This window comes from Ensifer adhaerens, assembly GCF_020035535.1.
Classification (GTDB): domain Bacteria; phylum Pseudomonadota; class Alphaproteobacteria; order Rhizobiales; family Rhizobiaceae; genus Ensifer.
The window spans coordinates 3,587,805-3,643,911 of the sequence record NZ_CP083349.1; the positions used below are offsets into that span (position 1 = coordinate 3,587,805).

At 62.8% G+C, this 56,107-nt stretch carries 55 protein-coding genes, 1 tRNA gene, 1 pseudogene and 1 riboswitch (2 of these 58 only partly in view); of the genes and pseudogenes, 31 read left to right on the forward strand and 26 right to left on the reverse strand.

Annotated features, from left to right (window positions below; all coding sequences use genetic code 11):
* The 4 genes from LAC81_RS17530 to LAC81_RS17545 form a co-directional block, all read right to left on the reverse strand.
* Positions 1-238 carry the 5' portion of a (2Fe-2S)-binding protein gene (locus tag LAC81_RS17530; RefSeq protein WP_113535307.1) on the reverse strand. It extends 74 nt beyond the left edge of the window, so 238 of the gene's 312 nt are visible here — the first part of the coding sequence; the start codon lies at positions 236-238; its stop codon lies beyond the left edge, outside the window.
* A gap of 387 nt (positions 239-625) precedes the next feature.
* Entirely contained in the window at positions 626-3,985 is a 3,360-nt protein-coding gene (locus tag LAC81_RS17535) for an error-prone DNA polymerase (RefSeq protein ID WP_223725827.1), read from the reverse strand.
* Positions 3,982-5,565: a DNA polymerase Y family protein gene (locus LAC81_RS17540; RefSeq protein WP_223727848.1), complete on the reverse strand. Its 1,584-nt coding sequence runs from the start codon at positions 5,563-5,565 to the stop codon at positions 3,982-3,984. Before LAC81_RS17540 ends, LAC81_RS17535 begins: the two co-directional genes overlap by 4 nt.
* Positions 5,450-6,403: an ImuA family protein gene (locus tag LAC81_RS17545; protein WP_223725828.1), complete on the reverse strand. Its 954-nt coding sequence runs from the start codon at positions 6,401-6,403 to the stop codon at positions 5,450-5,452. The genes LAC81_RS17540 and LAC81_RS17545 overlap by 116 nt, the downstream gene beginning before the upstream one ends.
* 169 nt (positions 6,404-6,572) lie before the next feature.
* On the opposite strand from LAC81_RS17545, the gene LAC81_RS17550 reads away from it, so the two are divergent.
* Entirely contained in the window at positions 6,573-7,007 is a 435-nt protein-coding gene (locus LAC81_RS17550) for a metallopeptidase family protein (RefSeq protein WP_223725829.1), read from the forward strand.
* A 256-nt stretch (positions 7,008-7,263) separates the two neighbouring features.
* On the opposite strand, the gene LAC81_RS17555 is transcribed toward LAC81_RS17550, so the two are convergent.
* Together LAC81_RS17555 and LAC81_RS17560 are read right to left on the reverse strand one after the other, a co-directional pair.
* Entirely contained in the window at positions 7,264-7,470 is a 207-nt protein-coding gene (locus tag LAC81_RS17555; RefSeq protein ID WP_223725830.1) for a DUF1737 domain-containing protein, read from the reverse strand.
* Positions 7,467-8,372, reverse strand: coding sequence for an HpcH/HpaI aldolase/citrate lyase family protein (locus LAC81_RS17560; protein WP_223725831.1), 906 nt, complete (start codon positions 8,370-8,372; stop codon positions 7,467-7,469). The genes LAC81_RS17555 and LAC81_RS17560 overlap by 4 nt, the downstream gene beginning before the upstream one ends.
* 126 nt (positions 8,373-8,498) lie before the next feature.
* On the opposite strand from LAC81_RS17560, the gene LAC81_RS17565 reads away from it, so the two are divergent.
* The 9 genes from LAC81_RS17565 (at position 8,499) to LAC81_RS17605 (ending at position 15,724) form a co-directional block, all read left to right on the forward strand.
* Positions 8,499-8,759, forward strand: a complete 261-nt coding sequence (locus tag LAC81_RS17565; RefSeq protein WP_223725832.1) for a hypothetical protein — start codon at positions 8,499-8,501, stop codon at positions 8,757-8,759.
* Between the two features lie 223 nt (positions 8,760-8,982).
* A complete protein-coding gene (locus LAC81_RS17570) occupies positions 8,983-9,414 on the forward strand; it encodes a VOC family protein (protein ID WP_113535314.1) in 432 nt (143 codons plus the stop codon).
* Positions 9,415-9,569: 155 nt separating this feature from the next.
* On the forward strand, positions 9,570-10,175 hold the full coding sequence (gene leuD / locus LAC81_RS17575; RefSeq protein WP_223725833.1) for a 3-isopropylmalate dehydratase small subunit: 606 nt from the start codon (positions 9,570-9,572) through the stop codon (positions 10,173-10,175).
* Between the two features lie 7 nt (positions 10,176-10,182).
* Entirely contained in the window at positions 10,183-10,563 is a 381-nt protein-coding gene (locus LAC81_RS17580; RefSeq protein WP_034802728.1) for a RidA family protein, read from the forward strand.
* A 99-nt stretch (positions 10,564-10,662) separates the two neighbouring features.
* A complete protein-coding gene (locus LAC81_RS17585; protein ID WP_223727849.1) occupies positions 10,663-11,502 on the forward strand; it encodes an AAA family ATPase in 840 nt (279 codons plus the stop codon).
* Positions 11,499-11,951 (forward strand): NUDIX hydrolase, encoded by a 453-nt coding sequence (locus LAC81_RS17590; RefSeq protein WP_223725834.1) that lies wholly within the window; start codon positions 11,499-11,501, stop codon positions 11,949-11,951. The genes LAC81_RS17585 and LAC81_RS17590 overlap by 4 nt, the downstream gene beginning before the upstream one ends.
* 237 nt (positions 11,952-12,188) lie before the next feature.
* Positions 12,189-12,266: riboswitch (SAM riboswitch) on the forward strand.
* Between the two features lie 61 nt (positions 12,267-12,327).
* Positions 12,328-13,254 (forward strand): homoserine O-acetyltransferase MetA, encoded by a 927-nt coding sequence (gene metA, locus LAC81_RS17595; RefSeq protein ID WP_223725835.1) that lies wholly within the window; start codon positions 12,328-12,330, stop codon positions 13,252-13,254.
* Between the two features lie 6 nt (positions 13,255-13,260).
* Positions 13,261-14,445 carry a vWA domain-containing protein gene (locus LAC81_RS17600; RefSeq protein ID WP_223725836.1) on the forward strand — a complete coding sequence of 395 codons (1,185 nt, stop codon included), beginning with the start codon at positions 13,261-13,263 and terminating at the stop codon, positions 14,443-14,445.
* Between the two features lie 262 nt (positions 14,446-14,707).
* Complete coding sequence (locus LAC81_RS17605) at positions 14,708-15,724, forward strand: aldose epimerase family protein (RefSeq protein ID WP_223727850.1); 1,017 nt, start codon at positions 14,708-14,710, stop codon at positions 15,722-15,724.
* Positions 15,725-15,931: 207 nt separating this feature from the next.
* Here LAC81_RS17605 and LAC81_RS17610 read toward each other — a convergent pair.
* Positions 15,932-16,006: transfer RNA gene (locus LAC81_RS17610), tRNA-Gly, on the reverse strand.
* A gap of 251 nt (positions 16,007-16,257) precedes the next feature.
* Here LAC81_RS17610 and LAC81_RS17615 point away from each other — a divergent pair.
* From LAC81_RS17615 to LAC81_RS17630, 4 genes are all read left to right on the forward strand, one after another.
* Positions 16,258-16,767 (forward strand): prolyl-tRNA synthetase associated domain-containing protein, encoded by a 510-nt coding sequence (locus LAC81_RS17615; RefSeq protein ID WP_223725837.1) that lies wholly within the window; start codon positions 16,258-16,260, stop codon positions 16,765-16,767.
* Between the two features lie 58 nt (positions 16,768-16,825).
* Positions 16,826-17,800 carry a thioredoxin gene (gene trxA / locus LAC81_RS17620; RefSeq protein WP_223725838.1) on the forward strand — a complete coding sequence of 325 codons (975 nt, stop codon included), beginning with the start codon at positions 16,826-16,828 and terminating at the stop codon, positions 17,798-17,800.
* Positions 17,801-17,995: 195 nt separating this feature from the next.
* Positions 17,996-18,676, forward strand: coding sequence for an LON peptidase substrate-binding domain-containing protein (locus tag LAC81_RS17625; RefSeq protein ID WP_223725839.1), 681 nt, complete (start codon positions 17,996-17,998; stop codon positions 18,674-18,676).
* A gap of 10 nt (positions 18,677-18,686) precedes the next feature.
* Positions 18,687-18,875, forward strand: coding sequence for a Trm112 family protein (locus LAC81_RS17630; RefSeq protein WP_043626122.1), 189 nt, complete (start codon positions 18,687-18,689; stop codon positions 18,873-18,875).
* 216 nt (positions 18,876-19,091) lie between these two features.
* On the opposite strand, the gene LAC81_RS17635 is transcribed toward LAC81_RS17630, so the two are convergent.
* Positions 19,092-20,306 (reverse strand): ubiquinone biosynthesis hydroxylase, encoded by a 1,215-nt coding sequence (locus LAC81_RS17635; RefSeq protein WP_223725840.1) that lies wholly within the window; start codon positions 20,304-20,306, stop codon positions 19,092-19,094.
* Positions 20,307-20,391: 85 nt separating this feature from the next.
* Here LAC81_RS17635 and tesB point away from each other — a divergent pair, with 85 nt between their 5' ends.
* From tesB to LAC81_RS17670, 7 genes are all read left to right on the forward strand, one after another.
* Positions 20,392-21,276 (forward strand): acyl-CoA thioesterase II, encoded by an 885-nt coding sequence (gene tesB, locus LAC81_RS17640; RefSeq protein WP_113535325.1) that lies wholly within the window; start codon positions 20,392-20,394, stop codon positions 21,274-21,276.
* Positions 21,277-21,510: 234 nt separating this feature from the next.
* A complete protein-coding gene (locus LAC81_RS17645; protein ID WP_223725841.1) occupies positions 21,511-21,849 on the forward strand; it encodes a P-II family nitrogen regulator in 339 nt (112 codons plus the stop codon).
* A 27-nt stretch (positions 21,850-21,876) separates the two neighbouring features.
* Positions 21,877-23,232 (forward strand): ammonium transporter, encoded by a 1,356-nt coding sequence (locus tag LAC81_RS17650; protein WP_223725842.1) that lies wholly within the window; start codon positions 21,877-21,879, stop codon positions 23,230-23,232.
* A 233-nt stretch (positions 23,233-23,465) separates the two neighbouring features.
* Positions 23,466-26,135, forward strand: coding sequence for an FtsK/SpoIIIE family DNA translocase (locus LAC81_RS17655; protein ID WP_223725843.1), 2,670 nt, complete (start codon positions 23,466-23,468; stop codon positions 26,133-26,135).
* A gap of 205 nt (positions 26,136-26,340) precedes the next feature.
* The gene (locus LAC81_RS17660; protein ID WP_223725844.1) at positions 26,341-27,003 is read left to right on the forward strand and encodes an outer membrane lipoprotein carrier protein LolA; all 663 of its coding nucleotides are present in this window, start codon (positions 26,341-26,343) and stop codon (positions 27,001-27,003) included.
* 166 nt (positions 27,004-27,169) lie between these two features.
* Entirely contained in the window at positions 27,170-27,976 is an 807-nt protein-coding gene (locus LAC81_RS17665) for an exodeoxyribonuclease III (protein ID WP_223725845.1), read from the forward strand.
* A 231-nt stretch (positions 27,977-28,207) separates the two neighbouring features.
* Positions 28,208-30,388 carry a TonB-dependent siderophore receptor gene (locus tag LAC81_RS17670; protein ID WP_223725846.1) on the forward strand — a complete coding sequence of 727 codons (2,181 nt, stop codon included), beginning with the start codon at positions 28,208-28,210 and terminating at the stop codon, positions 30,386-30,388.
* Positions 30,389-30,410: 22 nt separating this feature from the next.
* On the opposite strand, the gene LAC81_RS17675 is transcribed toward LAC81_RS17670, so the two are convergent.
* Together LAC81_RS17675 and LAC81_RS17680 are read right to left on the reverse strand one after the other, a co-directional pair.
* Positions 30,411-30,866: a cyclic nucleotide-binding domain-containing protein gene (locus LAC81_RS17675; RefSeq protein ID WP_223725847.1), complete on the reverse strand. Its 456-nt coding sequence runs from the start codon at positions 30,864-30,866 to the stop codon at positions 30,411-30,413.
* Between the two features lie 93 nt (positions 30,867-30,959).
* Complete coding sequence (locus LAC81_RS17680; RefSeq protein WP_034802783.1) at positions 30,960-31,643, reverse strand: response regulator transcription factor; 684 nt, start codon at positions 31,641-31,643, stop codon at positions 30,960-30,962.
* 143 nt (positions 31,644-31,786) lie between these two features.
* Between LAC81_RS17680 and LAC81_RS17685 the strand changes: the two are divergent.
* Positions 31,787-32,333, forward strand: a pseudogene (locus LAC81_RS17685) (L,D-transpeptidase family protein).
* Positions 32,334-32,355: 22 nt separating this feature from the next.
* Here LAC81_RS17685 and LAC81_RS17690 read toward each other — a convergent pair.
* From LAC81_RS17690 to rplS, 5 genes are all read right to left on the reverse strand, one after another.
* Positions 32,356-32,892 carry a SixA phosphatase family protein gene (locus LAC81_RS17690; RefSeq protein ID WP_223725848.1) on the reverse strand — a complete coding sequence of 179 codons (537 nt, stop codon included), beginning with the start codon at positions 32,890-32,892 and terminating at the stop codon, positions 32,356-32,358.
* Between the two features lie 133 nt (positions 32,893-33,025).
* Positions 33,026-34,435, reverse strand: coding sequence for a 3-isopropylmalate dehydratase large subunit (gene leuC, locus LAC81_RS17695; RefSeq protein ID WP_223725849.1), 1,410 nt, complete (start codon positions 34,433-34,435; stop codon positions 33,026-33,028).
* Between the two features lie 243 nt (positions 34,436-34,678).
* A complete protein-coding gene (locus LAC81_RS17700; RefSeq protein ID WP_223725850.1) occupies positions 34,679-35,500 on the reverse strand; it encodes an amino acid ABC transporter permease in 822 nt (273 codons plus the stop codon).
* A gap of 9 nt (positions 35,501-35,509) precedes the next feature.
* Positions 35,510-36,319 carry a transporter substrate-binding domain-containing protein gene (locus LAC81_RS17705; RefSeq protein ID WP_223725851.1) on the reverse strand — a complete coding sequence of 270 codons (810 nt, stop codon included), beginning with the start codon at positions 36,317-36,319 and terminating at the stop codon, positions 35,510-35,512.
* A 125-nt stretch (positions 36,320-36,444) separates the two neighbouring features.
* The gene (gene rplS / locus LAC81_RS17710; RefSeq protein WP_043625625.1) at positions 36,445-36,963 is read right to left on the reverse strand and encodes a 50S ribosomal protein L19; all 519 of its coding nucleotides are present in this window, start codon (positions 36,961-36,963) and stop codon (positions 36,445-36,447) included.
* A gap of 328 nt (positions 36,964-37,291) precedes the next feature.
* Between rplS and LAC81_RS17715 the strand changes: the two genes are divergently transcribed.
* Positions 37,292-38,038 (forward strand): sulfite exporter TauE/SafE family protein, encoded by a 747-nt coding sequence (locus LAC81_RS17715; protein WP_223725852.1) that lies wholly within the window; start codon positions 37,292-37,294, stop codon positions 38,036-38,038.
* On the opposite strand, the gene trmD is transcribed toward LAC81_RS17715, so the two are convergent.
* From trmD to LAC81_RS17745, 6 genes are all read right to left on the reverse strand, one after another.
* Entirely contained in the window at positions 38,020-38,712 is a 693-nt protein-coding gene (gene trmD, locus LAC81_RS17720) for a tRNA (guanosine(37)-N1)-methyltransferase TrmD (protein ID WP_113535338.1), read from the reverse strand. The two genes, LAC81_RS17715 and trmD, sit on opposite strands and share 19 nt — an antisense overlap.
* An 11-nt stretch (positions 38,713-38,723) precedes the next feature.
* Positions 38,724-39,287, reverse strand: a complete 564-nt coding sequence (rimM, locus tag LAC81_RS17725) for a ribosome maturation factor RimM (RefSeq protein WP_113535339.1) — start codon at positions 39,285-39,287, stop codon at positions 38,724-38,726.
* A 146-nt stretch (positions 39,288-39,433) separates the two neighbouring features.
* On the reverse strand, positions 39,434-39,808 hold the full coding sequence (gene rpsP / locus LAC81_RS17730) for a 30S ribosomal protein S16 (protein WP_113535340.1): 375 nt from the start codon (positions 39,806-39,808) through the stop codon (positions 39,434-39,436).
* 37 nt (positions 39,809-39,845) lie between these two features.
* Positions 39,846-40,181, reverse strand: coding sequence for a chorismate mutase (locus tag LAC81_RS17735; RefSeq protein WP_113535341.1), 336 nt, complete (start codon positions 40,179-40,181; stop codon positions 39,846-39,848).
* 13 nt (positions 40,182-40,194) lie between these two features.
* Positions 40,195-41,760 carry a signal recognition particle protein gene (ffh, locus tag LAC81_RS17740; RefSeq protein WP_113535342.1) on the reverse strand — a complete coding sequence of 522 codons (1,566 nt, stop codon included), beginning with the start codon at positions 41,758-41,760 and terminating at the stop codon, positions 40,195-40,197.
* Between the two features lie 249 nt (positions 41,761-42,009).
* Entirely contained in the window at positions 42,010-42,498 is a 489-nt protein-coding gene (locus LAC81_RS17745; protein WP_223725853.1) for a MarR family winged helix-turn-helix transcriptional regulator, read from the reverse strand.
* Positions 42,499-42,577: 79 nt separating this feature from the next.
* On the opposite strand from LAC81_RS17745, the gene LAC81_RS17750 reads away from it, so the two are divergent.
* From LAC81_RS17750 to LAC81_RS17775, 6 genes are all read left to right on the forward strand, one after another.
* Positions 42,578-43,591 (forward strand): MBL fold metallo-hydrolase, encoded by a 1,014-nt coding sequence (locus LAC81_RS17750; protein WP_223725854.1) that lies wholly within the window; start codon positions 42,578-42,580, stop codon positions 43,589-43,591.
* Positions 43,592-43,683: 92 nt separating this feature from the next.
* Entirely contained in the window at positions 43,684-44,595 is a 912-nt protein-coding gene (gene dapF, locus LAC81_RS17755) for a diaminopimelate epimerase (protein ID WP_223725855.1), read from the forward strand.
* Positions 44,592-45,866 carry a tRNA (N(6)-L-threonylcarbamoyladenosine(37)-C(2))-methylthiotransferase MtaB gene (gene mtaB / locus LAC81_RS17760; RefSeq protein ID WP_223725856.1) on the forward strand — a complete coding sequence of 425 codons (1,275 nt, stop codon included), beginning with the start codon at positions 44,592-44,594 and terminating at the stop codon, positions 45,864-45,866. Before dapF ends, mtaB begins: the two co-directional genes overlap by 4 nt.
* Before the next feature lie 18 nt (positions 45,867-45,884).
* Positions 45,885-47,567, forward strand: a complete 1,683-nt coding sequence (gene ftsY, locus LAC81_RS17765; RefSeq protein WP_223725857.1) for a signal recognition particle-docking protein FtsY — start codon at positions 45,885-45,887, stop codon at positions 47,565-47,567.
* Between the two features lie 107 nt (positions 47,568-47,674).
* Entirely contained in the window at positions 47,675-48,307 is a 633-nt protein-coding gene (locus tag LAC81_RS17770; protein ID WP_113535348.1) for a septation protein A, read from the forward strand.
* A 5-nt stretch (positions 48,308-48,312) separates the two neighbouring features.
* Positions 48,313-48,897, forward strand: coding sequence for a DUF2585 domain-containing protein (locus tag LAC81_RS17775; RefSeq protein WP_223727851.1), 585 nt, complete (start codon positions 48,313-48,315; stop codon positions 48,895-48,897).
* 272 nt (positions 48,898-49,169) lie between these two features.
* On the opposite strand, the gene LAC81_RS17780 is transcribed toward LAC81_RS17775, so the two are convergent.
* From LAC81_RS17780 to ccmA, 5 genes are all read right to left on the reverse strand, one after another.
* Positions 49,170-49,778: a DsbE family thiol:disulfide interchange protein gene (locus LAC81_RS17780; protein WP_223725858.1), complete on the reverse strand. Its 609-nt coding sequence runs from the start codon at positions 49,776-49,778 to the stop codon at positions 49,170-49,172.
* Positions 49,775-49,951 (reverse strand): heme exporter protein CcmD, encoded by a 177-nt coding sequence (gene ccmD / locus LAC81_RS17785; RefSeq protein WP_223725859.1) that lies wholly within the window; start codon positions 49,949-49,951, stop codon positions 49,775-49,777. Before ccmD ends, LAC81_RS17780 begins: the two co-directional genes overlap by 4 nt.
* Positions 49,948-50,718, reverse strand: coding sequence for a heme ABC transporter permease (locus LAC81_RS17790; protein WP_223725860.1), 771 nt, complete (start codon positions 50,716-50,718; stop codon positions 49,948-49,950). The genes ccmD and LAC81_RS17790 overlap by 4 nt, the downstream gene beginning before the upstream one ends.
* 164 nt (positions 50,719-50,882) lie before the next feature.
* A complete protein-coding gene (ccmB, locus tag LAC81_RS17795; RefSeq protein ID WP_223725861.1) occupies positions 50,883-51,542 on the reverse strand; it encodes a heme exporter protein CcmB in 660 nt (219 codons plus the stop codon).
* Between the two features lie 36 nt (positions 51,543-51,578).
* On the reverse strand, positions 51,579-52,229 hold the full coding sequence (gene ccmA / locus LAC81_RS17800; protein ID WP_223725862.1) for a heme ABC exporter ATP-binding protein CcmA: 651 nt from the start codon (positions 52,227-52,229) through the stop codon (positions 51,579-51,581).
* 269 nt (positions 52,230-52,498) lie between these two features.
* Here ccmA and acnA point away from each other — a divergent pair, with 269 nt between their 5' ends.
* Positions 52,499-55,189 carry an aconitate hydratase AcnA gene (acnA, locus tag LAC81_RS17805; protein WP_223725863.1) on the forward strand — a complete coding sequence of 897 codons (2,691 nt, stop codon included), beginning with the start codon at positions 52,499-52,501 and terminating at the stop codon, positions 55,187-55,189.
* Between the two features lie 255 nt (positions 55,190-55,444).
* On the forward strand, positions 55,445-56,107 hold the 5' portion of the coding sequence (locus tag LAC81_RS17810; protein ID WP_223725864.1) for a DUF1223 domain-containing protein. Its footprint extends 111 nt past the window's final position; the window shows 663 of its 774 coding nt (coding positions 1-663); its start codon is at positions 55,445-55,447; its stop codon lies off the right edge, out of view.

The window sequence follows — 56,107 nt, forward strand, 5'->3', positions numbered from 1 at the left end:
GGGTCATGAAATCAAATATCTCAGCGTCCGTCGAGTCGCGGTGCGCGTGATATTGCTCGGTGGTGCGAATGATGATGTCGACGACATTGGGGAAGCAGCCGCAGCAGCGACCGCGCTTTTCCATCGCGTGATAGACTTTCGCCGGCACGATCAGCTGCCAACAGTCGTCGTTGAGGAGACCGATGATCGTGTCCTCGATCTCTTTTTCCGTGATGAAATTGCAGCTGCAAACCAGCATGTCGTCTCGCCTGTCGTACGCAACGCCCTGTGTCAGCGCATAAAGCAAAACAGGACATTTAGTGTCAACTAAAAACTCCGCGAGCGGAAGTTGCAGGTTGATTAGAACGACTCTAATATTGACAAAAAGCTTCGTCTTTTCAGAATATTAGAGAAATATGAAGGACTATTCTTGCAGACCTAAGGTCGATCCTGCTGCAGGTCTCCTGCGACATTTTTACACACACCAAGGGTTCCTCCCATCAAACACTGCCAGGAAGAGCCCCCAACGGCAGTCTCGCCGAATGGTCCGGCAAACCGCTCCGGGCGTCGCGCAAGATGAACGGCTCATTTCACCGCAAGGCCCACCCGCGCCGCCCTTTGAGGCGGTGCGGGTGGGCCTCTGCCATCAATGGAAATTGCGTCCCTTCGGCATCACGTCCGCGACCTCGGCCGTCGCCTGCCGTGGCCTGCCATCGGATTCCCGGATTATCGGCAGGCGCAGATTGCCCTGCGCCTTCTTCTCGCGCGCGTCGCCGGTCGGTCTCAGCGCTTCGTCGGCGCGGTCGCTGCCCCCGAACCGCCGGGCTTCCTTGCGCAGCAGTCCCAGCATCGGCGTGATGTCCTCGATGTGTTCGGCGACCACATGGATGACGCTGCTTTCGCGCTGCAGCCGGCCGCGGATCTTGACGAGGCGTGCCCCCATGACCACCGGGCGATAGGTCGTAAACACTTTTGGCCAGACGATCGCATTGGCGACACCAGTCTCGTCCTCGATCGTCATGAAGATGACGCCCTTGGCCGAGCCCGGACGCTGGCGAACGAGCACCAGCCCGGCGACCGTTATCCGCCGCCCGACCGGAGCAGTCGCAAGCGTGCGGCTGGTGACGATGCCCTGCGCGGCAAGTGTGTCTCTGAGGAAGGAGACCGGATGCGCCTTCAGCGAGAAAGAGAGATAACGATAGTCGTTGATCACCTGCTCGCCCGCCAGCATCTCCGGCAGGATCATCGCGGGCTCCGGCCGCAACTCCTCTCTCGCAGCACCCTCGAAGAGCGGCAGCCGCTCGGCCGCACTCTTTTCATCCAGAGCCTTCACCGCCCAAAGCGCCTTGCGACGATCGAGCCCGATCGAGCGGAAGGCATCGGCATCGGCGAGCCGCTCGAGCGCTGAACGGGAGAGGCCGGAGCGTAACCAGAGATCACGAACCGACCCGTAACCGGCACCCCTATTGGCGACGAGTTTATCTTCAAGCTCCTTTTGGTTCAGCCCCTTGATCGAATTGAAACCGAGGCGCATCGCCTTCGTCGTCCTGATCACGTCCTCCATCTCGCGGTGGCGCGGCTCGATGGCGTTGCGATCCAGGCCACCCGCTTCGAGATCGGCATCCCAGACCGAATGATTGATGTCGACGGGCAGCACCCGGACCCCATGCTCCCGCGCGTCCCGCACCAATTGCCCGGGCGCGTAAAAACCCATCGGCTGTGAGTTCAGGAGCGCCGCGCAGAAGACATCGGGATAATAGGTTTTCAGCCAGCAGGAGACATAGACGAGCAGCGCGAAGGACGCCGCGTGGCTTTCCGGAAAGCCATATTCGCCAAAACCTTCGATCTGCTTGAAGCAACGCTCGGCGAAATCGCGCGGATAGTTGTTCTTGACCATGCCTTCGATCATCTTCTCGTGGAAGGTATGGATGGTGCCGGTGCGCTTGAAGGTCGCCATCGCCCGCCGCAACTGGTCGGCCTCACTGGGCGAAAAACCGGCGGCAGTGATGGCAATCTGCATCGCCTGCTCCTGGAACAGCGGCACGCCGAGCGTCCGTTCCAGAACGACCTCTAATTCAGGGCTCGGATATTCGATAGGTATCCCAAGAGCATGCTGCTCCCGCCGTTTCAGATAGGGATGCACCATGTTGCCCTGGATCGGCCCCGGCCGGACGATCGCCACCTCGATGACGAGATCATAGAATTTCCTGGGCTTCAGCCGCGGCAGCATGCTCATCTGCGCCCGGCTCTCGATCTGGAAGACGCCGATCGTATCGGCGCGGCAGATCATGTCGTAGACGGCCTTCTGATGATCCTTGAAGAGCTGGTGCAGGGTTCTCTTCTCACCGTAATGCCGGTCGAGCAGATCGAAGGCCCGGGCGATGCAGGTCAGCATGCCGAGCGCCAGCACGTCGATCTTCAGGATCTTCAGCGTGTCGAGGTCGTCCTTGTCCCACTCGATCATGAAGCGGTCGGGCATCGCCGTGTTCATGATCGGCACCACCTCGTCGAGCCGGTCGCGGGTCATGACGAAGCCGCCGACATGCTGGGAAAGATGGCGCGGGAAACTCATCAGCTCGCTGGCATAATCGAGCACCTTCACGGTCGTCGGGTCCTTCGTGTCGAGACCGGCGGCCTGCGCCTCGCGTTCTGAGAGATCGGCGACCGACCAGCCCCAGACCGAGCCGGCAAGCGCCGATTGTACGTCTTCTGAGAACCCGAAAGCCTTGGCGGTCTCGCGACCGGCGGAACGCGCCCGGTAGCTGATGACGGCGGCCGTCAGCCCCGCATGTTCCTTGCCATAGGTCTCATAAATATGCTGGATGACCCTCTCCCGCTTCTCGTGCTCGAAATCGACGTCGATATCCGGCGGCTCGTCCCGTTCGGTCGAGAGGAAGCGATCGAAAAGCAGGGTGGTCGAAAGCGGGTCGACTTCGGTAATCCTCAGGCAGTAACAGACGGTGGAATTCGCCGCCGAACCGCGGCCCTGGCACAGGATTTCGGCGCCACGCGCAAACTGCATGATGTTGCGCACCGTCAGGAAGTAGGGCTCGTAACGTTTGCCGGCGATCAGCTCGAGCTCATACTCGATCTGCGTCGAAACCTTCTCAGGAATCTCACCGGGATACCGCTCGCGCGCGCCCTCCATCGTCAGCCGCCGCAGCGTCTGCGTCGGTGTTTCGCCAGGAATGCTCTCATCCGGATATTGATATTCGAGATCCGACAGCGAGAACTTCAGACGCCCAAAGAAATGCCCGGTATTGGCGATCGCTTCCGGATAATCGCGGAAGATGCGCGCCATTTCGGCAGGCGTCTTCAGATGTCGTTCGGCATTGGCGTGCAACCGATAGCCGGCGGCAGCGATCGTCACATGCTCGCGGATGGCGGTGACGACATCGGCAAGCGGTCGCCGGTCAGCGGCATGAAACAGCGGACTGTTGGTGGCGACGAGCCTGACTGACGCATGGCGGGCAATGGTCGCAAGCCCGGCAAAGGCAAACTGGTCGAAGCCGTCATAACGCGGCACCAGCGCCAGATAGAGCCGGTTGGCGAAATGCGGTTTCAACCGCTTGAGGAAATCGGCAAGCAGGGTTGCCTCCGGCGCGCCGATCACCGGGCCGGGCAGCACGGCAAGCAAGAGATCCTCGCCCCATTCGATGAGATCGGTCTCGTAGAGCGTGCAGGTGCCTTTCTTGGCGCGCAGGTTTCCGGCACTCAGCATCCGGCAGAGATTGCCCCAGCCGCGGCGATTTAAGGGATAGGCGAGCACGTCAGGCAGGTCTTCGGCAAAGGAGAGCCGCGCGCCTGGCTGGAAGGCATATTTCTCCACCTTGGCCTGCGCATGCGCGCGCACCACGCCGGCGACGGTATTGCGATCGGCAATGCCGAGGCCGCCAATGCCGAGGCGGCTTGCCGCAACAACCATCTCGCCCGGATGGGAAGCGCCTTCGAGGAAGGAAAAGTTCGACCAGGCGCCGATCTCGAAATAGGGCACAGCGTTACTCATGCGAAGACTCCATGCATGAACCAGCGCGGCGGAGCGCTCGCGCCATAATGGCCCTCGCGGAACAGCCAGAACCGCCGACCGCTATCGTCTTCCACCCGGAAATAATCGCGCTCCAGCGCCGGCTCGCCATCGAGCCACCATTCGCCGGCAATCCGTTCCGGCCCTTCGGCCCGCGCGATGCGGTGCAGCGTGCGCCGCCAGCGAAAGCTTCTCGGCGGCCCCTCCGGCACCTCGGCGACCGCCTCCACCGGCTCGGGGCTTGGAAAGAGCCGTTGCGGCCGGGCCGCCGCGGCAAGCAGAGGCGCCGGAATGTTTGCGGCCGGCTCCCCGGCCTTGCTGATCAGCGCCATGTCCGCAAGCGGGCGGAAGGTCGCTGCCCGCTCCGGAACATGGCTTTCCGAGAGAGCCGGCACCATGAGGCTCTCCGCTCCGAAGCGCGCCATGACCCGATCGGCGAAGGCCGCAAGCGGGCGCTCGCGATCCGGCGTGCCGGAAAAATCCTCCTGCATCACCTCGTATTTTTCGCTCTTCGGCACCGAGAGCCTCAAGATTTCGAAGCCGAAGCCGGCATCGAGATCCTCATGCACCGCCTGCAGGCGCTCTCGGAAAAGACCGGCGACGCGCCGCGGCTCGTTGAGCGGCGAAGATGTGCCGGCGGCGATGCGGAAGACCGCGCCATCGACACGGAAGAGCAGCAGTTCGAACAGGCGTCCGCCCTCCCCGCGCTTTTCCAGTTCCGGCTTCAGCCGCAGCGCCAGTTCTTCCGTCAGGCCTAAAATATCGTCTTCGCCCTGAACCGGTTCGCCGAGACGGCGTTCGACCGAAAGGGCCGCGACGGGCAGCCGTGGCGACAGCGGTTCGTCCTCCCGCCCCAGCGCCTGATCGAGGCGCAGAAGCAGGGTTGCGCCGAACCGGCGGGCAAGCGGCGCGCGCGGCGCCTCGATGATGTCGCCGATCTGCTTGAGCCCGACCCGGCCAAGCGTTTCGATCATCTCCTGCGACAACCGCAGCGCCGCCATCGGCAACGGTGCCAGCGCCCGCGCCGCCTCGTCCTCGGCAAGGATATCGTCGGAGCCGAAACGCGCTACCGCCCAGGAGAGCCCGGCGGAAGAGGAGATCGCCGCCCGGGCCTCGACACCCAGATGAAAAAGGCGAGCGAGCAGATCGTCGAGCAGTGCCTTTTCCCCGCCGAGAAGATGGGCGCAGCCGGTGATGTCGAGAAAGAGACCGCTGTCACCATCGAGCGCGACGAGCGGCGTATAGCGGCTGCACCAGTCCGCAAGGCCCGCAAGCAGCGCCCGGTCGGCGACGGGATCGGCCGGCAACACGTCGATCTCGGGACACATGGCCCGAGCCTCGGCAACACCCTGACCGATATGAAACCCCTGCTTTTCGGCATAGCCGTCGAGCGCGACGAGACGCATCGCACTCTTCACCTTGTCGGCGAAGACGACGGGCGGATGCTCAGGACGCCCGCGGGAAAGCCACGAGTTCCCCCAGCGCTTGCGGGCGACCCGATCGGCCGGAAGATGCGGAAAGGCGAGCGACAGAATGCGCTGGTTCTGGATCTGCCGCAGCAGCGGCTGGTAGGGGCTCGACGGGGTAAAGGCGGCGGTCATGGGGGTTCCACTCCAGGAAGAAGCCGAGCGGCGCAGGAGCCCTGCTCTTCTCGGCAATGACGTGAAAGACGGGATGGCCGATGCTGCCGCGAAGCATCGATCCATCCGGTAGGGGGCGCTCGCGCGCCGGGGCCGGCTCGACGAGGAAGCGGAAGAAAGCGCTGCTGGCCTCCTCGTGTCCGGACTGGCGCAGAAGCAGAAGGGGGATGTGGCCCGCCCGTGAGCGGACATGCAGGCGCCGGCTTTCGCTAAGCGCCAGGGCTGCGGGATTGCCGCGAATTTCGAGGATCACGGCACAGAAGGTCGGGACGGAAAGCGCGGCTTCAGCGATCCAGAGCGCATCCTTCACCGTGCGAGGCAGGCTGAAGACGAGGCCGCGGACATCGAGGCCGAAAGCCTTGAGACCCAACCCGTAGGGCATGCCCGCTTCGTTGGAAGCCATCGCCTGGCTGATCCAGAGTACGGGCGCCACCGGCTCGCCCTTTTCCAGGCGCGCCTGCTGACAGAGCACGCTAAGTGCGGCAGCAAATCCGGCGGCAGCACCGGCATCACGCGTTTCGGCATTGCGGATTTCCGTCATGCCTTCGAGCGGCAGACCGCCTTCGAGAAGCGCGTCCAGATCCCGAACGCCAAGCGCAAGCGCCTTGCGCCCCGGCTCATCTTCCTCACGTTGACGGAAGCCGCCGGGATCGGCCGTCCTGGCGGCTCGCACGACGCCCGGAAGCCGACGGTTTTCGATCCTGGCTATGGTTTCTCGGAGCGAAAGCACCGTCTCCCGCTCCACGGCTTTGTCGGCCATGACGGTCAACTCCCATCAGAATGTTCATGTTATGTTCTATTAGATTCCAGAGCTTCCTAAATGAGTCAACAGCCAATTCTAAGAATTTATTCCTGCCCCTGTGCGCAGGGAATTCAACACTCGAAAAACACTGGCAAAATCGCTATATGGAGGGCAACAAGGAGTGCCTATGGCCCGCATTGACCAGACCGATGATTGGCGGGAACGCCACGCACCGACGCTCACCACCTTCGAACAGCTCGCGCTGGAAGCCTACAGCCATCTGCCGCAGGAGTTCCGCCAGCTGACGACCGACCTCATCATCGAAGTCGCCGACTTCCCGAGCGACGACGTCTTCGAGGATATGGCGCTGGAGACGCCCTTCGATCTGCTCGGCCTCTTCGAAGGCCGCGGCATCAGCGAGCGCTTCACCATGGAAACCGGCCAGTTCCCGAACCGGATCACGCTTTATCGCCGTCCGATCATCGACTATTGGGCGGAGAACGAGGAGACGCTGGGCGATATCATCACCCACGTGCTGATCCACGAGATCGGCCACCATTTCGGCCTCTCCGACGACGACATGGAACGGATCGAGGCAAGCGTCGAACACGTCGGCGGCTGACACTTCATTTGCCTATCATCCACGCGGTGAGGGCTGCCCCTCATCCGCGCGGTGAGGAAGCCCCTCATCCGCCTGCCGGCACCTTCTCCCCGCAGGCGGGGCGAAGGAAACCTGCGGCACCCGCTCGCATTCATACCCAATTCCAGAAGCGGGCTTCACGTGCCGACTATTCGCGATGACCAAGCGTCAGTCGCGTCCCCTCTCCCCGCCCGCAGGGAGAGGGTTAGGGTGAGGGCAGCCGCTGAAACAGCTAGGCCTACTGTTCCGACAGCTTGGTATCCGGGGTGTAATCCTTGCCCTCGACCTCTTTGACCACCGCCTGGCCGCACTGCATGTGCTGCGTATCCGCATTGAAGGCATAGGTGGGCGAGCCGTGCAGGCTCCAGCCCTGGTTCAGCGCCGCCGTCACCTTGTGGCAGAAAGAGGCGTCGTCAGGGCCGGTCAGGAAGCGGTAGAGTTTCAAGATCTTCTCTTTCGTTGTTCGATAAGGTCCGCCTTGGCGGCAAGCGTCACGGCCTGGTCGAGGTGCAACCGCTCGACCATACGCCCGTTGAGATTGATGACGCCCTTGCCGGCGTTTTCCGGAAGCGCAAAGGCGGCGATGATCGCGCGCGCCTCGTCGACGGCAACCTGCTCCACGCCGAAGCGCTCGTTCGCCGGGCCAATCTGGGTGGGATGGATCAGCATCTTGCCGTCATAGCCCATGTCGCGGCCCTGCCGGCATTCCTCGTCGAAGCCCGCCGCATCACGGAAATCGTTGAACACGGCGTCGATGACATCAAGGCCGCCGCCGCGCGCCGCCAGCAGGATCTGCATCAGCCAGGAAATCAGATAGGGGCGACCAGGGCGATCCGGCACGCCGGTCTCCTTGCGCAGGTCGTTGAGGCCGACGACGAAACAATCGAGCCTGCCGCTGAAGGTGCGGCCGGTCTCGGCGATTGCCGGCGCGTTGATCACCCCGCGCGGCGTTTCGATCATCGCCCAGAGACGCAACGTTTCCGGCGCGTCGTTCTCGTCGAGCCATTCGGCCGCCGCCTGAATATCCGCCGGGCTTTCGACCTTCGGCAGGAGAATGGAATCGGGATTGGCCGCTAGCACTGCGGCGAGATCGTGATGACCGAAATCGGAGCCGATCGCATTGATGCGGATGACGATTTCGCAGTCCGGCCGGTTCGCCGTCAGATACTGCACCAGAGCCTCACGCGCTTCCACCTTGCGCTCGGGCGCAACCGCATCCTCGAGATCGAAGATCGCGGCATCGGTTGCGAGTTCAGCGACCTTGGCAAGCGCGCGGACATTGTCGGCCGGCACCGAGAGCACCGAGCGGCGCAGACGCACGGGGTGATGTTCGATCGATTTGTTCATGTTTCAGTTGTGCCTGCCTTTGCCGCGTTCCGCAAGACGAGGCGAACCGCCGCACCCCTTTCGCAAAGCGCGCCCCTTGCAAGTCAGGGCACGAGCCCCCACATCGCCCTCAGAAAGGTGACGATTATGCAAAGCATTCGCTCTGTTCTCTTTACGGCCGCAGCCCTGAGCATCACGTTCGCGGCATTTGTCCTGACCGCCTCGCTGGCGCTGGCACTTGCCGGCATCGCCGCCGTCGTCGTGGTCGGCAGCGCCATTGCCACACGGCTGAATTTCAGGCCAGCCCGCGCCACGGCGCGTCCGGCTGCCGCAGGCCCCGCCCATGGCCACGGCCAGCGCGAGATGCGCATCTGGAACGACGGTCGCGGTACGATCATCGACCTCTGATCCCCAGGCGCCGGGACCGATCCCCGGGCGTCGGAATCGATCCCCAGCGGTCATCCGCAATCGGGCCGATCAATAATCGGCTCGAATCCTGTTGGCGCCCTTCAAAAACCGTCATTCAGCAGGCTGCAATTTTTTTCGATCCCATGTCGGATCGGACATTCCATCTTCGTCCTTGAGACAGGCCAGCACGGTCCTGGCTCTTCGAAACAGGATGGAGAACGACATGGATACCCAGACGCAGCAAACTGAAACGAAGCAGCCGGCACCGGTCCTGAACGGCCTTCTGCCCTATCTTCAGGTCGATGGCGCCGCCAAGGCGTCGGAATTCTACCAGCGCGCCTTCGGTGGTGAAGAAGTGGGCCGGCACCCGCTCGACGAGCAGGGCCGGACGATGCACATCCATCTCTACATCAATGGCAGTTCGCTGATGCTGGCGGATGCCTATCCGGAATACGGCCACCCGCTGGAAAAACCCCAGGCCTTCACCCTGACGCTGACCGTCGACGACATCGATGCCTGGTGGGACCGTGCCGTTGCCGCCGGCGCCGAAGTGGTGATGCCGATCGAGGTGATGTTCTGGGGCGATCGCTACGGCCAGCTTCGCGACCCCTTTGGTGTTCTCTGGGCCATGAACAGCCCGGTGAAGGCAGGCTAAGGCCTTCCAGACAATCGAAAACCGCGCGAAGCTTTCGCCGGGCGGGCATTTTCACCCGCTCGGCGACGCGCGTTTGGACAGATTTTCCTTCATTTCGGCGCAAAACTGCTCTAAACGCTAGCGCAACATTCTTCTGAAATCGAAGGCCTGAAGTTATGGAAAAATTCGTCAAGCTCACCGGTGTTGCAGCCCCCCTCCCCGTCGTCAATATCGACACGGACATGATCATTCCGAAGGATTACCTGAAGACGATCAAGCGCACCGGCCTCGGCACGGGCCTCTTTGCCGAAGCCCGCTACAACGAGGACGGCTCGGTCAATCCGGACTTCGTGCTCAACAAGCCCGCCTACCAGAACGCCAAGATTCTCGTTGCCGGCGACAACTTCGGCTGCGGCTCCTCGCGCGAGCATGCTCCGTGGGCGCTGCTCGACTTCGGCATCCGCTGCGTGATCTCCACGTCCTTTGCCGACATCTTCTACAACAACTGTTTCAAGAACGGCATCCTGCCGATCGTCGTCAGCCAGGCTGACCTCGACAAGCTGATGGACGATGCCTCGCGCGGCTCCAACGCTATCCTCTCGGTCGACCTGGAGTCCCAGGAAATCACCGGTCCGGACGGTGGCTCGGTCAAGTTCGAGGTTGATGCGTTCAAGCGTCACTGCCTGCTGAACGGCCTCGACGACATCGGCCTTACGCTCGAAAAGGCGACCGCCATCGACAGCTTCGAAAAGTCGGTCGGCGCCTCGCGCCCCTGGGCCTAAGAGAAACATGGCGCGCAAGCTCATCTCCTCGGGTTCGCCCTTCGAAAAGACGGCAGGCTATTCGCGTGCCGTCGCGATGGGCGACTGGTGCTTCGTCTCCGGCACGACCGGCTATGACTACGCCACCATGACCATGCCCGAGACGGTGGAGGAGCAGGCGCGCAATTGCCTGAAGACGATCGAGGGCGCGCTGAAGGAAGCGGGCTTCTCGATGAAGGACGTTGTCCGCAATCATTACTACGTCACCGATGCCAGCTTCGCCGACCGGGTGTTCCCGATCTTCGGCGAAGTTTTTGGCGAGATCCGCCCGGCCGCAACCATGATTGTCTGCGACCTGATCCGCCCGGAAATGCTGATCGAGATCGAGGTCACTGCCCTTCGCGGCTGAAGACTTCTCGCCCAACCCCTCCTCAAATCGATTCCGATTTCGGCCAAGATGCGGTAGTCCATGGACTTCGCAGACGAGATGCTGAAACGGAAGACGCACATGCAATTCGAGGGCACCGCCGACTATATCGCCGACAAAGACCTGATGATCGCCGTCAACGCCGCGATCCGGCTGGAGCGGCCGCTGCTGGTCAAGGGCGAGCCCGGCACCGGCAAGACCGAGCTTGCCCGCCAGATTGCCGCAGCCCTTGGCCTCGAATTGATCGAATGGAGCGTCAAGTCGACGACCAAGGCGCAGCAGGGCCTCTACGAATACGACGCTGTCTCCCGCCTGCGCGACAGCCAGCTCGGCGACGAGCGCGTCAACGAAGTCCGAAACTATATCCGCAAGGGCAAGCTCTGGCAGGCCTTCGAGGCGGACCGCCGCGTGGTGCTTTTGATCGACGAGATCGACAAGGCCGATATCGAGTTTCCGAACGACCTGCTGCAGGAGCTCGACCGCATGGAATTCCATGTCTACGAGACCGGCGAGATGATCGGCGCCCGCCACCGGCCGATCGTCATCATCACCTCCAACAACGAGAAGGAACTGCCGGACGCCTTCCTGCGCCGCTGCTTCTTCCACTATATCCGCTTCCCGGACGCAGACACGCTCGCCCGCATCGTCGAGGTGCACTATCCCGGCATCCGCAAGACGCTGCTTTCAGCAGCGCTTGCCGCCTTCTACGACATACGCCAGGTGCCGGGCCTGAAGAAGAAGCCGTCGACATCAGAAGCGCTCGACTGGATCCGCCTGCTCGTCGCCGACGAAGTCGATCCGGCTGATCTGAGAGCCGATCCCAAGACCATGCTGCCGAAGCTGCACGGCGCGCTCCTCAAGAACGAACAGGACGTGCACCTCTTCGAGCGCCTCGCCTTCATGGCGCGCCGCGATCAATGACGCCCGACGCCCACAAGGTACTGATCTACGCCACCTGGCGAGAGCAGCTGCTGGTGTTCGACGAACCGGACTTTCCAGAGATCGAGCTGCAGGTACCCGGCGGTACGATGGAGCCGGGCGAAAGCCCGGAGACATCGGCCATACGAGAGTTTGTCGAGGAAACCGGGCTGACGCCGCCGGAGGCACTCACCCATCTCGTCACACAGGACTACCGCTACCCGAAGGACGGCAGGACGATCTGCCATCGGCGACACTACTTTCACGTCGCTCTCGCCGGCGAGCAGCGCCAGACTTGGGTGCATCAGGAAACGACGCCCTATGGCGGCGGTGAACCGATCCGCTTCCGGTTCTTCTGGCTCGGCCTCGACGAGGCTGACCGCCGGCTCGGTTATGGCATGCGGGACGCCTTGGATTTTCTGCGAATCCAGCGGATTGGCCCCTCACCCTAACCCTCTCCCCGCAGGCGGGGAGAGGGGACGCGACTTGGCGCAAGGTCACCTCAAGACGCTGCCGCCCGACGTGTGTGCTGTGAGCTGTTAGGTGGTATACGCCAACTGGGAAACGATCGGGCGCCGCAAGGCCCCTTCTCCCCTCCTGCGGGGAGAAGGTCGCGGCAGCGGGATGAGGGGCGGCCGGCCAAAGCACCCGAATCGTTTTTCTTGACCCCTGCATCCCACTCGCGCTATCAAATTCTCCGTGGTGATTTGGCCGGCCGGCTTGCAGCCACGTTAAACAAGTCGCTAAAGGGCCGAGGAAAGTTGGATTTCCGAGGACCGGTCGCGATCAATCGCCGCCGGTTTTTTTGTATTGATCGAGTGGAAGCCCATGCCCATCAAGATTCCCGATACGCTGCCCGCTTTCGAAACCCTCGTACATGAGGGTGTGCGGGTGATGACCGAGACTGTGGCGATCCGACAGGACATCCGCCCGCTCCAGATCGGGCTCCTGAACCTCATGCCGAACAAGATCAAGACCGAGATCCAGATGGCACGCCTGATCGGCGCCTCGCCGCTGCAGGTGGAATTGTCGCTGGTGCGCATCGGCGCCCACCGGGCGAAGAACACCTCGGAAGATCACCTGCTTTCGTTCTACGAAACCTGGGACGAGGTGAAGGGGCGCAAGTTCGACGGCTTCATCATCACCGGCGCGCCGGTCGAGACGCTCGAATACGAAGACGTCACCTATTGGGACGAATTGAAGCGTATCCTCGACTGGACGGAGACCAACGTCCATTCGACCCTCAACGTTTGCTGGGGCGCGATGGCGGCGATCTACCATTTCCACGACGTGCCGAAATATCCGCTGAACGAGAAGGCCTTCGGCGTCTACCGCCACCAGAACCTCAACCGCTCCTCGGTCTATCTCAACGGCTTCTCCGACGATTTCGCCGTCCCCGTCTCGCGCTGGACCGAGGTCCGCCGCGCCGACATCGACAAGGTGCCGAGCCTCGAAATCCTGATGGAATCGAAGGAGATGGGCGTCTGCCTCGTACACGAGAAGAAGGGCAACCGGCTCTACATGTTCAACCACGTGGAGTATGATTCGACCTCGCTGTCGGACGAATACTTCCGCGACGTGGATGCGGGCGTGCCGATCAAGATGCCGCACGACTATTTCCCGCATAACGATTCGACTCTGCCGCCGCAGAACCGCTGGCGCAGCCATGCGCATCTGTTCTTCGGCAACTGGATCAACGAGATGTACCAGACGACGCCCTATGATCTCGCGGAGATCGGCACCGGAAAACGCTGAGGTCAGATGTTCATCCCCTTCTTCCTCGAACTGAAGGCAGCGAAGGTCCCGGTCACGCTCCGGGAATTCCTGTCGCTGATCGAGGGGATGGAGGCGGGTATCGCCACCTTCGACGTCGAAGCCTTCTACTACCTAGCCCGCGCGGCGCTGGTAAAGGACGAACGCCATATCGACCGGTTCGACCGGGTGTTCCAGCACTGCTTTTCCGGCCTTGAAGCCGTCAACCCGATAGAAGCGGGTGAAGAGGCTGTCATCCCCGAGGACTGGCTGCGCAGGCTCGCGGAAAAACATCTGACCGAGGAAGAGAAGCGCCTGATCGAATCGCTTGGCGGTTTCGACAAGCTGATGGAAACCCTACGCCAGCGGCTGCGCGAACAGCAGGGCCGGCATCAGGGCGGCTCGAAATGGATCGGCACCGCCGGCACCTCGCCCTTCGGCGCCTATGGCTACAATCCCGAGGGCGTCAGGATCGGCCAGGACCAGTCGCGCCACCGCCGCGCCGTCAAGGTCTGGGACCGGCGTGAGTTTAGGGATTATGACGACACGGTCGAACTCGGTACCCGCAACATCAAGGTCGCACTGAAAAGGCTCCGGCGCTGGGTGCGCCAGGGTGCCGCCGACGAACTCGACCTCTCCGGCACGATCCGCGCCACCGCCGAACACGGCTACCTCGACGTGGTGACGAGGCCGGAGCGCCGCAATGCGGTAAAGCTTCTGATGTTCTTCGACATCGGCGGCTCGATGGACGATCATATCCGCATCGTCGAGGAGTTGTTTTCAGCGGCTCGCAGCGAGTTCCGCCACATGGAGCATTTCTACTTCCACAATTGCGTCTATGAGGGCCTGTGGAAGGACAATCGCCGCCGCCGTGTCGACATTACCCGTACGACGGAAGTGCTGCGCACCTATGGCGGCGACTATCGCGCCATCTTCGTCGGCGACGCCTCGATGAGCCCCTATGAGATCAGCCACCCCGGCGGCTCGGTCGAGCACTGGAACGACGAGGCCGGCGCCCTCTGGCTCTCACGTCTGACAGCACATTTTCCGCGCTCCATCTGGCTCAATCCCGTGCCCGAACAGCACTGGGGCTATACCCAGTCGATCACGATGGTGAAGAGCCTGTTCGAGGGACGCATGTTCCCCTTGACGCTCGCCGGCCTGCAGGAGGCCACCAAGCAGCTGTCGCGCTGACATGACTGCCGAGAGGTCGCTGTAGCACCTTGAATAGCTGGATGTTTTTGCTCTCAGGCCGGAGACGGCGCCAGGCCGCATTTAGTATGATTTTCCGGTTGCCGTGCCCTTGGAAATGACGCAGGTTGCTGCGATCGCACCGCTGCATGTTTCCTGGATCCTAACCGAGCCAAGGACAAAACATGCAGCAATTCTGAAGTGTACAGCGACCTTTGCGCGTCTGGGGAGACGCGCGGCGCTGTAGTGGGAGCCAGCGGTGAATATGCATCAGAACACGGAAATCTTCGGCCACCTGCCATCCGGCGAGCCGGTCCATCGTGTGGTGCTCTCCGGAGGCGGGCTCACCGCCCATGTGCTCACCTGGGGGTCGGTGATCCAGGATCTCCGCCTGGAAGGCCATGAGCCGCCGCTGGTGCTCGGTTTCACCGATCTCGAAAGCTACCTCGCCCACTCGCCCTATCTCGGCGCCACGCCCGGGCGCTGCGCAAACCGCATCGGAAACGGACGCTTCACGCTCGATGGCGAGACCTACCAGCTCGAATTGAACGAGAAGGGCGTCACGCACCTGCACGGCGGCAGCGACAACATCGGTAAGCGCAACTGGACGATCACCCGACAGACGCCCGACAGCGTCACGCTCGCAATTACCGACCCGGACGGCCGGGCCGGCTATCCCGGCAATTGCAAGGTCACCTGCACCTACGCGCTGAAGCCCGATGGCGTCTTGAGTGTCGTCTACGAGAGCAGTACGGACCGGGCGACGCTCGCCAATGTCTGCCAGCACAGCTACTTCAATCTGGACGGCGGCGCCGACGCGCTCGGCCACGACATCATGATCGCCGCCGATCATTACCTGCCGACCACCGAACGCCAGGTGCCGACGGGCGAGATCCGCGCGGTCGAGGGCACCGCCTTCGATCTCAGGGAAATGACGCCGCTTCGCCGCCAGACCGAAGGTGATCGCATCGCCTACGACCACAATTTCTGCCTTTCGAGCGAACCCATGGCGAAGCACTCGGTGGCGTTTGCCCGCAGCATCAATTCTGGCGTGACGCTCGAAGTGCTCACGACGGAACCGGGCGTGCAGCTCTATACTGGCGCCAAGCTCGACATCCCCGTCCCCGGCCTCGAGGGACGCCGTTACGGCCCCTTCGCCGGTTTCTGCCTGGAAACCCAGATCTGGCCGGATGCGGCCAACCACGCCGGCTTCCCGAGCGCAGTGCTGCGCCCCGGCGAGATCCGCCGGCAGGAAACGGACTACGTGTTCATGAAGAGCTGAGCGCGCTCGCGCGCACGTGCTGACAATCTGCAATGAATGAAAGGCGGGGAAGCGGCCGAAAGGACTGCCTCCCCAAAATACCGGCGTTGTGTTCGGCAGAGCGCCCGTATTCGCACGGCACAGTGTCCGGTCGCGAAGCGCTGGTCGCCTGACGGCAAATGCCGTTCATTTCGAAAACAACTGTGAAATGAAGTGGTTGGGAGAAATTGGAGCGGGTGAGGCGATTCGAACGCCCGACCCCAACCTTGGCAAGGTTGTGCTCTACCCCTGAGCTACACCCGCTCATAATCCAAGGTCCGGGGGTAGTCGGTGGACCGTGGCGTCGGCGCTGTCTTGCGGCGACGGGCGGTATATGGCCTAAGCGATTTTGGAATGCAACAGGGAAATGACGAGAAATCGAATATTTTTTTGGAGCCCCTTCGCAAAGCCCGGAAATGCCGCGTTTTCGGCTAGGCTCGCCGCCTGTGAGATTGCGCCGTGACGGGCTTCTCCCCTAAAGCAGATGCGAAACGAGTGCCCAAGGGATGAGAATCATGAGTGAATCACAGCCGAAGACCGCCGAAGACCTCTTCCGCTTTCTCGATCAGCTCGGGATCGACCATAAAACCAAGAACCACGAGCCGGTGTTCACCGTCGCCGAATCGGTGGCGCTTCGTGACGAGATGCCCGGTGGCCATACGAAAAACCTTTTCGTGAAGGACAAGAAGGACAACTACTTCCTGCTCACCGTCGAAGAGCACGCGACGGTGGACCTCAAGACCATCCACCAGGTGATCGGCGCGGCAAGCAAGGTTTCCTTCGGCAAACCGGAGAAGCTGATGGAATATCTCGGCGTCATTCCGGGTGCGGTGACCGCGTTCGGCGCGATCAACGACACTAAGGGCAACGTCAAGGTCATCCTCGACGAGGCGCTGATGACGTTCGATATCGTCAACTGCCACCCGCTCTCCAACGACGCGACGACCGCGATCGCAACGAAGGATCTGCTGCGCTTCATGGAAGCGACCGGACACGAACCGCTTGTCTTGAAAGTCACGGCCTGACATACGATCTTTGGCGCGAATGCAGTAAGCTGGCAGACGAGCCGGCGAGGAGAGAAGAATGACGGGCAGCGACAATCCCTATGCAGGGTCTTTCGGCACTCAGATGACGGCCTCGGCCTCCTTCGGCCAGCCGGCGCCGGCGGCCGCGTCGGGCGGCGACCTGATCAAGGAAACCACCACTGCCAACTTCACCAAGGACGTGCTCGAAGCCTCCAGGCAGCAGCCGGTTCTCGTCGATTTCTGGGCGCCCTGGTGCGGCCCCTGCAAGCAGCTGACCCCCGTGATCGAAAAGGTGGTCACGGAAGCCGCAGGCCGCGTCAAGCTCGTCAAGATGAACATCGACGATCATCCCTCGATCGCCGGTCAGCTCGGCATCCAGTCGATCCCCGCCGTCATCGCCTTTGTCGGCGGTCGCCCGGTCGATGGTTTCATGGGCGCCGTACCGGAAAGCCAGATCAAGCAATTCATCGAAAAGATCGCCGGCCCCGCCGTCGACGACAGCAAGGCAGAGATCGAGGCGGTTCTCGTGGATGCCAAGGCGCTCATCGATGCCGGCGACGCCCAGAACGCCGCAGGCCTCTATGGCGCCGTGCTGCAGGCCGATCCCGAAAACGTCGTGGCGATCGCCGGCATGATCGATTGCATGATCACGCTCGGCCAGGTCGCGGAAGCCCGCGAAGCGCTCTCCGGCCTGCCGGAAGACCTTGCCAAGGACGCAGGCATTGCGGCGATCGGCAAGAAGCTCGACCAGATCGAGGAAGCCCGCAAGCTCGGCGATCCCAACGAGTTCGAACGGCGTCTCGCCGCAAATCCCGATGATCACGAGGCGCGCGTGCTGCTCGCCAAGATTCGCAATGTCGAAGGCGACCGGATGGCTGCCGCCGATCACCTGCTGACGATCATGAAGCGCGACCGGGCCTTCGACGACGACGGCGCCCGCCGCGAGCTTCTGTCCTTCTTCGAGGTCTGGGGGCCGAAGGATCCGGCAACGATCGCCGCACGGCGCAAACTCTCGTCGATCCTGTTCTCCTGACCCGTCAGGCATTTTTTTGAGGAGGGGCGCTGTTTGCGCCCCTTTTTCGTGAGTACGGCTGATCACGATCCACATTCACCCATGAAGATCGGCGTACTCGTCCCTTGAGATTTTCATGGAACGCACCATCTTCTGGTCTGGTTGACTACGCTTCCTTGGCGGGGCAAAGCGGACATCTGCAGGGTCTATCGGAAAATGCACGTCGGAAATGCACGCTATCTCGGTCCGAAGGACTTGCCGGAGATCATTCCGGTGTTTCCGCTGACCGGTGCCTTGCTGCTTCCCGGTGCACAGCTGCCGCTCAATATCTTCGAGCCGCGCTACCTTGCCATGCTCGATGACGCGCTTTCCGGCAACCGCCTGATCGGCATCGTGCAGCCATCCTTCTGTGAGGGCCGCAACGAGACCGCTACGGGTCCGATGCAGGCGCTCTGCGAGGTCGGCTGCATCGGCCGCATAACCTCTTTCGCCGAAACCGGTGACGGCCGCTACATCACCTCGCTCACAGGCGTCTGTCGCTACCGGCTGTTTTCGGAGGTCGGCGGCACCCGCGGCTATCGTCGCTTCCGCATCGGCCCCTTCGCGGCCGATCTCGAAAACCGCGACGACGAGACCCTCGTGGACAGGGCAGCGCTTCTCGCCGCCTTCAAGGCCTATCTCGAGGCCAACAAGCTGAAGGCCGATTGGGAGAGCGTGGAGCGTGCGAGCAACCGCACTTTGGTCAATTCCATGGCGATGATGTCGCCCTATGGGCCCGCGGAGAAACAGGCGCTGCTCGAAGCACCCGACCTCAAGACCCGCGCCGAAACCCTGATCGCCATCACCGAGATCGTGCTCGCGCGCGACTTCGGCGATATGGACAGCATCCTGCAGTGAGCGCCGGATAATGGATATCAACGCCAGCAAGGTCGATCCGAAACTGCTCGAACTGCTCGTCTGCCCGCTGACCAAGGGTCGCCTCAGCTACCACGCCGAAGCCAACGAACTCGTCTCCGAAAAGGCCCGCCTCGCCTATCCGATCCGCGACGGCGTGCCGATCATGCTGGTCTCTGAAGCGCGCAAGATCGAGGATTGAGGCCACGGCGGCTGGTTTCCCCTGGAATTCTCGACTGCCCCTCATCCGGCTTCTCCCGCAGGCGGGGCGAAGGAAGCCCGTGGCCCCTCCAGGATAACCACTTCAACCAGCCCAAACGCAGGCTTCGATTCCAACGCAAGCGCCTCGCTGTGAGGCAAGCTTGGCCGCGTCCGGGGAGAGGGCTAGGGTGAGAGGCAGTCCCCAACCGCAAAAACCTCAGATCGGCTGACCAGACAGCAGCCTCGGATCGGCGTCACCGGCTACGCCTGCGGCCTGGCGAATGAAGAAGCTCTTGAGTGACGGCAACCGGTCGACGATACCGAGGCCGAAATCGCGGGCGATCCTGACCGGGGTGACGTCGTTGGAAAACAGCCGGTTGAGCACATCGGTCGTCACCCCCATGCGGAACGTGTCGAAACGCCGCCAGCTCTGGTAGCGCTCGAGGACCGCGAGCGAGCCGATGTCGAGACCGAGACGGTCGGCCTCGACGATGGTTTCGGCAAGCGCTGCCACGTCCTTGAAGCCGAGATTGAGCCCCTGCCCCGAGATCGGATGAATGCCGTGGGCCGCATCGCCCGCGAGCGCAAAGCGCGGCTTGACGAAATCGCGGGCAAGCGTGAGGCCGAGCGGAAAGGCCCGCCGCCCACCAACCACCTTCAGGTGGCCGAGCTTGTGGCCGAAGCGGCGCTCCAGCTCTTCCTCGAACAGGAATTCGTCGCCCTTGACCAGCCGCTCGGCGTCCTCCGTGCGCTCGGTCCAGACCAGCGACGAGCGATTGTTCTTGAGCGGCAGGGTCGCGAACGGACCGGCCGGCAGGAAATGCTCCTCCGCCGTGCCCTCATGCGGCCGCTCGTGCTCGACCGTCGTGACGATGCCGGACTGGCCATAGTCGAACTCGACGGTCTTGATGCCCGCGGCATCACGCAGCTTTGACCGCACGCCGTCACAGGCGACGAGCAGGCGCGCTTCCAGCTCCTCGCCGCCGGCGAGCGTGACCGCAACGGCGTGGTCGCCACTCCTGAAGGTTTCGACCATCGTCGACTGGCGATTGTCGACGCCGAGTTCCTCGCAGGCTCCCCGCAGCGCGCCAACCATCGCGGTGTTCGGCACCATATGGGCGAAGGGTCGGCCATCGCCACCATCGCCATCAAAGGTCAGGAAAACAGGACGAACCGGATCGGCCGCCTTCGAATCGGTAATCACCATGCGACGGATCGGCTCGGCCTCCGGCGCGATCTGATCCCAGACGCCGAGCACTTCGAGCATGCGTTCGGCAGCTGACGCCACCGCCGAGGCGCGCTGGTCCTTCTTCCACGCGCCTTCCGGCGCGCCGTCGATCACCATCACGCTGAGATGCGGCGCCGCCTTCTTCAGCGAAACGGCGAGCGAAAGGCCGACATAGCCGCCACCGGCAATCAAGACATCGAGCATCGGCTTTCTCCCGTCGCACTTGAGCATCGTTTTATGTCTATATAGATCAATGCCATCGACGTTCCTACCATCGGAGACTGCCGAAATGTCGCGCCCCACTGAGACCGCCACGCCCATGGATGCGCTGCTTGCCATTCTCGACCTCGAGAAGCTGGAGGAAAACCTGTTCCGCGGCTTGAGCCCGCAGGTCGGCTGGCAGCGCGTGTTCGGCGGCCAGGTGATCGGCCAGGCGCTGGTGGCGGCCCAGCGGACCGTCGACGCGGACCGCTTTGTCCATTCGCTGCATGCCTACTTCATGCGGCCAGGCGACCCGTCCGTGCCGATCATCTACGAAGTCGACCGTATCCGTGACGGCTCGAGCTTCGCCACCCGCCGCGTCGTCGCCATCCAGCACGGCAAGGCGATCTTCTCGATGTCCGCCTCGTTCCAGTACGACGAGGACGGTTTCGACCACCAGATCGAGATGCCGAAGCTTCCGCTGCCCGAGACCTTGCCGGGCGAGCAGGAGCTGAAGGAGAAATTCCTCGTGCATGCGCCGGAAGCGATCCGCCGCTACTGGGAGCGGCCGCGTCCGATCGAGATTCGCCCCGCCTCGCTGCACCACTATTTCACCCGCGACGACGGCAAACCGATCCAGGACGTCTGGGTCAAGGCGGTCGGCACAGTGCCACAGGAACGCCATATCCAGGCAGCCATCCTTGCCTACCTCTCCGATATGACCCTGCTCGACACCTCGCTCTACGCGCACGGCACTTCGGTCTTCGATCGGAACCTGCAGGTCGCGAGCCTCGATCACGCCATGTGGTTCCATCGGCCCTGCAAGATGGACGACTGGCTGCTCTATACCCAGGACAGTCCGAGTGCACACGGTGCCCGCGGGATGACCAGAGGCAGCCTTTTTACGCGTTCCGGCGTACTGATCGCCTCCGTCGCCCAGGAGGGTCTGATCCGGAAAAAGGCATCTGAATAGGAAATAAGCAGAAGCTTCATTCTGCCTATTTTTTAATCTTCTAAAGTGCCGATTTTTTGATGCGCCGCAGCATTCGTGTTGCGGCTTTCTTTTTTTCTGTTTTTTTTCATCAACTTAAGACGAGCGTCAGAATCTGGCACGCCCCTTGAATGTCATGGTTCGGTTGCACGGCGCTCTGGCGCTCCGCAGCAAGGAGAGACGGCCTCCGCCGGAGGCGAACAAGGATGAAACCAGATGAAAATTGTGATGGCCATTATCAAGCCGTTCAAGCTCGATGAGGTTCGCGAAGCCCTCACTGCTGTCGGCTTCCAGGGCCTGACCGTGACCGAAGTCAAAGGCTACGGCCGCCAGAAGGGACATACCGAAATCTACCGCGGCACCGAATATGCCGTGAGCTTCCTGCCGAAACTGAAGGTCGAGATCGCCGTCCCCTCAGAGCTCGTCGAAAAGGCCGTGGAAGCCATCGCTGCAGCCGCCAAGACCGGCCAGATCGGCGACGGCAAGATCTTCGTCTACGCCATTGACCATGCCGTGCGCATCCGCACCGGCGAAACCGATTCAGAAGCGTTGTAAATCACGCCGTTCAGGGAGCACTACTCGATGTCATCCAGCAAACTTACCACCTCTCTTGGACGCCTCGGCGCGCTCAGCGCCGCCTTGCTTGCGCCGGCCTTAGCCTTCGCACAGGAAGCAGCGCCGGCCGCAGCCGCCGCAGCACCGGTCCCGGACAAGGCGGATACCGCCTTCATGTTCTTCTCCACGCTTCTCGTCTTCTTCATGCTCATTCCCGGCCTCGCACTCTTCTACGGTGGCCTTGTCCGCGCCAAGAACATGCTCTCGGTCCTGATGCAGTGCACCGTGATCGGCGCGGCAATGATGATCGTCTGGGTCGTCTACGGCTACTCCTTCGCCTTCGGCGGTTCGACCAGCCCCTATTTCGGCGGCTTCGCCAAGATGTTCCTCGCCGGCGTCACCGGCGAGAGCACGTCGGCGACCTTCTCGGAAGGCGTCGTCATTCCGGAATACATCTTCATGCTGTTCCAGATGACCTTCGCCGCACTGACGCCGGCCCTGATCGTCGGCGCCTTCGCCGAGCGCATCAAGTTCTCGGCCGCGGTCCTCTTCGCGATCCTCTGGGCCACGTTCGTTTACTTCCCGATCGCCCACATGGTCTGGGACGGCAACGGCCTGCTCTTCGGCATGGGCGCGCTCGACTTCGCCGGCGGCACCGTCGTTCATATCAATGCCGGCGTCGCGGGCCTCATCGGCGCGATCATGGTCGGCAAGCGCACCGGTTACGGTCGTGACATGATGGCACCGCATTCCATGACGCTGACGCTGGTCGGTGCTGCCATGCTCTGGTTCGGCTGGTTCGGCTTCAATGCCGGCTCGAACCTCGAAGCCTCGGGCGGCGCGGTTCTCGCAACCGTCAACACCTTCCTCGCAACGGCAGCCGCCATCCTCTCCTGGTCGGTCGTCGAAACCATCACGCGTGGCAAGGCTTCGATGCTGGGTGCAGCCTCGGGCATGATCGCCGGCCTCGTCGCCATCACGCCGGCCGCCGGCATTGCCGGCCCGATGGGCGCGATCGTCATGGGCGTGCTCGTCTCGCCGCTCTGCTACTTCTTCGTCTCGGTCGTGAAGAACAAGTTCCACTATGACGACACGGCGGACGTCTTCGGCGTCCACGGCGTCGGCGGCTTCTTCGGTGCGCTTGCCACCGGCATCTTCGCCTCCTCGTCGCTCGGCGGCACCGGCTATGCCGACGGCGTCACCATGGGCGGCCAGTTCGTCACGCAGCTCACCGCCGTTGCCATCACCATCGTCTGGTGCGGCGTCGTCTCGGTGATCCTCTACAAGGTGGTGGACTCGATCGTCGGCCTGCGCGTCTCCGTCGAAGCCGAACGCGAAGGTCTCGACCTCTCGTCCCACGGCGAAGCCGCCTACCACAGCTAAGCGGTTCGCGGCGCCGCAGCTGGCGCCGCTCACAGTCCCGTCGCGATCCGTCTGATGCGGATCGCCTTTGGCCCGGATCGAAAGCTCCGGGCCTTTTTCATGCCGATCTTGCGGACACCCACCGCTATTTTAGCGGCAACTACGCATGGTTAATGTCGCATTAACCGTACTCCGCTTAGGTTGATTCCATGGCACGCAATGTGCCTTAGAGATCGAGACGGGCAGCAGGCAATATGAGCAGAAGCAATCCGGCAACGCTTGACAGCCGTTCCAACCGGTTCGTGCTAACCACCTTCGTTTGGCGGCAGATCGCGTCGCTGGCGGGCTTTGCGCTGTTTGGCGCATTAGCGCTGGCTGTCGCGGCGCTATCGACATGGAACGTCGCCGACCCGAGCTTCTCCTACGCGACATCGGAAGCGCCGACCAACGTGCTGGGTTACCCGGGCGCGGCCTTTGCCGATATCTTCATGCAATTCTTCGGCCTTGCCAGCGTCGTCGCCCTTTTGCCGGCCGTTGCCTGGGCGCTGGTGCTGATCAGTGGCAAGCGCTTCGACAAGGTCTTCAAGCGCCTTGGCGTCTGGTTCATCGGCTCCGTGCTTGCCGGTGCGGCGCTGAGCTGCGTCCCTGCTCCCATCACCTGGCCGCTGCCCAACGGTCTCGGCGGCGTCTTCGGCGACATGATTCTCCGCTTCCCGGCGCTCTTCACCGGCGCCTTCCCGACCGGCACGTTCGCAACCGTACTCGCCTGTATCTTCGCCGCGCCGGCGGCCTGGTGCCTGATCTACAGCGCCGGCCTCATCGGCGTCAGTGACGAGGAGGAAGAGGACGAGGTCGTCGAACCGACACCGAGCAAGGCGCGCACGGTTCGCGACGAACTGGACGAAGACGACAGCGAAGGCCCCTTCACCCTGCTGATGGGCTCCTTCGCCCATATGCGCTACACCATGCACGCACGCGTTCGTCGCATTTTCGGCATGAGCGGCACGCGCAGTTCGCCCAAGCGCCAGTATGACGAGCCCTACGACTTCAACAATGACGAGTTCGGCACGCTGAACGAGCCGGTCCGGCCGAAGCCGATGGTCGCCGGGGACCGCATCGAACCCTCGCTCGATCGCTCGGAACGCCGCATTGTCACGCCGCCGCCGATCATGGCCGATGACGAAGACGACGACCTGCCCTTCGATATCGACGAGCGTCGCCCCGCCGGCATCCTGCCCGACGACGAGGACGACGATCCGGCATCCGACTGGGCGCCGCGCGCAGCACCGCCGAAGCAGGGTCTGCCGAAGTCTGGCTCGCGCGTGGCAACGCCTGCTCCCCGTCCAAAGAGCGGCCAGCGGATCGAGCGTGAAGCCCAGCGCTCCTTCGTAGAGGACGACGGCGACTTCACGCTGCCGCCCATGCATTTCCTTGCCGAGCCGAAGAATGTCGGCCGCGACGCTTCGCTTTCGCCCGACGCACTCGAACAGAATGCCCGCATGCTCGAAGGCGTGCTCGAGGATTTCGGCGTCAAGGGCGAGATCATCCATGTGCGCCCCGGCCCGGTCGTGACCCTCTACGAGCTGGAACCGGCGCCCGGCATCAAATCATCCCGCGTCATCGGCCTGGCCGATGACATCGCCCGCTCGATGAGCGCGATCGCCGCCCGCGTCGCCGTCGTTCCCGGCCGCAACGCTATCGGCATCGAACTGCCGAACCAGCGGCGCGAAACCGTCTACTTGCGCGAACTCATCGGCTCGCGTGATTTCGAGACCTCCAAGGCCCGTCTTGCCATGGCGCTTGGCAAGACCATCGGTGGCGAACCCGTCGTCGCCGATCTCGCCAAGATGCCGCACCTGCTCGTCGCCGGCACCACCGGCTCGGGCAAGTCGGTGGCGATCAACACCATGATCCTGTCGCTGCTCTATCGGTTGAGCCCGGATCAGTGCCGCCTGATCATGATCGACCCGAAGATGCTCGAACTCTCCGTCTATGACGGCATCCCGCACCTGCTTTCGCCCGTCGTGACCGACCCCAAGAAGGCAGTCGTGGCGCTCAAATGGACCGTCCGCGAGATGGAAGAGCGCTATAAGAAGATGTCGAAGATCGGTGTGCGCAACATCGACGGCTTCAACAGCCGCGTCGAGCAGGCGCTTGCCAAGGGCGAGCAGATCACCCGCACGGTGCAGACCGGCTTCGACCGCCAGACCGGCGAAGCCATGTACGAGACGGAAGAATTCGATCTGTCGCCGATGCCCTATATCGTCGTCATCATCGACGAAATGGCCGACCTGATGATGGTCGCCGGCAAGGACATCGAAGGCGCCGTGCAGCGCCTCGCGCAGATGGCGCGCGCCGCCGGCATCCACGTCATCATGGCGACGCAGCGCCCTTCGGTCGACGTCATCACCGGCACGATCAAGGCCAACTTCCCGACGCGCATCTCGTTCCAGGTGACCTCCAAGATCGACAGCCGCACGATCCTCGGCGAACAGGGCGCCGAACAGCTGCTCGGCATGGGTGACATGCTCTACATGGCCGGTGGCGGCCGCATCCAGCGCGTCCACGGCCCCTTCGTCTCCGACACCGAGGTCGAGGAAGTCGTCGCCTATCTGAAGACCCAGGGCGTGCCGCAGTATCTCGACGCCATCACCGAGGATGACGACGAGGACGGCGATGGCGGTGGGCCGGCCGGCACGTCGAACCTCTCCGATTCCGACGATCCCTATGATCAGGCGGTCGCAATCGTCCTGCGCGACGGCAAGGCTTCCACTTCCTACGTGCAGCGCCGGCTCGGGATAGGCTACAATCGTGCCGCATCGCTGATCGAGCGCATGGAGCAGGAAGGCATTATCGGCCCGGCGAACCATGCCGGAAAACGCGAGATCCTGGTCCCGACCGAAGCGGAAATCACCGGCCGGTAAAGCAGTTCGCGGCAGAAGTGCCGCGCGGTTCTGCGTCCGCAATCACGCAGATGAGAGACACGGCCAGCAAGATATGGCCATGCGCCCCGCCGAAGGGGCCGAACCGGTAACGGTCATGTGAGAGCATGAGCCAAAAAGCTCGAAAAAGGCGCCTTGAAGGCGCCGCACTTGCGCTCCAGATGATCCGTAAATGAAGGAGACTGAGATGACAGAGACGAAGAACGGCGAGCGCAGCCATCCGGTAGTTTCGCGCCGCCTTTTCATGTGCGGGCTTGCGGCGCTTGCCGGCATCGGCGGCACCGGTCTCGACCTCACCCAGGCCTTCGCGCAGGCGCCGAGCGCTGCCCAGAAGATCGCCGATCACTTCTCCTCGGTGAAGACCATGGCCGGCGAATTCGTACAGTTCGGCCCGCGCGGCGAACAGACCGGCGGCAAGTTCTACATCCGCCGCCCCGGCCGCATCCGCTTCAACTACGAGGCCCCCTCGCCGATGCGCGTGATTGCCGATGGCAAGTCGGTGGTCATCGGCAACATGAAGCTCAAGACCTGGGACATCTATCCGCTGTCGAAGACGCCGCTCAACCTGCTGCTCAGCGAGAAGATCGACCTGACCGGCAAGATGGTGCGCGGCGTCAAGGAAGAGTCCGACCTCATCACCATCGTGCTTGGCGACCGTTCGATCTTCGGCGATTCGACGATCACCATGATGTTCGACCCGAAGACCTACGATCTGCGCCAGTGGACGATCACCGACGCGCAGAAGAAGGATACCTCGGTCATGATCTTCAATGTCCAGACCGGCATGGCTCTGGACGACAAGGTCTTCCAGATCCCCTATGACGAGGTCCGCAACAAGAAGGGCGGCTGAGCGAGTTCTCAGGCTCTGGCATTGTGGACATAAGGCCGCCAATGGCGGCCTTTTTCATGCATTCCTTGTCCCGGTGCGCCGGACCTGCTTAAAGCTCAGGTCAACATCCATCCTCAGCCGGCCTTCCCCTCGCGAGCGTCCGGCCCAGCCGATCAGGGAATGACGTATGGCCCTTTCCGTCGCCACTTGGAACATCAACTCCGTTCGCCTGCGCATGCCGCTGGTCGAGCATCTCCTGAAGACCTGGCAGCCCGATATCCTCTGCCTGCAGGAAACCAAGTGCCCGAACGACCAGTTCCCGTCCAAGCCGCTGAAAGCGCTTGGTTACAATCATATCGAGATGCATGGTCAGAAGGGCTATCACGGCGTGGCGACGATCTCGCGCCTGCCGCTGCATGAGCTCAGCGACCGCCGCGACTATTGCGGCGTCGGCGACGCCCGCCACCTCTCCGTCGTCTTCGAAGCCGGTGGCAAGAAGATCCGGCTGCACAATTTCTACGTCCCGGCGGGCGGCGACGAGCCGGACCGCACCGTCAACCCGAAGTTCGGCCACAAGCTCGATTTCGTCGAAGAGATGAAGCTGCTGCACGCCGAAGCCGAGGCCGGCATTTCCTCTATCCTCGTCGGCGACCTCAACATCGCGCCGCTGGAGGACGACGTCTGGTCGCACAAGCAACTTCTGAAGATCGTCAGCCATACGCCGATCGAAACAGAGGGGCTGAACACGGTCATGAACGGCGGTGGCTGGGTCGATCTGATGCGCCAGCACACGCCGACCCCGACCAAGCTCTACACCTGGTGGAGCTACCGGGCGAAGGATTGGGAAGCCGCGGACCGTGGCCGCCGCCTCGACCATATCTGGTCCTCCGCCGATCTGGCGCCGGCGCTCACGAATGTCGACATCCTGCGTGAAGCCCGCGGCTGGGAACGCCCCTCCGACCACGTGCCCGTCATCGCGCATTTTGATATCTAACGCTTTTTTCTGAGCGGCGGCACGCGCCTTTAATGCTCGCCGCTCCATCAAAAAAACATGACTAAAAGAATCATATTTTTCTTGATGCGCATTTCCAAACGGACTATCCCTCTTGTCAGGCGGCGGGGACACCGCCTCCGGCAGCCGCCGGGCTGCCATTTTCACTGATATTCGGGTGCTCTGCTCTGGCTGTTGCCGGAGGGCTTTCGTGCGCCCGCAAGAGGGCCAGACATGCCAAAAACCCTGCCGATCGACTTCATGCGGACATCGCGCCGCACACTCTCCGCGACCACTGTCCTGGCCGTAAGCGCTGCCGCCGCGTTCCTTTCGCCGGCGGCCTATGCGCAATCGGCCGAAAGCCGGAAGACGACGCGGCTGGAAAAGATCGAGGTAACGGCGGGCAAGGCAGCCGCGACGATCGCGGAGGACAACGAGACGATCGTGCCGACGCGCAACGTCTCGGCACTCAAAACCGACACACCGCTGATCGAAACGCCCCGCTCCGTATCGGTCGTCACGCGCAAGGAGCTCGAAGAGCGCGGCGTGCAGGACATGATCCAGGCGACACGCTATGCCGCCGGCGTCACGACCGGCGCCTTCGGCTTCGATCCGCGCTTCGACCAGATCTACATCCGTGGCTTCGAGACGACGACGACCGGCGACTTCCGTGACGGCCTGCGCCAGCCCTACATGAACTACGGCACCTTCCCGACCGAGGTCTACGGCCTCGAGCGGATAGAGATCCTCAAGGGTCCAGTCTCCGCCATGTATGGTGCTGCCGGCGTTGGCGGCATCGTCAACCGCATCTCCAAGATGCCTGAGGAGGACACACACCGCGAGGTCGAGCTGCAATATGGTACGATCGGCCGCGCTCAGGCCGCCTTCGACATCGGCGGGCCGGCAACGGCCGAGGGCGACGTCCTCTATCGCATCGTCGGACTTCTGCGAAACGGTGAGACCAGATACGACGTTGCCGACGACCGCTACCTGCTGCAACCCTCCTTCACCTGGAAGCCGGACGAGGGTACGTCGCTGACCGTGTACGGCCTCGGCCAGAAGGGCGAGAGCGACGCCAGCCCGCGTGTGCTCGAACATGACGGCCGGCTGCTGCGCTACAGCGACCCGGACTACGACTACCAGAGGGTTCGGCAGGTTCAGGCAGGGTACAAATTCGAGCACGAGTTCGACAACGGCCTGACCTTCCGACAGCACGGGCGCGTCAGCGATCTCGACCTGAAGGCCCGTTACCTGCAGTTCGGGACGGAGGTCACGCCCGGCGTATTTGACCGCTCGCCCGTTGCCATCAAGGACGACCAGCGCGCCTACCAGATCGACAATCAGCTCCAGGCGACCTTTGACACCGGCGCGGTCTCGCACACGCTGCTGACCGGCCTCGATTACACCTGGATCACCTCCGACTTCGGCCTCGGTTTCGGCGGCGTCGACCCGGCCTATCGCTTCGATCTCAACAATCCCACCTTCGGCGTCGGCGGCGCGACGCCAGCGCTTACCAGCTTCAGCGGGCGGGATCTCAGGCAGACGGGTATCTATGTCCAGGACCAGCTGGAGGTCGGCAACTGGCGCGCCGTCGGCGGCCTTCGCTACGACTGGGTCGACCAGTCCAACATCGACAAGAACACCGGTGCCGTCGATCGCAAGGACGATGGCGAACTCACCGGACAGGCGGGCCTGCTCTACCTCTTCGACAACGGCATCGCGCCCTATGCCAGTTACAGCACCTCCTTCGTACCGCGCACCGAACTTTCGGCCGACGGCCGCGTGCTCGACCCGACGACCGGTGAACAGATCGAACTGGGCGTGAAGTACCAGCCGGAAGGCGAAGCCTATTCGCTGACTGCGGCCTATTACCGGATCGTCGAAAGCGGCGCGCCGCAATATGTGTCCGACCCGTCCCTTCCCGTCGGCTACTACTACAAATCGGCCGGCGAAGTGACGACCAACGGTTTCGAGGTGGAAGGACGCCGGGAGTTCGACAACGGGCTCAGCTTCATCGCCGCTTACAACTACAACGACGCCGAAATCACCGGAAACGTCGACCCGTCGCTGATTGGCAACGTGCCGTCAACAAAGCCGCGCCATGTCGCTTCGCTCTGGGTGAACTATCTGCTGCCGGACGACACGCAGCTTGCGGGCTTGAGCCTCGGCGGCGGAGTGCGTCTGGCATCAAGCTCCTACACATCCGATGCCAACACGACAAAGAACGGCGGCGCCGTCTATTTCGACGCCTCGATCGCCTACGGCTTCGGCGTCAAGAACCCCGACCTCGACGGCCTGTCGCTCGCCGTCAGCGTCACCAATCTCGGCGACCGCCGCGAAGAGGTCTGCACCGATGGCTATTGCTATTTCGGCCAGGGCCGCACGGTGCTCGGCTCGCTGAAATACCGGTGGTAACGACCAGAAGCCGCTACTCGGCTCAGGCGAAACGGCCGGCGAGCGCGCCGGCCCGGCGGATCATCGCCTGCAGGTTCTCGCGGATGCGCGCTTCGACGAGCTCCGCCACTTCCGGGTACTCTTCCAGCATGCGGCGGAAGAGCGGCCGGTTGATGCGGATGACCTCGCTGTCCTCCTCGGCGGTCGCCGTGAACTTGCGTTCGACCATCGAGATCAGCGCCAGTTCCGACAGCAGCGCCCCGCGGCCGACCGTCGAGACCGTCGTCTCGGAACCATCGACGCCAGCCTTCGACAAGGACAGGCTGCCGCTCGCAATCGCATAGGCGCAATCGGCGGGCGCCCCTTCGCGAAACAGCTCCTGCCCCTTGAATATGCGGCGCCGCTCCGCGCCGAAGGCGATCAGCCGCAGCTTGTCCTCGCTGATATCGGCAAACAGCGGCACGTTGGAGAGAAGCACGATATCGTCGTTGAGCGCCAAGCGGCTAACCTCCCGAAATCACCACGCTGCCGGCCGGAGAGCCGGTGACAGGAAACGAAGCATAGGCATGGTTTTGCACCATGCACACTCCAGCTACGGAACGATCTTGTAGCCGCCGTTCTCTGTCACCAAAATCTCGGCATTGGAAGGGTCCCGCTCGATTTTCTGGCGGAGGCGATAGACATGGGTTTCCAGCGTGTGGGTTGTCACGCCGGAATTGTAGCCCCAGACCTCTTCCAGGAGCACGTCGCGCGTCACCACTTTCTGGTCGGCGCGGTAGAGGTAGCGGATAATCGCCGCTTCCTTCTCGGTGAGCCGGATCTTCTGGCCGTTTTCCAGCGTCAGCAGCTTCTGGCTGGGCTTGAACGTATAGGGCCCGACGCTGAAGGTCGCGTCCTCGCTCTGCTCGTGCTGGCGCAGCTGTGCGCGGATACGGGCAAGCAGCACGGCGAAGCGGAACGGCTTCGTCACGTAGTCGTTGGCGCCGGCCTCGAGGCCGAGGATCGTGTCCGAATCGGTATCGTGGCCGGTCAGCATGATGATCGGCGCCTTGAAGCCGCCCTTGCGCAGGAGCTTCACCGCCTCGCGGCCATCCATGTCGGGCAGGCCGACATCCATGATCAGCAGGTCCACCTGCTGCGCCCGTGCGGTCTGGATACCCTTGCCGGCGGTGGCTTCCTGGATGAGATCGAATTCTTCGTAGAGCGAGAGCTGCTCGACCAGTGTCTCGCGCAGGTCATTGTCGTCATCGACAAGAAGAATGGTGCGGGTCGCCATGGGACAATTCCTGTTTGCTTCCGTTTTCAAACTAGCTCAAATGCCTGTGTTGGCAAGCGAACCAGCATTGGTAAGTCGTTATAGCTGCAACCGTGCTTATGGTGCCCCCCAATTCACGGGCAAAGCAAAAATCCGTGAGAATGATGCGCAAGAAAACGTCGGGAAAAGGACCGGCCAGATCCATCATCGTCCGCGCGGTGCCGCGCGATCGACGGCGGGCGCTGGCCTGCTTCGACGGCCGCATCGAGCAGGCGGCGATCGGGGCAAAGCGGCATCACCAGCCTGAAGCGTGAGGGCGACGGCGCGACGCCGCGTGCGGCAATGATGCTGATCGGTGGCTATGTCCGGCACGACCGCCTTTCCCTGCCGCCGGCGCCGCTGCCGACGCGCAAGACCCGCAAGGACATGCTCTGGTGCGACGCTTCGGGCCACGCCCAATACAATCGTCCGGTCATGGCACCCTTCACGCCGAGCCATGAGGAGATGATGCGCGAGGACGGGCTTTACGATATCTGCCTAGTGATGGACTGGAACCTCCGTTCCCGGAGGAGAAACGCCAGCTCGGCGATCTTCTTCCACCTGATCCGGCCGGGTTATGAGCCGACACAGGGCTGTGTGTCGGTTAGCCTGCCGGCCATGCGTCGGCCGATGCCTCATATGCGCCGCGGCACCGTCGTGCAGGTTCTCTGACGTCAGCGGACTGCGGTGCAGCTCAGCGAAGCGAGCGTGGTGTCACGAAGCGCGTGAGTTTCGCCCCGCCGGGGATCAGCTCCCGCCATCCCGGGGCTTCGAATTCGAGCACGGCAAGGGCGGCGGTCGGAAACTTGTCCGCCATCCGCATGCGCAAGTCCGCATCGCCGGAACCGACCAGCTGCAGCGCCAGATCTTCCATGCCCGGATTGTGACCGACGATGAGCAGGGTCCTGACGGCCGGATCGGTCGCGCGCAAGACGCTGAGGATCTGGGGGGCACCCACCTCGTAGATCGCCCGGGTATTCTCGACCGCAACCTCGGACGGCAGGGTGGCTGCCACCAATTGCCAGGTTTCTTGCGCACGCTTGGCGGTCGAGACGAGTGCCAGATCGGGCACGAGCTTATGGCCGGCCATGTGCTTTCCCATCAGCGGCGCAGCCTTGCGGCCGCGTTCGCCGAGCGGGCGATTGATGTCGGCGACGCCGTCCGGCCAGGCGGACTTGGCATGGCGCAACAGCAGCAGGCGATAGCTTTGCACAGGTACGTCGTCGCTCATCCCATCGTCCTCCCAAACATGCATCGGCTGGCACAGCTTAGCGCATTTTCAAGCATGCGCGGGCAGCAACCACGCCAAATAAAAAAGGCCGCCCCGAAGGGCGGCCATTTACGCCGGAAAGCTCAAATCCGGCTTATTTCCATTCGCGGATGTCGACGAAGTGACCCGCGACCGCAGCGGCTGCCGCCATTGCCGGCGAGACCAGATGCGTACGGCCCTTGAAGCCCTGACGGCCCTCGAAGTTGCGGTTCGACGTGGACGCGCAGCGCTCGCCCGGCTTCAGCCGGTCGTCATTCATCGCCAGGCACATGGAGCAGCCCGGCTCGCGCCAGTCGAAACCGGCTTCCTTGAAGATCTTGTCGAGGCCTTCGGCCTCGGCCTGTTCCTTCACGAGGCCCGAGCCCGGAACGATCATGGCCGAAACCGTCGAGGCGACCTTGCGGCCTTCGACGACCTCAGCCACAGCCCGCAGGTCCTCGATGCGGCCGTTGGTGCAGGAGCCGATGAAGACGCGGTCGACGGCGATGTCGGTGATCTTCGTGCCCGGCTTCAGACCCATATAGTCGAGCGCGCGCCACTTGGAGGCCCGCTTGTTCTCTTCCTGGATCTCGTCCGGGTTGGGAACGATGCCCTGAACCGAAATGACGTCTTCGGGAGAGGAACCCCAGGAAACGATCGGCGGCAGGTTGGCAGCGTCGAGCACGACGACGCGATCGTAATGGGCGCCTTCGTCCGTCTGCAGTGTCTTCCAGTAGTCGAGCGCCATGTCCCAGGCCTTGCCCTTCGGAGCGCGCGGCTTGTCCTTGATATAGGCAAACGTCGTCTCGTCCGGCGCGATCAGGCCGGCGCGGGCGCCACCTTCGATCGTCATGTTGCAGATGGTCATGCGGCCTTCCATCGACAGCGAACGGATCGCTTCGCCGGCAAACTCGATGACGTGCCCGGTACCGCCGGCCGTGCCGATCTCGCCGATGATGGCGAGGATGATGTCCTTGGCGGTGACGCCTGATGGCAGCTGGCCGTCGACGCGCACCAGCATGTTCTTCGCCTTCTTCTGGATCAGCGTCTGGGTGGCGAGCACGTGCTCGACCTCGGACGTGCCGATACCATGCGCCAGCGAACCGAAGGCGCCGTGCGTCGAGGTGTGGCTGTCGCCGCAGACGATGGTCATGCCCGGCAGGGTGAAGCCCTGCTCTGGGCCGACGATGTGCACGATGCCCTGACGCTTGTCGTTCTCGGAGTAGTATTCGACGCCGAAATCGGCGGCGTTCTTGGCGAGCGCCTCTACCTGAATGCGGCTTTCCTCGTTCTTGATGCCGAGGTGACGATCGGCCGAAGTCGGGACGTTGTGGTCGACGACGGCGAGCGTCTTTTCAGGCGCGCGGACCTGGCGGCCAGCCATGCGCAGGCCCTCGAAGGCCTGTGGGCTCGTCACTTCGTGAACGAGGTGACGATCGATGTAGAGAAGACAGGTGCCATCGTCCTGGCTGTTGACCAGATGGTCGTCCCAGATCTTGTCATAGAGAGTACGCGGTGCGCTCATGGCGGTATATCCATCGAGTTTTCAAAAAGGTAGGGAAAGCCGGCGGCAAGGCAACCGGAAACGCTGATCAAGGGATCAGGATAGGCGGCTTGTAAGCGCCCCGTGAACGCGCGCAAAGAAGCGTGCCGGCAGGCGTTTGTGATCCTGCAGCACGACGATTTTCTGTTCGCGACATCCGAATTTGGATTCCATGAGCGCGTTCATATCAATTTTTTGACAGGTCGGCAATTGGCGTGATCGCGCTCAACGCTGCTCCGCGCGCCTCAGCCGCCGCTCCAGGCCTCGCAATGCCAGAGACAGGCCGATGGTCAACACCAGATAGACATAGGCGACGATCGAGTAGGTCTCGAAGAAGCGAAAGGAACCGGAAGCATAGACCTTGCCCATCTGCGTGATGTCGGCGACGCCGAGCACCGAGACAAGCGATGAGTCCTTGACCATGGCGACGAAGTCGTTGCCGAGCGGCGGCAGGATCACACGGATCGCCTGCGGAAAAATGACGAGACGGAAGCGCTGGTAGCGCGTGAGCCCAAGCGCCTTGGCAGCCTCAACCTGTCCCTTGTCGACCGAGAGGATGCCGGCCCGAAACACCTCGGCGATGAAGGCGGAGTAGCCGATCATCAGGGCGATGATCGCGCGCCACATCAGCGAAATGTCTCGCACGACGACAGGCTCCATCCAGCCGGCTGCGATCAGCGGCGCGCAGATGAAATTGGCAGCGACGACGAGCGCCGGCGCACCGACGAAGGCAATATAGAACAGAAGCACGAGGATCGGCACGCCACGGATGATTTCCGTGTAGAAGCGCGCGATCTGCCGGAGCGCCGAATGCTCGGAAAGCGCCATCAGCGCGATGCCAAGGCCCAGCGTTGTTGCCAGTACGAAGCCCATGAGGGTCACGAAGACGGTGACGCCGAGCCCCTTGAAGACCACGGTGAAGACTTCGGAGAAGATGTCGTTGCTGACGATCACGGCGGCAAGAGCCACCGCGATCACAAGAAGGGCGACCAACCACCAGGGATAGTCGCCCTTACCGGACATATCAGGAGATTGCGGAGCGGCCATAGCCTCGGATCAGCCGCCCATCTTGTATTCGAGGAACCACTTCTTATCGAGGGCGTCGAATGTGCCGTCTGCCTTCAGCGCCTTGATCGCGGCGTTGACCGGAGCGACGAGGTCCGAGCCCTTCGGGAAGATGAAGCCGAAATCCTCGGTACCGAGCGGGCCGCCGACGACCTTGAGCTTGCCCTCGGACGAATCGACATAGCCCTTGGCAGCGACGCTGTCGGTCAGCACCACGTCGACGTCGCCGGCCTTCAGCGCCTGGACGGTTGCGCCGAAAGTCTCGAACAGCTTGATGCGCGGGTTCTGCTCGTTGCCGTCAAGCATTTCGTAGACGGCGGTGTAGAACGGCGAGGTGCCCGGCTGGGCACCGACGAGACCGTCGGCAAAGGCGCCGAAGCTCTTTCCGTCGTTGAAGCGGTTTTCGTCGCTGCGCACCAGCATGAACTGCTGCGAACGCATGTAGGGGTCGGAGAAGTCGACCTTCTCCTTGCGATCGTCCTTGATGGTGATGCCGGTCATCCCAATCTGGTACTGGCCGTCATGCACCGCCTGGATCATCGCGTCCCAGCTAGTGTTCTGATATTCGACCTTGAAATTCAACCGCTTGGCGATTTCGTTCATGGCGTCGTATTCCCAGCCCTTGGCTTCGCCGGACTTCGGATCGACAAACTGCAGCGGCGGGTAGGCGTTCTCGGTGACGACGACAACCGTCTTGCCTCCCAGGTCGGGCAGGTCGCTGGCAAGCGCCGGCGCAGAAAATGCGAAAGGAACGGCAAGTGCAGCTGCGATGCCCGCAAGCACGTGGCGACGGATTGTCATTGGAGGGCTCCCGAAAATTGTGGCAGCGGAAAATGTCACAAATTCCATCGGAAAGACAAGCGGATAGTACCAAAAAAGAAAGGCGGCCGAGGCCGCCTTTCCAACAATCCCAGAGGATTGAAAACTTATTCTGCTGCGGCTTCCGCTGCTGCCTTTGCTTCGGCGGCTTCGGCTGCTGCCTTTTCGGCGGCGAGCGCCTGAGCTGCTGCAACCTTTTCAGCCTCGATGCGTGCCTTTTCCTCGGCAATCGCCTGACGCTCGGCTTCGTTCAGCTTGCGGGCGCGCGTGCCGGTGTTCTCGACGATACGAGCCGACTTGCCGCGACGATCGCGCAGGTAGTAGAGCTTGGCGCGACGGACCTTACCGCGGCGAACCACTTCGACGCTCTCGACGAGCGGAGAGTAAACCGGGAATACGCGCTCGACGCCTTCGCCGTAGGAGATCTTGCGAACGGTGAAGCTTTCGTTGATGCCGCCGCCCGAACGAGCGATGCAGACGCCTTCATAGGCCTGAACGCGGGTACGGTTGCCTTCGACAACGCGGACGTTGACGCGCAGGGTGTCGCCGGCGGAAAATTCCGGGAGCGTGCGCTTGGCGGCGATCTTGGCGGCCTGTTCGGCTTCCAGCTGCTGGATGATGTTCATCGGTCTAACCTTTCAAGTTCTTCTGAAACAGCCAGAGCGCTCACGGTGAACCTGTCGGGCTTTGCCTTCAGGTCTTGCTGGAAACCAACAGGAGCGGGTACGCCATTCTTTGTTTTGGTCGACGGGCATAGAACCCGAACCGGGGCGGCACTTACACCAATCTGCCCTGCTTGTCATCCCCGGAAGGCATATTTTCTCGGTGATCCGCATCAGCGGCAGCGATTCCATCAGAAAATCGGCATAGACGATCCATTCGATTGTCCGATGGCGCGGACTTGCGGTCGCCACCGCCACCGGCTATCCCGAGCATGGTGGTCCGGGGAATACCATGCATATCTTCGAAGTGCTCATGCTTTTTGCGGCCGGCTTCCTGTCCGGCGTCGTCAATGCCATCGCCGGCGGCGGAACGTTCCTGACGTTCGGGGCGATGACGCTTGGCGGCCTCTCGCCGATCGTTGCCAACGCGACCTCGTCGATCATCCAGTTCCCGGGCTACATCACCTCCGCGCTCGCCTATGCCAAGGAAATCCGGGCCGACAAGCGCTATGCGATCCTGCTCGGCGCGATCTCGGCCCTCGGCGGCCTTGCCGGTGCGCTGCTGCTCGTCTCGCTCTCCAACGCCTCCTTCCGTGCGCTGGTCCCTTGGCTGCTGCTTGCGGCAACGGCGATCTTCGCTGCCGGGCCGTTGCTCAAGCCCAAGGCGCGCGTTGACGAGCATGCGATCAATCCGGCCGGCATCTGCGCCCAGTTCGTCACCTCCATCTATGGCGGTTTCTTCGGCGCCGGCATGGGCATCATGATGCTGGCGGTGCTGGGGCTTGCGACCGGCGGTGGCTATCACCGGCTGAACGCGCTCAAGAACTTCATTTCGATCGTGATTGCCGCGATCGCCATCGTCGTCTTCGCCGCCGGCGGCGTCGTCTCCTGGCTGCATGCGGCCATCATGGTGCCGGGCGCAGCCCTTGGCGGCTACTCCGGGGTCTGGGCGGCCCGGCGCGTGCCGCAGGCGGTCATCCGCGCGCTCGTCGTCGCCGTCGGCTTGCTGCTTGCCGCCTATTATTTCTTCACGGGCTGATCGAGAAGATCGGGCCTGCGCTCGGCGGTGAGGCGCCGCGCCTCCGCTTCGCGCCACTTGGCAATGGCGCCGTGATTGCCCGAGGTCAGCACCGGCGGGATTTCGCGGCCTTCAAACACTTGCGGCCGGGTATAGTGCGGATGCTCGAGCAGGCCGCCCTCGAAGCTCTCATGCACGCCCGAAAGCTCGTTACCCATGACGCCCGGCAGGATACGCACCACGGCATCGAGCAGCGTCAGCGCGGCCGGCTCGCCGCCGGAGAGAATGTAGTCGCCGATGGAAACCTCTTCGAGGCCACGGGCATCGATCACCCGCTGATCGACGCCTTCAAAACGTCCGCAGACGATGACGACGCCGGGTCCGGCAGCAAGTTCGCGCACCCGCTCTTGTGTCAGCGGTCGGCCGCGCGGGCTCATCAGCAGCCGAGGACGATCGTCAGCCGCGGAGACTTGATCGATCGCCCGGGCAAGCACGTCGGGCTTCAGCACCATACCGGCGCCGCCGCCGGCCGGCGTGTCGTCGACGGTGCGGTGCTTGTCTTCGGCGAAATCGCGGATCTGCACCGGCTCGATCGACCATTGGCCACGCTCCAGCGCCTTACCGGAAAGCGAGGCGCCGAGATGACCCGGAAACATTTCGGGATAAAGCGTCAGAACAGTCGCGCGAAAAGTCATTGCCGCACCGCTCACTTACGCTTTGCGGAAAACGGATTGCCCGAATCCTGATCCTTGTCCTCGGAAAGACCTGCCGCCACGGGATCGACCAGCAACCGGCCGGCCTCCAGATCGATCTCCAGCACCGACCATTCGGTAAAGGGGATCAGCACCGGGCGACGGCCCGGACCCTTCAGCTCCAGGAGATCGCCGGCACCGAAGTCGAAAACGCCGCTGACCTTGCCATAGCTGGTGCCATTGCCGTCGATCGCTTCCAGGCCCTCGAGATCGGCATAGAAGAATTCGTCCTCGTCGAGATCCTCGTCTGGCAGGTTGTCCCGCTCGATGAACAGCTCGAGACCATTGAGCGCTTCGGCGGCATTGCGATCGTTGACACCACGGAAGCGCACGACCACGACATTCTTCGCCTCGCGGATTTCGAGCACCTCGAAGACACGGCCGTCATCGCTGTGCAGATTGCCATAGTCGCCGAGCGCCGTCGGATCGTCGGTAAAGGATTTGACCCTGACCTCGCCGCGCAAGCCTTGCGCCGCGCCGATAGTCGCCATCAGAACCGGGTTTTCGAGTTTGCTCATCGTCCGCGTCCGTTTCGGTATATCTCGCTGCACATAACGGAAAACGGGCGGCATGGAAATGCCACCCGTTTCCTTAAGTCACGGCAAGCTGGAACAGGAGTGCTGTCGGAGGACCGCCGATCCCGTTCCAGACCGTTTGCCGGCAATTATTCTGCGGCAGCTTCTGCAGCGGCAGCAGCGGCTTCTTCAGCCTTCTGCTTGGCTTCAGCAGCGCGCTCCTGAGCCTTCTTGCCCGGAACAGCCTTGGTCGGGTTGCTGCGAGCCGGACGCTTTGCGAGGCCAGCCTGGTCGAGGAAGCGCAGAACGCGGTCGGTCGGCTGTGCGCCCTGGGCGATCCAGTGAGCGACGCGCTCGGCGTCGAGCTCGACGCGCTTTTCGTCGTCCTTGCCGAGCATCGGGTTCCAGGAGCCGATCTTCTCGAGGAAGCGGCCGTCACGCGGGCTGCGGGCGTCGGCAACGACGATCTGGTAGTACGGACGCTTCTTGGAACCGCCACGGGCGAGACGAATTTTCAGTGCCATTTGAGTAACTCCTTGCAGGCTTTCTTGACCGCTTCGTTCAAGCGGAATGGTTTGTGCCGGCGCTGCCCGCGGAATGCGAGCGGTCGGCGGCGATGGCTTCATGATGCCGGATGACTTCCTTGATGATGAAGTTCAGGAACTTCTCGGCGAAATCCGGGTCCAGATTGGCATCCTTGGCCAGGCGGCGCAGGCGTTCGATCTGGTATTCTTCGCGCGCCGGGTCGGCCGGCGGCAAGTCGTGCTTGGCCTTGAGAACGCCGACTGCCTGAGTGCAGCGGAAGCGTTCGGCCAGCATGTGGACGAGTGCGGCATCGATGTTGTCGATCGACTGCCGGTAACCCGCCAATTCCTGTTTGATTTCGGGATCAATCATCTCTCACCGATCCTCACTTCTTCTTCGGCAGGCCGGGAAGGCCGGGGAAACCGCCACCGAGGCCGGGAAGCTTAGCGCCACCCAGACCCGGCAGGCCACCGCCGCCGAGACCCGGCATTCCGCCCGGCTTTAGGCCGGCGGCTTCGGCCTGCTTCTGCAACGCTTCGAGCTGCTTCGGGTCGAGCTTCGACAGGTCAGGCATGCCGCCGCCACCGAGGCCACCAAGCCCCATCTTGTTGGCAAGGCCGCCCATCATCTGCTTCATCATGCCGCCTTTGCCCTTGCCACCCATCATCTTCATCATGTCCGCCATCTGGCGGTGCATCTTCAGAAGTTTGTTGATGTCGGCGGCATCGGTGCCGGAACCGGCGGCAATGCGCTTCTTGCGCGAATGCTTCAGCAGGTCGGGGTTGGCGCGCTCGGCCTTCGTCATCGACGAGATGATGGCGAGCTGGCGCTTGAACAGGCTGTCGTCGAGGCCGGCGGCGGCCATCTTGTCCTTCATGCCGGCCATGCCGGGCATCAGGCCCATGATACCGCCCATGCCGCCCATCTTCTGCATTTGGCCAAGCTGGTCGGCGAGATCGTTCAGATCGAACTTGCCCTTGGCCATCTTGGCGGCCATGGCGGCCGCCTTCTCGGCGTCGATGTTTTCGGCAGCCTTTTCAACCAGCGAAACGATGTCGCCCATACCAAGGATACGGTCGGCGACGCGGCGGGGATGGAACTCTTCGAGTTCGCCCATCTTTTCGCCGACGCCGATGAGCTTGATCGGCTTGCCGGTGACGGCACGCATCGAAAGCGCCGCACCGCCACGGCCGTCGCCGTCCATGCGGGTGAGCACCAGGCCGGTGATGCCGACGCGTTCGTCGAAGTTACGGGCAAGGTTGACGGCGTCCTGACCGGTCAGCGCATCGGCGACGAGCAGGATTTCATGCGGATTGGACTTCCGCTTGATCTCCGCCATCTCGATCATCAGCGGTTCGTCGATATGGGTACGGCCGGCGGTGTCGAGGATGACGACGTCGTGACCGCCGAGCTTGGCAGCCTGGACGGCGCGCGCAGCAATATCGGTCGGCGACTGGCCGGCAATGATCGGCAACGTATCGACACCGGTCTGCACGCCGAGCTGGCGCAGCTGCTCCTGGGCTGCCGGACGACGCGTGTCGAGCGAAGCCATCAGGACCTTTTTCTTGTCCCGCGACTTCATCCGGTTGGCGATCTTGCCGGTGGTCGTCGTCTTACCCGAGCCCTGCAGGCCCACCATCATGATGACGACGGGTGCCGGCGCGTTGAGGTCGATGGTGACGCCTTCTGAGCCGAGCATCTCGATCAGCTCGTCATGGACGATCTTGACGACCATCTGGCCGGGCTTGATCGACTTCAGGATCTCGGCGCCGACGGCCTTTTCACGAACTTTTTCGGTGAAGGAGCGCACGACGTCGAGCGCGACGTCGGCTTCGAGCAGCGCACGGCGAACCTCGCGAAGCGCAGCGGAAACATCGGCTTCCGACAATGCGCCGCGGCCGGTCAGTCCATTCAATATGGAACCAAGGCGGTCCTGGAGGCTCTCGAACATTCTCACTTCCTTCTGGTTTCCGGTGGCGATCAACTCGCCGGAAACGTGGGTTCCCTCGCCAGGAAAACAAGGCGCAAAGCCAAAAACCACCCGAGGGCGCAACGCGCTGTCGGATGTTGACCTCCGGGTTCTCTTTATACCTTGACGGGACCCGGTCGGTGGCTTCGAAGACTTGAGCTTGCGAAGGAATTGGCGCGGATAAACAGGAAAGCGCAGCAAAAGTCAAGGACGACAGGCAGATGTGGCGTTTTAGGCTTTGAACATCTCTTCCTCGAGAGCCGCATCCAGTTCACCGGACAGCCGTTCGAAGGCCGTGGCCACCCGCGTCATCACCCGCAGCGCCGCCACCGCTTCCGTCTGGTTGATGTCTCCAAGCAGGACGTGCAGCATCTCGATTTCACGTCGATGAATCTCCTCGGACAGATCGCGTCCGGCGGCAGTCGGCGCGCAAAGGTAGGCGCGTCGATGTTCCGGATTCGGCTGCCGTTCCAGCAATTGCTTGTCCATCAGCCCTGTGACGATGCGCAGAACGAACTGCCGCTTCATCGACAGACGCCGCGCCGCCTCCGGCACCGTCAGCGGATTTTCGCAAAAAAGTTCGAGAACTGCGCGCTCCGCCACTGATATGCCCGCACCGTCGAGCATATGTTCTGCCGAGCGCTGCATGTTGAGATGGATGGAGCGGACCAGCTTCAGGGTCTTGTAGAGGCGTTCATGCGGATCGAATCGAACGAGCATGCGAACACGATAGCAATCCAGTTGCTGTCTTCAAGAACTTATTAAACCTTGGCCATTCAGCGATGGGTGAACGACTCGGATGAACAAGCGCAATTCGTATTACCAAGGGCCACCCTCCGACCATTTCGATGGAACGCGCTTCTTCAATCCCGGAGGAAAGGAACCCCGCGGGCTTCCCGACCTGCTGCGCTGGCAGTTCGGCGGCGGCAAGGCCCGATGGCCGGCGCGCAATCCGAGCCCCTACGCACAGGTGAAGCCGGAAGTCAGCGTCGAAGGTGAACATCTGCGCGTCACCATGGTGGGCCACGCGACGCTGCTGATCCAGGTGCACGGCGTCAACATCCTCACCGATCCCGTCTGGGCACAGCGCGCCAGCCCCTTCGCCTTTGCCGGTCCGCACCGCTACAACGCGCCCGGCATCGAGCTCGACGACCTGCCGCCGATCGACATCGTGCTCGTCACCCACAATCACTACGATCACCTCGACACCGAGACGCTGAGCGCCCTGCAGCAGGAACACGGGCCACGGATCATCACTCCGCTCGGCAACGACACGATCATCCGCCGTGCCGTACCCGATGCCGAGATCGAGGCAGTCGACTGGGGCGACAGGCTCGATTGCGGCGACGATATCGTGATCCATGCGGAGCCTTGCCATCATTGGTCGGCGCGCGGCTCGCGCGATCGGCGCATGGCGCTGTGGGCCGCCTTCGTACTGGAGACACCGGCGGGCAAGATCTACCACGTCGGCGACACCGGCTTTCACGAGGGCATCAACTACCGCGCCGCCCGCGAGAAACATGGCGCCTTCCGCCTCGCCAACCTGCCCTTCGGCGCCTACGAGCCTCGCTGGTTCATGCAGGACCAGCACCAGAACCCGGAAGAGGCGGTGCGCGGCATGGTCGATTGCGCCGCCGCCCATGTCGCCGGTCACCACTGGGGTACATTTCGCCTGACCGACGAAGGCGTCGACGAGCCGCGGCAGGCGCTGGAACGGGCACTCGACGCGGCCGGCGTCGCCCGCACCCGCTTCCGTCCGCTTCACCCCGGCGAAGTCTTCAACGTGCCAGCATCGACACCCGCCGCAGAATGAACGCAGCACTGGTAATTTCCGGGCTTTTCGGCCATATACAGCCCGAATGAAGGATGGCCCGCTTGGCGCAAGCCCGTTTGGACAATCGCGACATGACCGACTACGTGCAATTTGCCAGGATGAACGGGCTTGGAAACAAGATCCTCGTCGTCGACATGCGCGGTCGGAAGGATCGGGTAACGCCGGCGGCGGCAATCGCGCTCAACGCCGATCCTGCCACCGCCTTCGACCAGATCATGGCGATCCACGACCCGAAGGCCGCCGGCACCGACGCCTGGATCGACATTGTCAATTGCGACGGCTCCATGGCCCAGGCCTGTGGCAACGGCACCCGCTGCGTCGTCCAGGCGCTTGCGGCCGAAACCGGAAAGAAGGTCTTCACCTTCCAGACCATCGCCGGAATCCTGAACGCCACAGAGCATGAAGACGGCACGATATCGGTCGATATGGGCAAGCCGGTCTTTGCCTGGGAGAAGATCCCGCTTGCAGAGGAATTTGCCGATACCAGCCGCATCGAATTGCAGATCGGGCCGATAGACAATCCCGTCCTGCATTCGCCTTCGGCCATGTCGATGGGCAATCCGCACGCGGTCTTCTGGGTGGACAAGGATCCGATGTCCTTCGATCTCGACCGCTTCGGCCCGCTGCTCGAGAACCATCCGATGTTCCCTGAGCGCGCCAATATCACGCTGGCGCAGGTGCTTTCGCCGTCATCGCTGCGCACCCGCACCTGGGAGCGCGGCGCCGGGCTGACGCTTGCCTGCGGCTCGGCCGCCTGTGCGGCTGCCGTCAGCGCCGCGCGCACCGGTCGAACCGGCCGCACGGTGACGATCGACGTCGCCTCCGCTCCAGCGCCTGCAAAGCTCACCATCGAGTGGCGCGAGCGCGACGACCACGTGGTCATGACTGGCCCCGCCGAATGGGAATGGTCCGGCACGCTCAACCCTGCGACCGGCACCTGGCAGCGCGACGAAGCCGAGGCCAGCGGGGCCCGGGCGCTTTGAGCGGCGTCGAGGTCATAACCTTCGGCTGCCGTCTCAACACCTACGAATCCGAAGTGATGCGGGCGGAAGCCGAGAAGGCGGGGCTGAACAACGCCATCCTCGTCAACACCTGCGCCGTTACAGGCGAAGCCGTGCGCCAGGCGCGCCAGGCGATCCGCCGTGCCCGTCGCGACAATCCGCATGCCCGCATCATCGTCACCGGCTGCGCCGCGCAGACCGAGAAAGAAACCTTCGCCGAAATGGCCGAGGTCGACGCCGTGCTCGGCAACGAGGAAAAGCTGAAAAGCGCTTCCTATCGTTCGTTGCCGGATTTCGGCGTCTCGGCGGAAGAGAAGCTGCGCGTCAACGACATCATGAGCGTGCGCGCCACCGCACCGCAGATGGTCAAGCACATCGATGGCCACGTGCGCGCCTTCATTCAGGTGCAGAACGGCTGTGACCATCGCTGCACCTTCTGCATCATCCCCTATGGCCGCGGCAATTCCCGTTCCGTGCCGATGGGCGCTGTCGTCGACCAGGCGCGCAAGCTGGTAGAGACAGGCTACTGCGAGATCGTCTTGACCGGCGTCGATGCCACCAGCTACGGCGCCGACCTGCCGGGCACGCCGACCCTCGGCCTGCTCGCCAAGACGCTGTTGAAGCAGGTTCCCGAGATCCGCCGCCTGCGCCTCTCCTCGATCGACGGCATCGAGGCCGACAGGCACCTCTTCGACCTGATCGCCGACGAAGCGCGCTTCATGCCGCATCTGCACCTGTCGCTGCAGCATGGCGACGACCTGATCTTGAAGCGGATGAAGCGCCGCCATTCGAGCGCCGACGCCCGCGCCTTCACCAATGAAGTCCGCCGGCTCCGGCCCGAAATCAGCCTTGGCGCCGACATGATCGCCGGCTTTCCGACCGAAACCGAAGAGATGTTCGAGAACGCTGCAAGGCTCGCCGAGGATTGCGGCATCGCGCATCTGCACGTCTTCCCCTACAGTCCGCGCCCCGGCACGCCGGCAGCGCGCATGCCGCAGCTCGACCGGTATCTCGTCAAGGACCGCGCCGCGCGTCTGCGCGCGGTCGGCGCGACGCTCTACACCCGCCACCTCGACGGAATGGTCGGCAGCGAACAGACGATCCTGGTCGAGAACAACGGGCTCGCCCACACTGAAAATTTCACGCTCGTCGATGCCGCCGGCCTGAAAGCCCGCGCGCTTGTCCCGGTCTCAATCACCGGCCACAATGGCAAGCATCTGACGATGCAGGTAAAACAGATGGCTGCGGCCTGATTTATGCGGAATTCCTGAATGGCAATGGGTTTCATCAAGAGGATCTTCACCTTCGGCAAGGGCGCGGAGGAAACGAAGCCGCAGGATGCCGCGCCAGAGGCGGACATCGCGGGCGCGTCGCCTGTCGAAGCACCGGCTGTGCCGGAACCCGTTATCTCCGAGCACATCGCTCCGGTCGAAGCCATCTTCGACGAACAGCCGGCGGCCGAAGAAACCTCCGAAGAGCTGCTTCAGCCGCTGTCCGACATCGAGGCGCTGCCGCTTGCCGTGGAGGACCCGATCCTGCCGGCCGAGATCGAAACCGCAGGTGGACCGGCGCCGGACGAGACCCCCAGCGAAGAGACCGTTGCATCAGCAGCGCCCGTCGGTGAAGAGCATGGACTGTCGCCGGCGGCACAAGAGTCGCTCGAGGCTTACGGCGAGCTTCAGGAAACCGCGCCTGAAGAACCGCCCGTAGAGCCTGAAGACCTGTCCGAGCAGGAGGAAGTCGCCGACGCTGAAACGAAAGCGATCGACGAAGAAGCAAGCCACGTAGCACCCGCAGATGCGGAACCTGTCGAAGATGCCGCCGCCAAGAGCGACACCGTTGCTGAGGCGCCGGTCCTCGAAATACCGGTTTCTGAAGCGCCGACCGAAGAGACGCAAGTCGCCGAACAGCCAGTCCTCGAAGCACCTGTCGAGCCCGTCGCCGAAGCTCCCGCTGCACCCGCAGCCCTCCCCAAGGGCTTTGCGACCGCCGACAGCAGACCCAAGGAAGAACCCGTCGCCGCGCCGAAGGAAAAGCTCACCTGGTACCAGCGCCTGCGCCGCGGCCTTGCCCGCACCTCGTCGCAGCTGACCGGCCAGATCGCCAGCCTCTTCACTAAGCGCAAGCTCGACGAAGCGACGCTGCAGGACCTCGAAGACCTGTTGATCCAGGCAGATCTCGGCGTCGAGACGGCGATGCGCATCACCGACACGCTCGCCTCCGAGCGCTATGGCAAGGATGTCTCGGGCGAGGACGTTTCGCGTATCATGGCCGGCGAGATCACCAAGGTGCTTTCGCCCGTCGCCAAGCCGCTGGAGCTCGACCTCAGCCACAAGCCGCATGTCATCCTGGTGGTCGGCGTCAATGGCACCGGGAAGACGACGACGATCGGCAAGCTCGCAGCCAAGCTTTCGGGCGCCGGCCTCAAGGTCATGCTCGCCGCCGGCGACACCTTCCGCGCCGCGGCGATCGAGCAACTGAAGATCTGGGCGGAGCGCACCAACTCCGATATCGTCTCCTCCAAGCTCGGTGCCGATGCCGCTGGCCTTGCCTATGAAGCGTTCCAGCAGGCGCGCGAAAAAAAATCCGACGTGCTGATCATCGACACCGCCGGCCGCCTGCAGAACAAGGCGGAACTGATGGCAGAACTCGAAAAGATCGTGCGCGTGCTCGGCAAGCTCGATCCGGACGCGCCGCACACCGTGCTGCAGACACTCGACGCCACCACCGGCCAGAACGCCCTGCAGCAGGTCGAGATTTTCCGCAACGTCGCGGGCGTTAGCGGACTGATCATGACCAAGCTCGACGGCACGGCGCGTGGCGGCATCCTTGTCGCCATCTCCGCCAAGCACAAGCTGCCGGTCTATTTCATCGGTGTCGGTGAAGGCATAGACGATCTGGAGCCGTTCGAAGCCAAGGATTTTGCCGAGGCGATCGCCGGCGTCGCGGCCTGACGAGGCAGGTCAGAACCTGTGGTTTGCACAGGGCCGCCGCCTTGATATGGTTTTGCCGCAATGCTGGTGTTATGAGCAGCAGGCACATGCGAAAACAGGACCCCCAGATGTCGTCGATCGAGGCTACCAAGCCGCAGAAGGAAGTCAGCCCCTTGCTCAAAATGGTGCTGGAGCTCGGACCGTTGATGGTCTTCTTCTTCGCCAATTCGCGCGGCGAATGGCTGGCCGGGCATTTTCCGGCGCTCGCCGAACTCGGCGGCCCGATCTTCATCGCCACCGGCCTCTTCATGGCCGCAACCGCGATCGCGCTCGCCGTTTCCTGGGTGCTGACCCGCACCCTGCCGATGATGCCGCTGATATCCGGCATCGTCGTCTTCGTCTTCGGCGCGCTGACGCTCTGGCTGCAGAACGACACCTTCATCAAGATGAAGCCGACCATCGTCAACACGCTGTTCGGCACGATCCTGCTCGGCGGCCTGCTGTTCGGCAAGTCGCTGCTCGGCTACGTCTTCCACTCCGCCTTCAAGCTCGACGAAGCCGGCTGGCGCAAGCTCACGCTGCGCTGGGGTGTATTCTTCCTCTTCCTCGCCGTGCTCAACGAAGTGGTCTGGCGGTCGTTCACGACCGATTTCTGGGTCGCCTTCAAGGTCTGGGGAACGATGCCGATCACCATCCTGTTCACGCTCGCCCAGATGCCCCTGATCATGAAGCACTCGCTTGACCAGGAGAACGCCGAGTGAGCACGATGCTCGAGGAGAATGACAGCCGCAACCGGCACGCACTCCTCTGGCTCGCCGCCTGTTTTGCTGTTCTCATCATCCAGATCGTCACCCAGCATCTGATGGGTCGCCTCTGGATCTGCGAGTGCGGTTACGTCAAGCTTTTCGAGCCGGTCGTCAAATCCGGCGGCAACTCGCAGCATATCGCCGACTGGTACACACCGTCCCACATCATCCACGGCTTCCTGTTTTACGGCCTTGGCCATCTGCTCCTGCGCGGCAAGCCGCTGACGGCCAAGCTCTTCCTCGCGACTGTGATCGAATCCGCCTGGGAGATCGCCGAAAACACGCCGATGGTGATCAACCGCTACCGCTCGGCGACGATCTCGCTCGACTATTTCGGCGACAGCATCCTGAATTCGACGATGGACACGCTGGCCATGGTGGCCGGCTTCCTGTTTGCCGCCCGCATGCCCATCTGGCTGACGGTGACGCTCGCCATCGTCTTCGAGCTCTTCACCGGCTGGCTGATCCGCGACAATCTCACGCTCAACGTGCTGATGCTGGCCTGGCCGCTGGATGCCATCAAGGAATGGCAGGCGGGCATTTAATCGGGCTTCGGTCGCCGTCGCAGCCCCTCATCCCGCTGCCGCGACCTTCTCCCCGCAGGCGGGGAGAAGGGATTTGAGGCACTCGCTTCATTCCACGACTACTCGGCAGGGAAAGCACGGTTCTATGCCGTCGATGCGACGCGAGGGTCTAGGGCAACCGGGCGCTACGCGTCTCCTTCGCCCCGCTTGCGGGGAGAAGGTGCCGGCAGGCGGAAGAGGGGTAAAGCCTCTAACCACGCGGATGACGGGCCGATTGCCGAGAGCAAGAGCGGTTACGAGCCCGCGGTCGCCTTCTCGATCGCCGGTAGCAGGCCGGTCTTCACGCTGTTTTCGTCGAAGGGTCCGACCCGCTTGTAGAGGATCGTACCGTCAGGGCCGACGAGATAGGATTCCGGGATACCGTAGACACCCCAGTCGATCGCTGCCTTGCCGCGCGGGTCCGTGCCGATCGCCGAGAACGGATTGCCGAGCTCGCCGAGGAAGCGCAGAGCGTTTTCGTTCTGGTCCTTGTAATTGATGCCGACGACGGTGAGCCGCGGATCCTTCGACAGTTCCAGGATGAAGGGGTGCTCCTGACGGCAGGGCACGCACCAGGAGGCCCAGACGTTGACGAGCGTCAGCTTGCCCTTGATCGCCGTGTCGGTGAGGGCCGGCATCGGCTGGCCGTCGCGGGTCGCGCCCTCGAGCGCCGGCAAGTCGAGTTTCGGCGCCTTGGTGCCGATCAGCGCCGACGGGATTTCGCTCACATCCTTGCCGGAATTGAGCTGGCTCCAGAAGATCGCCGCAAGTCCGGCGAAGATGATGAGCGGCAGCGCCGCCAAGACGAACCGCAAGGGGCCTGGCTTGCGCTCTTCGCTGCCCGGCGCAGGAGTGCTCGTCATCGTGTCTCTCCCGACGCCGGATCGGCCGAGCGCCTGCGAATGCCCGACGCTTCGAGTTCGGCAAGTTCCCGCCGGCGTGCGCGCCCATCCAGGACGACCCAGCCGATCAGGCCGAGGACCGTCAGCGTTGCTATTCCATAGCTTGTGAAAACATAGGCGGCGTGGCTCATCATTTCGTGCGGGCTCCCCGGCCGGCGCTGCGTGCCGCCAGTCGGCGCAGCGCAGTGACGCGCCGGCGCAAAATTTCGTTGCGCATGGCGGCGATGTGCAGCGTGAAGAACAGCAGCGTGAAGGCGATCGCCATCACGATCAGCGGCCACAGGAACTCCGGGTCGATCGTGGGCCCGTCGAGCCGCATGACGCTCGCCGGCTGGTGCAGCGTGTTCCACCATTCGACCGAGAACTTGATGATCGGGATATTGACGAAACCGACCAGCACCAGCACCGCGGAGACCTTGGAGGACCGTGCCGGGTCGTCGATCGCGCGGTTGAGCGCCATCAGACCCAGATACATGAGAAAGAGCACGAAGACCGAGGTGAGCCGCGCATCCCAGACCCACCAGGTGCCCCACATCGGCTTGCCCCAGAGCGAGCCGGTGACGAGCGCCAGGAAGGTGAAACAGGCGCCGATCGGCGCTGCCGCACGCGAGGAGACATCGGCGAGCGGATGGCGCCAGACGAGCGTGCCGAGGGCGGCCAATGCCATCACCGAGTAACACATCATCGACAGCCAGGCGGCCGGCACATGCACATACATTATGCGGACCGTCTCGCCTTGCTGGTAGTCGCCTTCCGTCGTGAAGGAGAGCCAGAGGCCTGCGACGAAGAACAGCGCGGTCAGACCGGCAAGCCACGGCAGCAGACGGTCGGCCAGCGCCAGGAACCGTGTCGGGTTGGCGAGGTCGCTGAATTTGCGGATGGCCAGGCTGTTTTCGCTCATGATGGCTCTTTAGCGCTTAAGTCCCCCTGCTGCAATTGATCCCCGTCAATCGACCGATCACGATCAGTTTGGTCCGCTCGTCGCAAACGTCATCGATCTGAAGGACTTAGCGCCGGCTACGGCGGAAAACCGCAAACAGTTTCAGCCGCTCCGGCCCGATTGCGTCAATCGGACGCGTGCCGAAGTGCGGCGGCGGCGGCGACCGGGCCGATGACGGCGAAGAACAGGGTGATCGCCGCAAGGATCATCAAGGGCGGCAGGAACGGCGCGGGATCCTCGATCGCCGCATAGACCGCGCTGACACCGAAGATCAGCACCGGGATCGCAAGCGGCAGCACGAGGATCGAAACCAGCAGCCCGCCGCGCGGCAGCGACACGGCGACGGCGGCGCCGACCGCGCCGATGAAGGTGATTGCCGGCGTGCCGATCAGAAGCGTGAGCATCGTGGCGCCAATCGCAATCTCGCTCATGTTCATGAAGAGGCCGAGCAACGGCGAAGCGATCACCAGCGGCAGGCCGGTCGCCGCCCAATGGGCCGCACATTTGACGAAGACGGTGACAAGAAGTGGCGCCTCCTGCATCAGCATCAGGTCGAGCGAGCCATCGTCCCGCTCCGCCTGGAACAGGCGATCGAGACCAAGCAGCGAGGCGAGCAGCGCCCCGATCCACAAGATCGCGGGACCGATGCGTGAAAGCAGGTTCAGATCGGGGCCGACGCCGAAGGGAATGACCGCAACCACCGTCATGAAGAAGAGCACGCCAATCATCGCGCCGCCGCCGGCGCGGATCGACAGTTTCAGATCGCGGAAGAAGAGTGCGATCATGCCGGCATTCCCCCGGCAGCAAGCACGGACAGGCTCTTACGCATCATGCCAGAACCCTTCCGCCAAATGCTCGAAGCCTTTCATGTGCAATTCCTTCGTCTGATCGAGCCCGAGCGGCTGGTGCGTCGCTGCGATCACGATGCCGCCTTTGCCGAGATGGGCCTTGACCAGATCCGCAAACAGCCGGTCGGCGCCGGCATCGAGCGCCGCTGTCGGCTCGTCGAGAATCCAGATCGGGCGATAGGCGACGAGCAGTTTCGCCATCGCCATGCGGCGCTGCTGGCCGGCGGAGAGATAGCCGAAGGGCAGATGTGCGATATCAGGCAGGCCGACGGCCTCCACGGCGTCATCGAATGCGGCACCGTGGCCACCGGGCGAATCGCCCATGAATCGCTGCCAGAAGGAAAGATTTTCCGCGACGGTCAGTTCGCGCTTCATCGCGTTGCGATGGCCGAGATAGTGGCTCACCTCTGCGGGACGGGCTATTTCCGGGGGGCCATTCTCAAGTTTCAGCTGCCCGCTTTCGGGGGCCAGCAACCCCGCCAGAACCCGCAGCAAGGTCGACTTGCCGGAACCGTTCGGACCCGTCACCACAAGGGCTTCGCCGGCATCAAGCGCAAAGGAAATATCGTTAAAAATCAGATCCTCGCCGCGCTTCGCACTCAAACCTTCAGCCAGCAGGCGCATGAATATTAGACTTCCCTTCGCGTGTCTTCCGCAGAGCAAAAAAAGTTCCGATTGGACCTTCGTTGCTCTGGCACGTTTTGGAGAAATTATCTATAAGGCGGCCAACACGCCAGCGGTCGGCGTGAATTTCATCCTAGCGCCGAACATGGAATGAATTTCCACGTACGGACAGCGGAAATGGCCGCACCCGCATCCCAATTCGCGCTTCACAGGCGCTCGGGCGTTCGTACGTCAGTTTTTGGCGATCAGACGGAACGGGGTATTATCCAGTGTCCAAGTCCCTAGACAGCTTCAATTGTCGCTCCACGCTCACCGTCAACGGTGTGGACTACGTCTATTACAGCCTGCCCAAGGCTGAGGCGAATGGTCTCGCCGGCGTATCCAAGCTTCCCTACTCGATGAAGGTTCTGCTCGAGAACCTGCTGCGCAACGAAGATGGCCGTTCCGTCACCAAGAAGGACATCGAGAACATTGCCGCCTGGCTCAACGACAAGGGCACGGCTGAAAACGAAATCGCCTACCGTCCGGCCCGCGTGCTGATGCAGGACTTCACCGGCGTTCCCGCCGTCGTCGACCTCGCCGCGATGCGTGATGCCATGGTCTCGCTCGGCGGCGATCCGGAGAAGATCAACCCGCTCGTTCCCGTCGACCTCGTCATCGACCACTCGGTCATCGTCGACGAATTCGGCACGCCGAACGCTTTTGCCCGCAACGTCGAACTGGAATACCAGCGCAACGGCGAGCGCTACCGCTTCCTGAAGTGGGGCCAGCAGGCATTCAAGAACTTCCGCGTCGTTCCGCCCGGCACCGGCATCTGTCACCAGGTCAATCTGGAATATCTGGGCCAGACGGTCTGGACCCGTGAAGAAGACGGCGAAATCACCGCCTACCCGGACACCTGTGTCGGCACCGACAGCCACACCACCATGATCAACGGTCTCGGCGTTCTCGGCTGGGGCGTTGGCGGTATCGAGGCGGAAGCCGCGATGCTCGGCCAGCCGGTCTCGATGCTTCTGCCCGAGGTCATCGGATTCAAGCTCACCGGCAAGCTCAAGGAAGGCGTCACCGCGACCGACCTCGTGCTGATGGTCGTGCAGATGCTGCGCAAGAAGGGCGTTGTCTCGAAGTTCGTCGAATTCTTCGGCCCGGGCCTCGACAACATGACGCTCGCCGACCGCGCCACCATCGGCAACATGGGTCCGGAATACGGTGCGACCTGCGGCTTCTTCCCGGTCGACAGCGAAACCATCAACTACCTCACCATGTCCGGCCGTGAAGAGCAGCGCATCGCACTCGTCGAAGCCTACTCCAAGGCGCAGGGCATGTGGCGCGACGGCGACGGCTCCGAGCTCGTCTTCACCGACACGCTCGAACTCGACCTCGGCGACGTCGTTCCGGCCATGGCCGGTCCGAAGCGTCCGGAAGGCCGCATCGCGCTCGAAAACATCGCGTCCGGTTTCGCCACTGCACTCGAAAACGACTACAAGAAGCCCGGCCAGCTTTCGAACCGCTATGCCGTCGAAGGCACGGATTTCGATCTCGGCCATGGCGACGTCGCCATCGCTGCGATCACGTCCTGCACCAACACCTCCAACCCGTCGGTGCTGATCGCTGCCGGCCTGCTCGCCCGCAACGCGGTCGCCAAGGGCCTGAAGTCCAAGCCGTGGGTCAAGACCTCGCTTGCACCGGGATCGCAGGTCGTCGGCGAATACCTCGCCAAGTCCGGCCTGCAGAAGGACCTCGACGCGCTCGGCTTCAACCTCGTCGGCTTCGGCTGCACGACCTGCATCGGCAACTCCGGCCCGCTGCCGGGCCCGATCTCGAAGACGATCAACGACAAGGGCCTGATCGCCGCCGGCGTTCTCTCGGGCAACCGCAATTTCGAAGGCCGCATTTCGCCGGACGTCCAGGCGAACTACCTCGCTTCGCCGCCGCTCGTCGTCGCCTACGCGCTTGCAGGTTCCGTCCAGAAGGACCTGACCAACGAGCCGATCGGCGAAGACAAGGACGGCAAGCCCGTCTTCCTCAAGGACATCTGGCCGACCTCCAAGGAAATCCAGGAGTTCATCTTCAAGTACGTCACCCGCGAGCTCTACGCGACCAAGTACGCGGACGTCTTCAAGGGCGACGAAAACTGGCAGGCTGTTCAGGTTCCTCCGGGCCAGACATATGCCTGGGACGATGGTTCGACCTATGTGCAGAACCCGCCCTACTTCGTCGGCATGGGCAAGACCGGTTCGGGCATCTCCGACATCAAGGGCGCCCGCGTCCTCGGCCTCTTCGGCGACAAGATCACGACCGACCACATCTCTCCGGCCGGCTCGATCAAGGCTGCTTCGCCGGCCGGTGCGTACCTCATCGGTCATGGCGTCGGCGTTGCCGACTTCAACCAGTACGGTACCCGTCGCGGCAACCATGAGGTGATGATGCGCGGCACGTTTGCCAACATCCGCATCCGCAACCACATGCTTGGCCCGAACGGCAAGGAAGGTGGCTACACCATCCACTATCCGTCGAAGGAAGAGATGTCGATCTACGACGCCGCCATGCAGTACAAGGAAGAGGGCGTTCCGCTCGTCATCTTCGCCGGTGTCGAATACGGCAACGGTTCGTCGCGCGACTGGGCTGCGAAGGGCACCAACCTGCTGGGCGTCAAGGCCGTCGTCGCGCAGTCCTTCGAGCGTATCCACCGCTCGAACCTCGTCGGCATGGGCGTCATCCCCTTCGTCTTCGAAGAGGGCACGACCTGGGAATCGCTGGGCCTCAAGGGCGACGAAGTCGTCACCATCGATAACCTCGCCAATGTCCAGCCGCGCGATAAGCGTGTCGCCAAGGTCACCTATGGCGACGGCAGCGTGAAGGAAATTCCGCTGATCTGCCGCATCGATACGCTGGACGAAGTGACCTACGTCAACAACGGCGGCATCCTGCAGACCGTTCTGCGGGATCTCGCGGCCTGATCGGCGGAGGTCGTCTACGCACCGCGCAACGCCTTTAGTCGGCTATGATTGAAGGAAGCATGCGGTAAAACATTCGAGCCGGGGCGCCGAAAAGCGCCCCGGCTCTTTCTTTGGGCGCCCAATGCCAGCGCGTCCAACACAAGGTCGTGCTCACCCGTCACCTCACTCCAACGTGACTTCCCGTTGATGCGTGGCCGGCGTATGTAAAGAACTCCCCCATAAGGAGTAGGCCGACGGCCCCAACGAAGTGACGCCATGACATCCGCAGACCGTTCTTTCATTCGTCCTCTTGCACTGGCTTTCGGGCTGTTCGCAGCCGCCGGTGCACCGGCCGGGGCGCAGGACGGACAGGTGATCAAGGGCGTCGTGGAACTGTTCACCAGCCAGGGCTGTTCCTCCTGCCCGCCGGCCGACGCCGCGCTAAAGGCGTTGGTCGATGACGGCGATGTCGTGGCGCTCGCCTATCACGTCGACTACTGGAATTATCTCGGCTGGGCCGACACGCTCGCCTCCAAGGAAAATACCGAGCGGCAATACGCCTATGCCCGGATGCTCGGCCGCAACGGCGTCTATACGCCCCAGGCGATCCTCAACGGCCGTGATCATCTCAACGGCGGCAACCTCGAGGCGATCAAGACCCGACTGGAAACCATGACGGCTGAAGGCAAGGGACTTGCCGTTCCCGTCGAGGCAAAGATCCAGGGCGAAGAGATCCAGATCAACATTGGCAGCGGCATCGGCAAGGCAAACGTCGTCGTCGTCTATTTCGACCGTGCGAAAATCGTCAAGATGGAGAAGGGCGAGAACAGCGGCAAGGAAGTCCCCTATTGGCATGCCGTGCGTGACATCCAGACGATCGGCATGTGGGACGGAGCACCGGCAAGCTTCACGCTCCCCGCGACAGTCCTGACCGAACGG

Coding starts and splice junctions, on each gene's coding strand:
- LAC81_RS17535 (WP_223725827.1), bottom strand. CDS start 3,985: ATGAGTAACGCTGTGCCCTATTTCGAGATCGGCGCCTGGTCGAACTTT.
- LAC81_RS17545 (WP_223725828.1), bottom strand. CDS start 6,403: ATGGCCGACAAAGCCGTGGAGCGGGAGACGGTGCTTTCGCTCCGAGAA.
- LAC81_RS17550 (WP_223725829.1), top strand. CDS start 6,573: ATGGCCCGCATTGACCAGACCGATGATTGGCGGGAACGCCACGCACCG.
- LAC81_RS17560 (WP_223725831.1), bottom strand. CDS start 8,372: ATGAACAAATCGATCGAACATCACCCCGTGCGTCTGCGCCGCTCGGTG.
- LAC81_RS17565 (WP_223725832.1), top strand. CDS start 8,499: ATGCAAAGCATTCGCTCTGTTCTCTTTACGGCCGCAGCCCTGAGCATC.
- LAC81_RS17570 (WP_113535314.1), top strand. CDS start 8,983: ATGGATACCCAGACGCAGCAAACTGAAACGAAGCAGCCGGCACCGGTC.
- leuD (WP_223725833.1), top strand. CDS start 9,570: ATGGAAAAATTCGTCAAGCTCACCGGTGTTGCAGCCCCCCTCCCCGTC.
- LAC81_RS17580 (WP_034802728.1), top strand. CDS start 10,183: ATGGCGCGCAAGCTCATCTCCTCGGGTTCGCCCTTCGAAAAGACGGCA.
- LAC81_RS17585 (WP_223727849.1), top strand. CDS start 10,663: ATGCAATTCGAGGGCACCGCCGACTATATCGCCGACAAAGACCTGATG.
- LAC81_RS17590 (WP_223725834.1), top strand. CDS start 11,499: ATGACGCCCGACGCCCACAAGGTACTGATCTACGCCACCTGGCGAGAG.
- metA (WP_223725835.1), top strand. CDS start 12,328: ATGCCCATCAAGATTCCCGATACGCTGCCCGCTTTCGAAACCCTCGTA.
- LAC81_RS17600 (WP_223725836.1), top strand. CDS start 13,261: ATGTTCATCCCCTTCTTCCTCGAACTGAAGGCAGCGAAGGTCCCGGTC.
- LAC81_RS17605 (WP_223727850.1), top strand. CDS start 14,708: ATGCATCAGAACACGGAAATCTTCGGCCACCTGCCATCCGGCGAGCCG.
- LAC81_RS17615 (WP_223725837.1), top strand. CDS start 16,258: ATGAGTGAATCACAGCCGAAGACCGCCGAAGACCTCTTCCGCTTTCTC.
- trxA (WP_223725838.1), top strand. CDS start 16,826: ATGACGGGCAGCGACAATCCCTATGCAGGGTCTTTCGGCACTCAGATG.
- LAC81_RS17625 (WP_223725839.1), top strand. CDS start 17,996: ATGCACGTCGGAAATGCACGCTATCTCGGTCCGAAGGACTTGCCGGAG.
- LAC81_RS17630 (WP_043626122.1), top strand. CDS start 18,687: ATGGATATCAACGCCAGCAAGGTCGATCCGAAACTGCTCGAACTGCTC.
- LAC81_RS17635 (WP_223725840.1), bottom strand. CDS start 20,306: ATGCTCGATGTCTTGATTGCCGGTGGCGGCTATGTCGGCCTTTCGCTC.
- tesB (WP_113535325.1), top strand. CDS start 20,392: ATGTCGCGCCCCACTGAGACCGCCACGCCCATGGATGCGCTGCTTGCC.
- LAC81_RS17645 (WP_223725841.1), top strand. CDS start 21,511: ATGAAAATTGTGATGGCCATTATCAAGCCGTTCAAGCTCGATGAGGTT.
- LAC81_RS17650 (WP_223725842.1), top strand. CDS start 21,877: ATGTCATCCAGCAAACTTACCACCTCTCTTGGACGCCTCGGCGCGCTC.
- LAC81_RS17655 (WP_223725843.1), top strand. CDS start 23,466: ATGAGCAGAAGCAATCCGGCAACGCTTGACAGCCGTTCCAACCGGTTC.
- LAC81_RS17660 (WP_223725844.1), top strand. CDS start 26,341: ATGACAGAGACGAAGAACGGCGAGCGCAGCCATCCGGTAGTTTCGCGC.
- LAC81_RS17665 (WP_223725845.1), top strand. CDS start 27,170: ATGGCCCTTTCCGTCGCCACTTGGAACATCAACTCCGTTCGCCTGCGC.
- LAC81_RS17670 (WP_223725846.1), top strand. CDS start 28,208: ATGCCAAAAACCCTGCCGATCGACTTCATGCGGACATCGCGCCGCACA.
- LAC81_RS17680 (WP_034802783.1), bottom strand. CDS start 31,643: ATGGCGACCCGCACCATTCTTCTTGTCGATGACGACAATGACCTGCGC.
- LAC81_RS17690 (WP_223725848.1), bottom strand. CDS start 32,892: ATGAGCGACGACGTACCTGTGCAAAGCTATCGCCTGCTGCTGTTGCGC.
- leuC (WP_223725849.1), bottom strand. CDS start 34,435: ATGAGCGCACCGCGTACTCTCTATGACAAGATCTGGGACGACCATCTG.
- LAC81_RS17700 (WP_223725850.1), bottom strand. CDS start 35,500: ATGGCCGCTCCGCAATCTCCTGATATGTCCGGTAAGGGCGACTATCCC.
- LAC81_RS17705 (WP_223725851.1), bottom strand. CDS start 36,319: ATGACAATCCGTCGCCACGTGCTTGCGGGCATCGCAGCTGCACTTGCC.
- rplS (WP_043625625.1), bottom strand. CDS start 36,963: ATGAACATCATCCAGCAGCTGGAAGCCGAACAGGCCGCCAAGATCGCC.
- LAC81_RS17715 (WP_223725852.1), top strand. CDS start 37,292: ATGCATATCTTCGAAGTGCTCATGCTTTTTGCGGCCGGCTTCCTGTCC.
- trmD (WP_113535338.1), bottom strand. CDS start 38,712: ATGACTTTTCGCGCGACTGTTCTGACGCTTTATCCCGAAATGTTTCCG.
- rimM (WP_113535339.1), bottom strand. CDS start 39,287: ATGAGCAAACTCGAAAACCCGGTTCTGATGGCGACTATCGGCGCGGCG.
- rpsP (WP_113535340.1), bottom strand. CDS start 39,808: ATGGCACTGAAAATTCGTCTCGCCCGTGGCGGTTCCAAGAAGCGTCCG.
- LAC81_RS17735 (WP_113535341.1), bottom strand. CDS start 40,181: ATGATTGATCCCGAAATCAAACAGGAATTGGCGGGTTACCGGCAGTCG.
- ffh (WP_113535342.1), bottom strand. CDS start 41,760: ATGTTCGAGAGCCTCCAGGACCGCCTTGGTTCCATATTGAATGGACTG.
- LAC81_RS17745 (WP_223725853.1), bottom strand. CDS start 42,498: ATGCTCGTTCGATTCGATCCGCATGAACGCCTCTACAAGACCCTGAAG.
- LAC81_RS17750 (WP_223725854.1), top strand. CDS start 42,578: ATGAACAAGCGCAATTCGTATTACCAAGGGCCACCCTCCGACCATTTC.
- dapF (WP_223725855.1), top strand. CDS start 43,684: ATGACCGACTACGTGCAATTTGCCAGGATGAACGGGCTTGGAAACAAG.
- ftsY (WP_223725857.1), top strand. CDS start 45,885: ATGGCAATGGGTTTCATCAAGAGGATCTTCACCTTCGGCAAGGGCGCG.
- LAC81_RS17770 (WP_113535348.1), top strand. CDS start 47,675: ATGTCGTCGATCGAGGCTACCAAGCCGCAGAAGGAAGTCAGCCCCTTG.
- LAC81_RS17775 (WP_223727851.1), top strand. CDS start 48,313: ATGCTCGAGGAGAATGACAGCCGCAACCGGCACGCACTCCTCTGGCTC.
- LAC81_RS17780 (WP_223725858.1), bottom strand. CDS start 49,778: ATGACGAGCACTCCTGCGCCGGGCAGCGAAGAGCGCAAGCCAGGCCCC.
- ccmD (WP_223725859.1), bottom strand. CDS start 49,951: ATGATGAGCCACGCCGCCTATGTTTTCACAAGCTATGGAATAGCAACG.
- LAC81_RS17790 (WP_223725860.1), bottom strand. CDS start 50,718: ATGAGCGAAAACAGCCTGGCCATCCGCAAATTCAGCGACCTCGCCAAC.
- ccmB (WP_223725861.1), bottom strand. CDS start 51,542: ATGATCGCACTCTTCTTCCGCGATCTGAAACTGTCGATCCGCGCCGGC.
- ccmA (WP_223725862.1), bottom strand. CDS start 52,229: ATGCGCCTGCTGGCTGAAGGTTTGAGTGCGAAGCGCGGCGAGGATCTG.